The organism is Paraburkholderia sp. J67, from assembly GCF_905220265.1.
Lineage (GTDB): Bacteria > Pseudomonadota > Gammaproteobacteria > Burkholderiales > Burkholderiaceae > Paraburkholderia.
In genome coordinates this window covers 346,030-403,700 of the sequence record NZ_CAJMZK010000005.1, presented here as the reverse complement: position 1 = coordinate 403,700, position 57,671 = coordinate 346,030, and the positions used below count along the sequence as shown (strand labels likewise).

At 61.4% G+C, this 57,671-nt stretch carries 47 protein-coding genes and 1 pseudogene (2 of these 48 only partly in view); 25 read left to right on the top strand and 23 right to left on the bottom strand.

What is annotated here, in order from left to right:
• The 5 genes from U5782_RS13365 to U5782_RS13345 all read left to right on the top strand — a co-directional run.
• Positions 1-544 carry the 3' portion of a sugar phosphate isomerase/epimerase gene (locus tag U5782_RS13365; RefSeq protein WP_322044284.1) on the top strand. It extends 512 nt beyond the left edge of the window, so only the last 544 of its 1,056 coding nucleotides appear in the window; the start codon falls outside the window, past its left edge; it ends in the stop codon at positions 542-544.
• 25 nt (positions 545-569) lie between these two features.
• Complete coding sequence (locus tag U5782_RS13360) at positions 570-1,715, top strand: Gfo/Idh/MocA family oxidoreductase (protein ID WP_322044283.1); 1,146 nt, start codon at positions 570-572, stop codon at positions 1,713-1,715.
• Positions 1,716-1,843: 128 nt separating this feature from the next.
• Entirely contained in the window at positions 1,844-3,586 is a 1,743-nt protein-coding gene (locus U5782_RS13355) for a GMC family oxidoreductase (protein WP_322044282.1), read from the top strand.
• A 228-nt stretch (positions 3,587-3,814) separates the two neighbouring features.
• Positions 3,815-4,627, top strand: a complete 813-nt coding sequence (locus tag U5782_RS13350; RefSeq protein ID WP_322044334.1) for a class I SAM-dependent methyltransferase — start codon at positions 3,815-3,817, stop codon at positions 4,625-4,627.
• A gap of 147 nt (positions 4,628-4,774) precedes the next feature.
• A complete protein-coding gene (locus tag U5782_RS13345; RefSeq protein ID WP_322044281.1) occupies positions 4,775-5,401 on the top strand; it encodes a LysE family translocator in 627 nt (208 codons plus the stop codon).
• Positions 5,402-5,525: 124 nt separating this feature from the next.
• Here the strand turns inward: U5782_RS13345 and U5782_RS13340 are convergent, their stop codons facing one another.
• The 3 genes from U5782_RS13340 to U5782_RS13330 form a co-directional block, all read right to left on the bottom strand.
• A complete protein-coding gene (locus U5782_RS13340; RefSeq protein ID WP_322044280.1) occupies positions 5,526-6,983 on the bottom strand; it encodes a carbohydrate porin in 1,458 nt (485 codons plus the stop codon).
• Positions 6,984-7,090: 107 nt separating this feature from the next.
• A complete protein-coding gene (locus tag U5782_RS13335; protein ID WP_322044279.1) occupies positions 7,091-8,413 on the bottom strand; it encodes an MFS transporter in 1,323 nt (440 codons plus the stop codon).
• Positions 8,414-8,415: 2 nt separating this feature from the next.
• Positions 8,416-9,696 (bottom strand): hypothetical protein, encoded by a 1,281-nt coding sequence (locus U5782_RS13330; RefSeq protein ID WP_322044278.1) that lies wholly within the window; start codon positions 9,694-9,696, stop codon positions 8,416-8,418.
• Positions 9,697-9,964: 268 nt separating this feature from the next.
• Between U5782_RS13330 and U5782_RS13325 the strand changes: the two genes are divergently transcribed.
• The 3 genes from U5782_RS13325 (at position 9,965) to U5782_RS13315 (ending at position 12,573) form a co-directional block, all read left to right on the top strand.
• On the top strand, positions 9,965-11,179 hold the full coding sequence (locus tag U5782_RS13325; protein WP_322044277.1) for a TetR family transcriptional regulator: 1,215 nt from the start codon (positions 9,965-9,967) through the stop codon (positions 11,177-11,179).
• A gap of 226 nt (positions 11,180-11,405) precedes the next feature.
• A complete protein-coding gene (locus U5782_RS13320) occupies positions 11,406-11,696 on the top strand; it encodes a hypothetical protein (RefSeq protein ID WP_322044276.1) in 291 nt (96 codons plus the stop codon).
• 130 nt (positions 11,697-11,826) lie between these two features.
• Positions 11,827-12,573 (top strand): GntR family transcriptional regulator, encoded by a 747-nt coding sequence (locus U5782_RS13315; protein WP_322044275.1) that lies wholly within the window; start codon positions 11,827-11,829, stop codon positions 12,571-12,573.
• On the opposite strand, the gene U5782_RS13310 is transcribed toward U5782_RS13315, so the two are convergent.
• Together U5782_RS13310 and U5782_RS13305 are read right to left on the bottom strand one after the other, a co-directional pair.
• Positions 12,574-13,392 carry a glucose 1-dehydrogenase gene (locus tag U5782_RS13310; protein ID WP_322044274.1) on the bottom strand — a complete coding sequence of 273 codons (819 nt, stop codon included), beginning with the start codon at positions 13,390-13,392 and terminating at the stop codon, positions 12,574-12,576.
• A 33-nt stretch (positions 13,393-13,425) separates the two neighbouring features.
• Positions 13,426-14,256, bottom strand: a complete 831-nt coding sequence (locus U5782_RS13305; protein WP_322044273.1) for an isocitrate lyase/PEP mutase family protein — start codon at positions 14,254-14,256, stop codon at positions 13,426-13,428.
• Between the two features lie 173 nt (positions 14,257-14,429).
• On the opposite strand from U5782_RS13305, the gene U5782_RS13300 reads away from it, so the two are divergent.
• From U5782_RS13300 to U5782_RS13280, 5 genes and pseudogenes are all read left to right on the top strand, one after another.
• Positions 14,430-15,776, top strand: coding sequence for an MFS transporter (locus U5782_RS13300; protein WP_322044272.1), 1,347 nt, complete (start codon positions 14,430-14,432; stop codon positions 15,774-15,776).
• Positions 15,777-15,995: 219 nt separating this feature from the next.
• Entirely contained in the window at positions 15,996-17,198 is a 1,203-nt protein-coding gene (locus U5782_RS13295) for a porin (protein ID WP_322044271.1), read from the top strand.
• 210 nt (positions 17,199-17,408) lie between these two features.
• Positions 17,409-17,609: pseudogene (locus U5782_RS41630) on the top strand (hypothetical protein); the annotation flags it as partial.
• 41 nt (positions 17,610-17,650) lie between these two features.
• Positions 17,651-17,860, top strand: coding sequence for a DNA helicase UvrA (locus U5782_RS13285; RefSeq protein WP_415914314.1), 210 nt, complete (start codon positions 17,651-17,653; stop codon positions 17,858-17,860).
• A gap of 74 nt (positions 17,861-17,934) precedes the next feature.
• Positions 17,935-18,282, top strand: a complete 348-nt coding sequence (locus U5782_RS13280) for a hypothetical protein (protein ID WP_322044333.1) — start codon at positions 17,935-17,937, stop codon at positions 18,280-18,282.
• Between the two features lie 187 nt (positions 18,283-18,469).
• Here U5782_RS13280 and U5782_RS13275 read toward each other — a convergent pair whose 3' ends face one another.
• The gene (locus U5782_RS13275; protein ID WP_322044269.1) at positions 18,470-19,504 is read right to left on the bottom strand and encodes an AraC family transcriptional regulator; all 1,035 of its coding nucleotides are present in this window, start codon (positions 19,502-19,504) and stop codon (positions 18,470-18,472) included.
• A gap of 291 nt (positions 19,505-19,795) precedes the next feature.
• Between U5782_RS13275 and U5782_RS13270 the strand changes: the two genes are divergently transcribed.
• From U5782_RS13270 to U5782_RS13245, 6 genes are all read left to right on the top strand, one after another.
• Entirely contained in the window at positions 19,796-20,581 is a 786-nt protein-coding gene (locus U5782_RS13270) for an enoyl-CoA hydratase/isomerase family protein (protein ID WP_322044268.1), read from the top strand.
• Positions 20,582-20,617: 36 nt separating this feature from the next.
• Positions 20,618-21,859 (top strand): thiolase family protein, encoded by a 1,242-nt coding sequence (locus U5782_RS13265; protein WP_322044267.1) that lies wholly within the window; start codon positions 20,618-20,620, stop codon positions 21,857-21,859.
• A gap of 10 nt (positions 21,860-21,869) precedes the next feature.
• Positions 21,870-23,027 (top strand): acyl-CoA dehydrogenase family protein, encoded by a 1,158-nt coding sequence (locus tag U5782_RS13260; RefSeq protein WP_322044266.1) that lies wholly within the window; start codon positions 21,870-21,872, stop codon positions 23,025-23,027.
• A gap of 36 nt (positions 23,028-23,063) precedes the next feature.
• A complete protein-coding gene (locus tag U5782_RS13255; RefSeq protein WP_322044265.1) occupies positions 23,064-23,840 on the top strand; it encodes an SDR family NAD(P)-dependent oxidoreductase in 777 nt (258 codons plus the stop codon).
• 79 nt (positions 23,841-23,919) lie between these two features.
• Positions 23,920-25,506, top strand: coding sequence for a class I adenylate-forming enzyme family protein (locus U5782_RS13250; protein WP_322044332.1), 1,587 nt, complete (start codon positions 23,920-23,922; stop codon positions 25,504-25,506).
• Between the two features lie 339 nt (positions 25,507-25,845).
• Positions 25,846-26,970, top strand: a complete 1,125-nt coding sequence (locus tag U5782_RS13245) for a porin (protein ID WP_322044264.1) — start codon at positions 25,846-25,848, stop codon at positions 26,968-26,970.
• A gap of 129 nt (positions 26,971-27,099) precedes the next feature.
• On the opposite strand, the gene U5782_RS13240 is transcribed toward U5782_RS13245, so the two are convergent.
• The 4 genes from U5782_RS13240 to U5782_RS13225 form a co-directional block, all read right to left on the bottom strand.
• On the bottom strand, positions 27,100-28,290 hold the full coding sequence (locus U5782_RS13240) for an MFS transporter (RefSeq protein WP_322044263.1): 1,191 nt from the start codon (positions 28,288-28,290) through the stop codon (positions 27,100-27,102).
• The gene (locus tag U5782_RS13235) at positions 28,287-28,820 is read right to left on the bottom strand and encodes a MarR family winged helix-turn-helix transcriptional regulator (RefSeq protein ID WP_322044262.1); all 534 of its coding nucleotides are present in this window, start codon (positions 28,818-28,820) and stop codon (positions 28,287-28,289) included. Before U5782_RS13235 ends, U5782_RS13240 begins: the two co-directional genes overlap by 4 nt.
• Before the next feature lie 473 nt (positions 28,821-29,293).
• On the bottom strand, positions 29,294-31,024 hold the full coding sequence (locus U5782_RS13230; protein ID WP_322044261.1) for a methyl-accepting chemotaxis protein: 1,731 nt from the start codon (positions 31,022-31,024) through the stop codon (positions 29,294-29,296).
• Between the two features lie 196 nt (positions 31,025-31,220).
• Positions 31,221-32,525: an adenylosuccinate synthase gene (locus U5782_RS13225; RefSeq protein ID WP_322044260.1), complete on the bottom strand. Its 1,305-nt coding sequence runs from the start codon at positions 32,523-32,525 to the stop codon at positions 31,221-31,223.
• Positions 32,526-32,669: 144 nt separating this feature from the next.
• Here U5782_RS13225 and gcvA point away from each other — a divergent pair, with 144 nt between their 5' ends.
• Positions 32,670-33,572, top strand: coding sequence for a transcriptional regulator GcvA (gene gcvA, locus U5782_RS13220; protein ID WP_322044259.1), 903 nt, complete (start codon positions 32,670-32,672; stop codon positions 33,570-33,572).
• A 22-nt stretch (positions 33,573-33,594) separates the two neighbouring features.
• Here gcvA and U5782_RS13215 read toward each other — a convergent pair whose 3' ends face one another.
• Positions 33,595-34,284, bottom strand: a complete 690-nt coding sequence (locus U5782_RS13215; protein WP_322044258.1) for a TetR/AcrR family transcriptional regulator — start codon at positions 34,282-34,284, stop codon at positions 33,595-33,597.
• Between the two features lie 208 nt (positions 34,285-34,492).
• On the opposite strand from U5782_RS13215, the gene U5782_RS13210 reads away from it, so the two are divergent.
• From U5782_RS13210 to U5782_RS13195, 4 genes are all read left to right on the top strand, one after another.
• Complete coding sequence (locus U5782_RS13210) at positions 34,493-35,842, top strand: MFS transporter (RefSeq protein WP_322044257.1); 1,350 nt, start codon at positions 34,493-34,495, stop codon at positions 35,840-35,842.
• A 148-nt stretch (positions 35,843-35,990) separates the two neighbouring features.
• On the top strand, positions 35,991-37,523 hold the full coding sequence (locus tag U5782_RS13205) for a carboxylesterase/lipase family protein (protein WP_322044256.1): 1,533 nt from the start codon (positions 35,991-35,993) through the stop codon (positions 37,521-37,523).
• A 110-nt stretch (positions 37,524-37,633) separates the two neighbouring features.
• Positions 37,634-38,719: a porin gene (locus tag U5782_RS13200; protein WP_322044255.1), complete on the top strand. Its 1,086-nt coding sequence runs from the start codon at positions 37,634-37,636 to the stop codon at positions 38,717-38,719.
• 273 nt (positions 38,720-38,992) lie between these two features.
• Positions 38,993-39,190, top strand: coding sequence for a hypothetical protein (locus U5782_RS13195; protein ID WP_322044254.1), 198 nt, complete (start codon positions 38,993-38,995; stop codon positions 39,188-39,190).
• A gap of 565 nt (positions 39,191-39,755) precedes the next feature.
• Here the strand turns inward: U5782_RS13195 and U5782_RS13190 are convergent.
• From U5782_RS13190 to speB, 12 genes are all read right to left on the bottom strand, one after another.
• Positions 39,756-41,423: a Na/Pi cotransporter family protein gene (locus U5782_RS13190; RefSeq protein ID WP_322044253.1), complete on the bottom strand. Its 1,668-nt coding sequence runs from the start codon at positions 41,421-41,423 to the stop codon at positions 39,756-39,758.
• A 127-nt stretch (positions 41,424-41,550) separates the two neighbouring features.
• Complete coding sequence (locus tag U5782_RS13185) at positions 41,551-42,561, bottom strand: inorganic phosphate transporter (protein ID WP_322044252.1); 1,011 nt, start codon at positions 42,559-42,561, stop codon at positions 41,551-41,553.
• A gap of 12 nt (positions 42,562-42,573) precedes the next feature.
• Positions 42,574-43,200 carry a DUF47 domain-containing protein gene (locus U5782_RS13180; protein WP_322044331.1) on the bottom strand — a complete coding sequence of 209 codons (627 nt, stop codon included), beginning with the start codon at positions 43,198-43,200 and terminating at the stop codon, positions 42,574-42,576.
• Between the two features lie 250 nt (positions 43,201-43,450).
• Positions 43,451-45,949, bottom strand: a complete 2,499-nt coding sequence (locus tag U5782_RS13175; RefSeq protein ID WP_322044251.1) for an EAL domain-containing protein — start codon at positions 45,947-45,949, stop codon at positions 43,451-43,453.
• Positions 45,950-46,253: 304 nt separating this feature from the next.
• Positions 46,254-48,656 (bottom strand): TonB-dependent siderophore receptor, encoded by a 2,403-nt coding sequence (locus U5782_RS13170; RefSeq protein WP_322044250.1) that lies wholly within the window; start codon positions 48,654-48,656, stop codon positions 46,254-46,256.
• 108 nt (positions 48,657-48,764) lie between these two features.
• Complete coding sequence (locus U5782_RS13165) at positions 48,765-49,880, bottom strand: FecR family protein (RefSeq protein ID WP_322044249.1); 1,116 nt, start codon at positions 49,878-49,880, stop codon at positions 48,765-48,767.
• 79 nt (positions 49,881-49,959) lie between these two features.
• Positions 49,960-50,481, bottom strand: coding sequence for a sigma-70 family RNA polymerase sigma factor (locus U5782_RS13160; RefSeq protein WP_322044248.1), 522 nt, complete (start codon positions 50,479-50,481; stop codon positions 49,960-49,962).
• A gap of 231 nt (positions 50,482-50,712) precedes the next feature.
• A complete protein-coding gene (locus U5782_RS13155) occupies positions 50,713-51,849 on the bottom strand; it encodes a branched-chain amino acid ABC transporter substrate-binding protein (RefSeq protein ID WP_322044247.1) in 1,137 nt (378 codons plus the stop codon).
• A 160-nt stretch (positions 51,850-52,009) separates the two neighbouring features.
• Positions 52,010-52,963, bottom strand: coding sequence for an ornithine cyclodeaminase (locus U5782_RS13150; RefSeq protein WP_322044246.1), 954 nt, complete (start codon positions 52,961-52,963; stop codon positions 52,010-52,012).
• Between the two features lie 2 nt (positions 52,964-52,965).
• A complete protein-coding gene (locus U5782_RS13145; RefSeq protein WP_322044245.1) occupies positions 52,966-54,033 on the bottom strand; it encodes a proline racemase family protein in 1,068 nt (355 codons plus the stop codon).
• Between the two features lie 457 nt (positions 54,034-54,490).
• Positions 54,491-55,576, bottom strand: coding sequence for a polyamine ABC transporter substrate-binding protein (locus tag U5782_RS13140; RefSeq protein ID WP_322044330.1), 1,086 nt, complete (start codon positions 55,574-55,576; stop codon positions 54,491-54,493).
• A gap of 65 nt (positions 55,577-55,641) precedes the next feature.
• Positions 55,642-56,619: an agmatinase gene (gene speB, locus U5782_RS13135; protein ID WP_322044244.1), complete on the bottom strand. Its 978-nt coding sequence runs from the start codon at positions 56,617-56,619 to the stop codon at positions 55,642-55,644.
• Positions 56,620-56,753: 134 nt separating this feature from the next.
• On the opposite strand from speB, the gene U5782_RS13130 reads away from it, so the two are divergent.
• Positions 56,754-57,671, top strand: the 5' portion of a protein-coding gene (locus U5782_RS13130) for a LysR substrate-binding domain-containing protein (RefSeq protein ID WP_322044243.1). Its footprint extends 15 nt past the window's final position; 918 of the gene's 933 nt are visible here — the first part of the coding sequence; it begins with the start codon at positions 56,754-56,756; its stop codon lies beyond the right edge, outside the window.

Here is a 57,671-nt window from a genome sequence, read left to right as displayed (position 1 = left end):
GATTCTCGACGTCTTCGACGAAGCGGGTGTTGACGTATGTTTCGAGATTCACCCCGGCGAAGACCTGCACGATGGCGCGAGCTTCGAGCGCTTTCTCGATGCGCTCGGCGGCCACGCGCGCGCCAACATGCTTTACGACCCGAGCCATCTGCTTCTCCAGCAGATGGATTACCTCGCGTTCCTCGACCTTTATCACGAGCGAATCAAGGCCGTGCATATCAAGGATGCCGAATTCCGTCCCAATGGACGCAGCGGCGTCTATGGCGGCTATGGATCCTGGCTCGAGCGCGCGGGACGTTTTCGCTCGCTCGGCGATGGCCAGATCGATTTTCGCGCGATTTTCTCGAAGCTCGCGCAATACGACTTCGATGGTTGGGCGGTGCTCGAATGGGAATGTGCGCTCAAGGACGCCACGGTGGGCGCACGCGAAGGCGCGCGATTCATCGCGGATCACATCATTGAAGTCACGGCGCGCGCGTTCGACGACTTCGCGGCGTCGAACGTGGATGAAGCCGCCAACCGTCGATTGCTCGGGCTTGCTTGAGCTTACCTCTTCAGGATTACGAGTCATGAAGGACATTATTCGCATTGGCATGGTGGGCGGCGGCGAAGGCGCGTTCATCGGCGCGGTGCATCGCATGGCGGCGCGGCTCGATGGCCAGTATCGCCTCGTGGCGGGAGCGTTTTCCTCCGATGCGCAGCGCTCGCGTGCCTCGGGCATGGCGTTGGGCATCGAGCCGACGCGAGCCTATGCCGACTGGCGAGCGATGCTCGACGGCGAAGCACAGCGCGCCGATGGTATCGAAGCCGTCGTCATCGTCACGCCCAATCATCTGCATGCGCGTGTCGCGCGCGATTGCCTGGCGGCGGGGCTGCATGTGCTCTGCGACAAACCGCTGGCGAACACGCTCGATGAGGCCCATGAACTCCTGCAAGTTGCACGCGCTTCGCAACGCTTGTTCGGCGTGACGTACACGTATAGCGGCTACCCGCTCGTGCGCCACGCGCGTGCTCTCGTGGCGGCAGGTGAAATCGGCGAGATCCGTTCGGTGCAGGTGCGCTATGCGCAGGACTGGCTGAGCACGCCTGTCGAGATGGCTGGCAACAAGCAGGCCGCCTGGCGCAGCGACCCGGCGCTGGCCGGCGAGGGTGGCGCGATTGCCGACATCGGCACGCACGCGTATCACCTCGCGCGCTATGTGAGCGGGCTTGATGCGCAAGCGCTACTTGCCGATCTGACAAGTGCCGTGACGGGCCGCCGCGTGGACGACAACGCCCATGTGCTGCTGCGCTACGCCAATGGTGCGCGCGGCATGTTGTGGGCGAGCCAGACCGCGCCGGGCAACGCGAACAATCTGGAACTGGCCATTTATGGCTCGCGCGGTGGTTTGAACTGGCGGCAGGAAGCCCCTGACGAATTGTGGTTTGCGCCGCTTGGCGAGAGCGCGCGCGTGATACGGCGCGGTGATGCAAGTCTGTGTGCGGCAGCCACTACGGCAACTCGTGTGCCGATGGGACATCCCGAAGGCTACCTGGAGGCATTTGCCAATCTCTACGCCGATTTCGCCGCTGCAATCCACGCTCATCGCGCTGGCGAAAGCCATACGCACGCGAACAGGTTTCCCACTATCGAGGATGGACTCGACGGCATGCGCTTCATTCGAGCGGCACTGACGTCGTCGCGTGAAGGTGGCGTCTGGCTGCCGCTGCGCTGAATTTTTCCAGAGGCTTTCACCGACATGTTCCGATATTTCCCGACCCGCTACGGCGGGAACCTCGCCGTCGATCTCGCGCTCGAGATGGGCGGCGGCAATTCTTTGAAAAATGATTGGCGAGAATGACGATGAGCAATGATGGTGATGTATTCGACTATGTGATCGTGGGCGCGGGTTCGTCGGGAAGTGTGCTGGCCGATCGCCTCACGCGCGATGGGAAAAGCCGCGTGTTATTGCTCGAAGCGGGCGGCGACAACGAATCCGAACTCGTACGCATGCCGCGCGCGTTCATGAAAATGTGGGGTAATCCGCAATACTTCTGGCAGTTTCCCGTCAAGGCGCAGAAAGATCGTCCGGCCAATGAGACGTGGGTTTATGGACGTGGGCTCGGCGGATCGAGTTCGACCAACGGCACCTGGTATCTGCGCGGCATGCCCGCGGACTACGACGCATGGCACGCAATGGGTCTGCACGAATGGTCGTGGCGTGAAGTCGAGCGATGCTTCAACGATATGGAAAACTACCGGTATCGCCATGCGCACGCTTCGCGGGGGCGTAGCGGCCCATTGCAGGTGACGGAGTTGCCGTTTCGCTCTCCCGTTATTCGCGCGGCGCGCGAGGCGGGCAGACAGATGGGACTGCCTGTGCTCGACGATATCAACACGCCTGGCACTCAGGGTATCGGTTATACGCAGGCAACGGTCGATCGGCGCGGACGTCGCGCGTCGGCCTATCGCGCGTTTCTCAAACCGGCGATGCGTCGCGCGAATCTCACGGTCATAACGGGGGCGCTCGCGCAGCGTATCGAATTCGACGGCACGCGCGCGATAGGGGTGCGATTTCGCGTGGACGGCGCAAACCGTTTCGCGCGTGCACGAAACGAAGTGATTCTCTGCGCGGGCGTGCTTCAGAGTCCGAAACTGTTGCAGCTATCCGGTGTCGGTCCCGCTGATGTGCTGGAGAAGGCCGGCGTCGAACTCGTCAAGAATCTGCCTGCGGTGGGCCGCCATCTCGCCGATCACGCGATGTTTTCGATCTCGTTTCGCATGCGCAACGATCCGGGATTCAACCGCGAATTCCACGGCTGGCGCTTGATGCGACATGTGCTTCAGTACTACACGACGCGCCGCGGGCTGATGGCGTATACGTCTCCGGAACTGACGGCGCTGGTTTCAATGCGGTCTCCGTCGCATTGGCCGGATGTGCAGTTCGGCGTGGGGCCGTTCTCGATGCGCTCGAGCGAGGAAATCAAGGCCGATCCGGGGCGCGGGGCGCTCGAAGATCAACCGGGTCTCACCCTCAACGGTTATTACCTGCGACCCAAAAGTCGCGGCAGCGTGGCGATCCAGTCGGCGGATGTCGCGCAACCGGTGCTGGTGGACGCCAACTGGTGGGGGGACCCCGAGGACCGCAAACTGCTCGTGGATATGCTGCGTCTCATGCGCGAATTTGCGGCCCAGCCCGCGCTCGCACCGTACATCGTGCATGAGGTCGTGCCGGGCGCGCAACATCAGAGCGACGAGGCCATTTTCGAAGCGCTGAAGTGGCTGGTCAGCCCAGGCGTTCACGCGACAGGGACGTGCCGTATGGGCTCGCCGGAGGACTCGGTCCTGGACTCACGCCTGCGTGTGCACGGGTTGGAAGGTTTGCGCGTGGTCGATTGTTCGTCGATGCCGACGTTGCCGTCGGGCAATACGAATGGCCCGGCGATGATGCTGGGTTATCGGGCTGCCGAGTTGATTCTTGAAGACCGGGAGAGCGGTTGCGCACGCCGTGATTCGGCGAAGGCAGTCTCTTTTGGGCGCAGCGAAGATGGGCTGCGTTCGGAACCCTTGGGCCTTGCCAATCGAAGCCCTACTTCAGGAGTTTGAACGAGAGAGTCCATCGATCGTTCGCACGATTTACGATTCAGGGCAGCGCGCCTCGACTCCGGGCCACACGGCTGGGGCCGGGGAGTTCAGGCGCGTTGCAATCGTTGAAGCGATAGATGCCAGCGTCGTTGGATGGCCGGACCCGTAGCGCGTCGGGCCGCACGCTCAGGGCATACACTTCAAGCTCTACCACCGGCTGAGCGTTCATCATCCATGCGGGGGGGCACCATGTCTGAGCGCGATAAGGTATTTGCAGGCTCGATCCCGAAGTTCTACGATACGCTGATGGTCCCGCTGATCTTCGCGGACTATGCCGCTGACCTGGCGGAGCTTGTCGCGGCCTCGTCGCCCGCGTCGGTGCTTGAAACGGCGGCCGGTAGCGGTGTCGTCACGCGGGCGCTTGCACCAAAACTCCCTGTTGGCGCGCGCTACGTCGTCACCGACCTCAATCAGCCCATGCTCGACCATGCCGCCGCGAGGCAAGTGCCCGATAGCCGTATCGAATGGCGGCGAGTGGACGCGCTCGACCTGCCGTTCGACGACGCATCGTTCGACGTCGTTTGCTGCCAGTTCGGTGCGATGTTTTTCCCGGACAGGGTCCTCGGCTATACCGAGGCGCGTCGCGTGCTGAGACCAGCAGGGCGCTTTATCTTCAATGTCTGGGACCGTATCGAAGAGAATGCCTTTGCCGACGACGTCACCATCGCTGTCGCCGCCGTGTTTCCGCACGATCCTCCGGGATTTCTCGCCCGCACGCCGCACGGCTACCACGATACGGCCTTGATCCGGGAGGAGTTGCGGCGCGCGGGGTTCGCTGACATCGAGATCGAGACACGGGAGAAAGTGAGTCGCGCGGCCTCGGCGCGCGACGCTGCGGCTGCCTACTGCCTGGGGACGCCGTTGCGTAACGAAATCGAGGCGCGTGACGCCAACCTGCTTCAGCTCGCTATGGATCGCGCGACTCAGGCGATTGCCAGGCGCCACGGTGAAGGCCCGGTGACCGGCAAAATCCAGGCGCATGTGATCGTGGCGACTCGATAGACAAAGCAAGTTTTGTGTTTGGCGGATCTCACGAAGCCTGCGGTACTATCGACATCGAAGATGCCAACGCGCGACGTGAGCGAACGACTACGCCGCCGCGTACTTCGAAACTCCTGAAAACCCGTTCACGATCGGACTGTCAAGGCCATGAGCTTTCACACCTATATGTTGTTCGTTGGTGCCAGTCTTCTTTTGTGCCTCGTCCCGGGGCCCGATATGCTGTTTCTGCTCGGGCGAACGATCGCCCAGGGACGTACCGCCGGCCTATGCGCCGCGTTCGGAATCAATCTGGGTGCTTATGTGCACTTGCTTGCTGCCGTGACGGGGCTTTCCGCCTTGATCCTTGCGTCCGCAACAGCATTCACAGCCGTGAAGTGGATGGGTGCCGCCTATCTTCTTTACCTGGGTGTTGGAGCACTTCGCTCCAAAGGGAACGTCGCATTCGCAGCGGGCGACGTTCGCCCGAGCGCATTACAGCGCATCTTTTGGCAAGGCTTTCTCAACGATGTTCTGAACCCCAAAGTGGCGCTGTTCTACGTCGCGTTGCTGCCTCAGTTCATGAGCGCACAAGATCCAGCTCCTGTGACGCATCTGATTGCGTTGGGTGTTGTGGGCAATATGGTTGGTATCGCAACGAGCATCACCTATGTGTTTCTTGCAGCACGGCTGACAGATTCGCTTCGCCGCAATCCCACGCTCTCTGCCTTGTTGACCAAGGCGATGGGCGCCTTGTTTGTTGGATTGGGCTTGAAGTTGGCCACTGAGAAAGTCTGAGGGGACGGCGTCGAAGCGCGTCGAACCGTCTGAGTGCATCCTTGAACGGACATTGAGTGTGCTCGCCACTCAATGTCCGTATCCGGATCGTCTGGAGCCATCCAACCTGGCCACGCAACAGGATTCAGAAGAAAACGTTCAGATTCGCCAGCACGTTCAGAGCGGAGCCGGTGTTGGTTTGATACGCGATCGTGGTCGGATGATTGACATAGCTGACACCAACGCCTGCGTAGACCCCACGCGCTAGGCGCGCACTGTATGACAACGTCACCGCCTTGCTATCGCGATGCACCATGTCGCCTTTGCCCGCATATTCCTCGATGGCGTAGCTGCTCCACACGGTGTCGGTCAACACAAGCGAGACGAGATCGTAGGGTCGGTTGCCGATCAGCCCTTTGCCATAGAGGCGTGCTTCGTAATACTGACTAACCGCATTTTCCGCTGGCGGGGCGTACATCACCGAAGCACCGAGATAGACGCCCCGTCCCGGCGAGCTGCCGGGATGCGTCTGCCAGATCTGGCGATCGGCGAGCAGGTAGTACCAGCTGTTGTGATCCACGTGCGTACCTGGATGCGCGTAGCTCGTGGTTGTGCTGGTGTTGAAGGCGCCACCTGCGCGGATCCACGTGTACGGCACGCCTTCTGCCGGCGTCTGCCGATAGCCCGCCTCGCCGAGGTACAGCACGCCAGAATTGGGCGTGGTCCAGTCGAGGCTCGCACCGTTGTAACGAATCTCCGTTTGCAGACCGGCCGGATTCACTGCGCGTTGCACGCCGCCCTTCAGGTAGAGCGTATTCGTCGGATGCCAGGTGATATCGATGCCCGGCGTCGGTGTCTCGTTGTTCGACATGCCGCCTTGCAGCGGAATGCTGCCGGACGGTCCGAACACGCTTGAAGCAAGGCTGCCGCCCACGCTGTAGTTCACGAACTCCCATGAATTCGTCACGTAGCCGAGCTTCAGCTCCATCTGCCGGTTGAACATCGTCTGGTAGTAGGTCGCCTCGGAGATGCCGAGTTTGTTCGGCCCCATCGGCTGCCACGACACCCAGTTCCACATTCCCGCGACGTACAGTTGTCCGTCCGGGATGCCGAAGCGGGACAGGTCGTACGTCACGCCCATATACATGGTGTTGTACCAGGTGAAGCGCTGCCCGTTGTATTGCTGCGTTCCTGCATTGCCGCGCGACACGCCGGACAGGACGTTCTGCGCGGCGTTGATGAGGTCCATGCCGAAGAATCCGATCCCGAGATCGGCAAGTTTCTTTCGTAGGCCGAAAGTTTGAGGATCGATCGTGTCCGCCGGTCCCGGCAGGCCGATGTTGAATCCCTTCGGCTGAAGGCTGGCGTAAAGCGCTGCATCGTCGATCTGGACGGGCACCGGTGGCGGCGTCGTCGCGCGGCTTGCCGCGTCGACGACCGGGTCGTTCGATGCGCTGACCAGATCGGCCGCCGCCGCGGGCAGCGCGACAATAGTCAGGCCGAGTCCAACGGTGGATGCAATGATGGCGGCGCGCGCTCGCGGCTTTTGACGGTACGCGCGTACCGCGCCGCTGCGTGTTTTCAATTGAATCGTTGACTTCATGACACAACTCGAATGAAGAAACCCGAATGAAGAAACCCGATTCCGGGCAAAGCCTGGCCCTGCCCGGAATCAAAGGGCTTCCTGAGGTGATGGGGGAGTGGCCGGCGTCAGTGACGCTCGGCGGTTTCGATATCGTCGATCAGCGTGCGCGATCCACGGAACATCAGCACCGCGCCGATCAGATAGCTCAATACGGCGACGAGCATCGCGGCGCGCAGCGCGTTGGCACCCAGCGTCGGCGCGAACAGGTCGCTGAGCCAGCCGGTCAGCGACGGGCCGACGCCCATGCCGATAAGGTTGGTCAGCAGCAGAAACAACGCGGAGCCGGTGGCGCGCAACCTGGGTCCCGAAAGCGACTGTACGAGCGCGTAGGCGGGCGGCGTGGCGAGACCGCCGGCGAACGTCATCGGCACCACGAGCAGTAGCGCCGCAGTCAGGTTCGACTCGAACAGAAAGGCAATCGTGAACGGCAGTGCGAGCGCGTACGACACTGCTGGCAGCCACAGGCTCCAGCGCGCATCGCGTCGCGACAGGGTGTCGGCCAGCACGCCGCCTACCAGCATCGCCGCGACCGTCGACACGCCCATCGTCAGACCGTAGCCGGAACCGACCTGCGCAGCCGTGATGTGGTAGTGGCGCATCAGGAACGCGGGCGTCCAGCTCAGCATCGCGAACGAGCCGATTGCGCAGGTCGCTATGCCGAAGCTCAACAGGCAGAAGGCGCGCCGCTTCATCAGCGTTCTGGAAGCGCAAACGAGGCTGTCGTGCCGCGCGTTGGGTGCCGACATGGCGGGCTCGCGCACCGTGAAGCGCAAGAGGAGCGCGAGCAACGGCCCCGGAATGGCACCCGCGTAGAACGCCGCGCGCCAGCCCCAGTGATCGACGATCCAGCCGCCAATCGAACTCGCGGCCATGAAGCCCAGCCCCCCGACGACCACGACCGCCGAGAGCGCCGTGCCGCGCCAGCGCCGCTCGAACGTCTCGGAAATCAGCGCGTGCATGGTCGGATTGCCGCCTGCCTCGCCGACGCCAACGCCCAGCCGTGCGAGCAGCAGCATCGGAAAACTGGTCGCTGCGCCGCATAGCGCAGTCATGCCAGACCAGACGAGCAGCGCGACCGACAATACGCCGACGCGGCGCCCCGCATCCGAGAAGCGGGCAATCGGCACGGCAAGCAGTGAGTACACGAGCGCGAACGCAATGCCCGAGAGCAGTCCGACTTCCCCGTCGCTCAGATGCAGCTCGGCTTTGATGGCTTGCGTGACGATCGCGACGAGAAAGCGGTCGTAGTAGCACATCAATGAAATCAGCGAGACCAGTGCCAGGATATAGAGCGACTTTGTGCGGCCGGGGCGCACACTGTGGGACTTCTCGTCGATATATCCAGTGCGGTCGTGCCTCGCGCGCGCACTAGCAGCGGGGAACGCCATGATCAGACCTCCGCCGCGACGCGGTTCGCAGTGATGTCGCTCGTTTCAATCCGCGCGCGTGCGAAGCGCTCGTGAAAATCGACCAGTTCGAATTCGACATCGTCGAGCGCCGCGAAAGCGTCGGCGGTCATCTCCGGGTGCTCGCTTGCATACCACTGCGCGTATTGCGGCAGCTCCGACGAATACGCCTTGAAATACGTCGAATAAGCACGCAGGCGCAGACGCGGTCGTTCGGCGTCGAGGTCGAACTCCATCAGGCGCAGCCAGCCGTCGCCGATCCCGTCGATCACATAGGTTTGCGGCGACGTGCCTGTCAGCGATTGCTTGCGGCTTTGATAGTTGCTGAGGAACTGATAGACCTGATGACCGTGCCGGTTGTGATCGACACGATGACGGCAACCGTGGAAGTGGCCGTTGAGCACGGCGAGAATCTGGTCGTGGCGCGAAATGAAGCGGTCCCAGAGCGCTTGCGGCGCATGGCGCTGCGGATCGAGGCGCGACAGGTCGAAGCAGTCGAGCGACTCGCGCTCGCCTTCGCCGTTCAGGAACTCGTGGATCGATACGATCGTCGGCACACCAGGAAAGGCGGCAAGCACCGACTCTGCCCACGCGATAACGTCGCCGTCCGGCGACATCTCGAGCCCGAGATGAAGGAAGCGATGCGTCGCGCCGGTGAAGATCTGCGCGCTGTTCGCCCCTTCGCGGAACGACGACACGTACCACGGCTTGTTGCGGAAGAACGGTGTATTCGCACCGAAGTTCGCGGTCCAGTTCGCAAGCTGGCCGCAATGCAGGCCGCCGATACCGTAGACCTTGCTGTCGGCGAAACGCGCGTCGGCGCTGGGCGGAAAGTTTGCGTCCGTCCACAGATGGTCGTGATCGTGATTGCCCGGCACGACCGAGAACGGCAAATGGCCATCGAGAATCTCGTAGGCGGCTTTCACGGCTGGAATCTCCACTTCCACGACCGCTTGGGGCGACGCGGGAATCAGATTCTCGATCACCGGATTGGGAACGGCGCGGTCGCCGCGCGAGGCATGCTCGGCGTCGATATCCCAGCTCACCGGGTGTTGCCACATATCGCCAAGACCAGTTGCGAACGCGATCTCACCGCCGTGCTTGACGGCATGACGCGCGACGTACTGCATCATGTCCCAGAGGATTTCCCGGGCATTGAACGGGAAACCCGCTTCCCGTTGATGGCGGTGACTCGAATAGTTCTGCGTATCGGCAATGACGGCGACGCTAAAACGTGTGGTCGAAGGAAGAACGGGGTGCTTCATCAGAAACTCCAGGTGTCGTGGGCAGGTGCGCATTAGACGAATGTCCAATGATCTTTAGAACGGGTGTACAGTACCAATCAAGCCATGACGGTTTCATGAAGCGGCGATTTCAATCTGATGAAGCAGCGCTTTATAGTTAGAATTTGTGAGATATAGCTCCACGAGTCGAGGCGAACATAGTCGACCCACGCGTGACATACAGAGCGACTAGAATCGAACAACTGTCCAATATGCTTTCAAACACCGAACGGATGTACAGGGAGACCCGATGACGGAGGCTCAGCTCGCCCACAAGGACCAGGCGGACCGACTGACTGGCGCCGCGCTCGCGCTCGCGTGCGAACGCGGTCTGGATGCGCTCAGCGCGCGCACGCTCGCCGCTTACACCGGCGGCAGCCCGTCCGCGATCAACTATCATTTCGGCGGCCGCGAGCAACTGCTGTCGCAGGTCTACCGCCAGGCCATGATTCGCGCGGATGTCGAACGAAAGAGAGCACTGGCTGCATGCCTCGAGGCCTTGCCCAGTTGGGCCGATCTGCCCCACGCATTTGCGGCTTTGCTACAGGCGCGTCTTTCCCGCGAGCGGGGACTTGCGACGCTGCTGCAGGAGCTGGAGCAAGAGGTGACGACGGAGCGCGAACCGTCATTGCACGCGTATGCGCTCGAAGAGATCGAGCGGGAGTGGGCTTACTGGCGAGATTTCACGCAGCGCTTCGGGGCGGCGGAGGACGCGGCCGATGCGTGGGCGGAGCTCGCGCTCGGCTTGCTGGGACTGTTGATGTGCGAGTCGGACGCCAGTGTGCGCTCCGCCTGGATCACGGGGCCGGCCGAACGCCTGCACCGGCGTATCGCCCGACAACCGGTGGAGCCCGCCGTGTTGCGTGACACACCCGCCGCGGCGGTCGAACGCGAAGCCCCTGCGAACGAAACCGCGCGCGCCATCCTTGACGCGGCACTCACGACCATCGCGCGCAAGGGCGCGCAACATGTGGTTCAACGGGAAATTGCCGCGATGGCAGGGGTCTCGCTCGCGTCGGTTACTTATTTCTTTCGCACCAAGCAGGATCTGATCAACGCGACTTTTGCCGAACTGTGCCGCCGGCTGCGCGGGCGTGTCGAAGCGTTCGAGCAGCTATCGCCGGAGCAGTCCACGCCGCTCGCATTGACGTTCGGCGAAAAGGAAAACCTTGCTGGACTGGCATCGCTCAATGCGTTGCTGCGAGCGGCGGCGCGCGACCCCTCTCTCGCAGCGATCGCGCGCGAGATCCGTCAGCTGCGCGGCATCGGCTCATTCGTCATGCTGTCCAAGCGCGGGCTGTCGACCGACTGGCTCGACGCGTATGTGTGGGCGATGCTGTTGTCGGGCCGCTATCGCAAGGTGCTGCTTCTCGACGAAGCGCATCAGGTCGAGGCGCTTGCTCACACGGCGAATCGCACGCTGACGATTGTGTTCGGCGCAGATGCAGTGCCAGGGGGGAGATAGGCTGGCCGTCGATGCGGTGACTTGAACGGCGGTTTCAGTTCGAGCGCAATGACCAGGGAATCAAGCTGGAATCTTCGATTCTATTCGCTTCACCCTGTACGGCAACCCTTCCGTTGTTTCGAACCCAAATACTTTTTTTGTGGCGCGCAGGTATGCTCGGGATGTGCAACGATAGTCGTGCAGTTCGCACGGTCTGCATACTCCAGGCAACCCAACGGGAGGGCATATGAGAGAAAACGCCGAGACACTTTTCGTCGCCTCTGAAGACATTGGAACAGCGTTGAACTTGCTGGAGAGCATTGAGGTTGAGGTCGGATTCGATAGAGATGACCCGGAGAGCATTGACCAGGCGATTCTCGCCGTCGAGGAGGCGATCAATACTCGCCTGATCGGTCATCGCGGAGATGCGCGTGTTGAATCGGCGATTCTTCGCGTCAAGTTTGACTTCCGCTGCGCGATCCTTGATCAGGCCTCGTCTGATGATGAGGGCGTCAGCAGCGTCTGCACGCTGCATTGATCACTTCGAGCCCTTATCGCGCGATCGCACGGTGCGATCGCGCCCGTTCCTCGTCATAGGCCGGATGACGTCCCGTTAGCGGATCGGTGCTACCATCTAACATGGTAGAAACAGTAAACCTTTCCGCAACATGATTCGAAAAATTGCGATTGAGCGCCCGCGGTCTCTGTCTGGTGTTGTCACCGAGCGGTTGCGTGACGCGATCATGACCGGTGAACTCGCCCTGGGCGAGGCCTTATCCGAGGACACCCTCGCGACGGAACTCGGCGTGAGCCGAACGCCGATCCGCGAAGCGCTCAGCACGCTGCAATACCAGGGGCTGGTCACCATCGTTCCGCAAACCGGCACGTTTGTGTTTACGGCGACGGCCACCGATGTCGGCGAACTCTGCGAGTTCCGCGCAACACTCGAAGTCAAGGCGGCGCGCCTGGCGATGGCGCGGCACCAGGAGGCTGCGCTCGCTAGCCTGAATGCCGCCGTGGCGGAGATGGCACAGGCCCAGAAGAAAAAGGACAGCCGCGCCTACGCCCGCGCCGACACGCAGTTTCATGCGGCCTTTCTGGATCACTGCGACAACCCGTATCTGAAGTCTGCCTACCTGCTGGCGTCCGGACGCGTGAGCGCATTGCGCACGCATCTTGCCGGGCACGTCGAGGGCGAACCGCAGCGATCGTTCGACGATCATCACGAGATCATCGCGCTGTGGAAGAAGGGCGATATCGACCGTATCGAGAGCGTGCTCGTTCAGCACATCATGCGCACGCAGGCCAATTATCTGCGTGCCGTGGAGAGCGGTCAGATTCCCGCGGGCGCACCCGACGGCAGCGGGGCGCCGGCGCTCAGGAAGCGCCGGCCCCGTCAGGCAACGCCGGCCTGATCAGCTCATCGTGAGGCCGCCCTCGATGTTGAGAGACTGGCCCGTCATGTAGTCCGAGTCTTTCGAGGCGAGGAAGGCGGCAAGGCCCGCGACGTCGTCCGCCGTTTGCGGGCGTCCGAGCGGCACGGCGCTCACGCGTTGCTTCCACGCCTGCCCCGATTCCCAGTTTTCGATGGCGGTCCATTGCTGATCGATCAGCTTCCACATATCGGTCTCGACGAGGCCTGGGCAGATTGCGTTGACCGTGATATCGGGTGCGAAGGTGTAGGCCGCCGACTGCGTAATGCTGATGACAGCCGCCTTGCTCGCACGGTAATGCGGAATGACCGGCGCCATCGGTCCTGCACCGTAACGGCCCGCGATTGACGACAGCGTCACGATCTTGCCCTTCGGCCGACCGTCGGCGATCGGCGTTTGCTTCTGCATCTGGCGCGCAGCGGCCTGGGTCGTCAGGAACACGCCCTTGGTGTTGACTGCGAAGACCTTGTCCCAGTCCTCTTCGCCAATCTCCAGGTAGGGCTTGACCTGAATGACGCCCGCATTGGCGATCATCATGTCGATGCGTCCGTAAGCCTCGACGACCGACGCGACCATCTTTTCACAGTCCGCCTGGCGGGTGACGTCCACGGTGATCGCGATGGCTTCGACATCGCGCTGGCGCAGTTCCTCGCAGACGGCCTGCGCAGCGTCGCCGTTGATATCCGCGATCGCGAGTTTCGCGCCTTCCTGCGCGAGGCGCAGGGCCATTGCGCGGCCGATGCCCTGACCGGCTCCGGTCACCGCAACGACGAGTCCCGCCAGCGTTTGATGCTTGCTCATGGTTGTCTCTCCAATCAATTCGTAGTAGCTGCGTTAGACGTAGTCGGATTTGCCGAGCAACGTTTCGTAGTCCGAAAGCGTCATGCGGGCTTGCGGTGCATCGGCGGTGGTGCCGTGCGCCTTGATGTGGTCGACGAAGCTCGTCATCATTTGCGCGTAGGCGAGCGTGGCCGACACGGGAAACGCGAGCAGCTTTACGCCAAGCGCCTCGAATTCCTTCGCCGTCAGCGGCGGGGCCTTGCCGTCGACATAGTTGAACATCAGCGGCGCGTCTATGGTCTCGACCGCTTCCCTGATTTCTTCCGCCGATTGCAGCATTTCGAGCAGCACGATATCGGCGCCGGCTGCGGCGTACGCGCGTCCGCGCGCGAGCGCATCGGCAAAGCCATTGGGGATGCGCGCATCCGATCGGCCGATGATCAGCAGGTCGGGATTGCGGCGCGCTGCGCATGCCGCGCGAATCTTGTCGGCGTGCTCCTCGGGCGAGATCAGTGCGAGGCCGGCCATCGCGCCGCAGCGCTTGGGCGTGACCTGGTCTTCCAGATGGATCGCGCTGACGCCAGCCGCCTCGTAGGCGCGAACCGTACGCTGCACATTGTTCGCGTTGCCGTAACCGGTGTCGGCATCGGCGATCACCGGGATCGTCACGGCATCGGCGAAGGCGCGGCCGCGCTCGACCATCTCCGTCATGGTGAGCAGACCGATGTCGGGTGCGCCGATCAGGGCCGCCGACAAGCCATTGCCGGTCATATAGACCGCGTCGAACCCTGCACGCTCGATGATGCGCGCGCCCAATGCATCGTGGCAGCCCGGGGCCACGATCAGCCCGGGTTGCTTCAGCCGTGTGGCCAGATTGTTTGTCACTATCGTCTCCTTTCGAATGCCTTCGTTTAGCTGACAAGCCTATGCGGGAAAACCGCCATAACTGGGATACTAGTTTCTAGAATACCATAGCGCAACGATTTTCAATTCTGTGTCCGAAGTGGACGCAACATAGGCACTGAAGCGTGCCATCCGTAGCGCGGAGAGGAGGAGAGATGTCAGCAAACAGGTCGGCGGTGGAGCTAAGGCCGGGCAGGGCGGCGGTGGGAACGGCCGCAGATGGCGCAATGGAGCGCACGGTGATTCGCAAGCTGCACACCCGGATCGTGTGGTATTGCTTTCTACTGTTCATCGTCAACTATCTCGACCGGGTGAATGTCGGGTTTGCTGCGCTGGAGATGAACAGCGAGATTGGGCTGGATCCGAAGGCGTATGGCCTGGGTGCGGGCATTTTCTTCATCGGCTACATCCTGTTCGAAGTGCCGAGCAACCTCATCATGGACCGCGTGGGGCCACGCGTGTGGATCGCGCGGATCATGGTGAGCTGGGGTCTGGTCTGTTGCGCGATGGCGGCGTTGCAAGGGCCGCACAGCTTCTATCTGCTGCGCTTCCTGCTGGGGCTGGCTGAAGCGGGTTTCGCGCCCGGCGTCCTGCTCTACATCACCTACTGGTTCCCGAAAAAGGAGCGCGGCAAGGCCGTTGCGGGCTTCATGCTGGCGACGGTTTTGTCTTCGGTATTCGGCGCGCCGCTTTCGGGCTACATCATCGGCGCGGCGCATGGCTGGTTCGGCTATTCGGGCTGGCGCTGGATGTTTCTGATCGAGGGTGTACCGGCGGTGCTGCTCGGTATCGTCACGTTCTTCTATCTGGTCGACCGGCCACAGTCGCCGCGCGCGAGCCGCTGGCTCAGCCACGACGAACGCGACTGGCTGGTCGCGAAACTCGACGCGGAGCACGAAGAAACTGGCCGTCACGGCGCACAGTCCTTCCTCGCGGCACTGAAGGATCTGCGCGTGTGGGTGCTGACGCTGATCTATATGTTCAACGGTGTCGCAATCTATGGCGTCGTGCTGTGGCTTCCGCAGATCGTGCGCAGTGTCGGCGGACTCACGACGTTGCAGACAGGCGTGGTTTCGGCGGTGCCGTTCGTTTTTGGCGCCATCGGGCTGGTGCTCGTTGCGCGCAGTTCCGACCGCACAGGCGAGCGCAGGATGCACACCGCGTTCGCGGGGCTGCTCGGCGGCGTCTTTCTGGCCGCAAGCGCGGTGGCGCCCACGCCGCTGCTCGGGCTGCTTGCGCTCTGCGTTTGCGCGATGGGATTGTGGGCCACGCTCGGCGTTTTCTGGACCCTGCCGTCGCAGTTCCTGACCGGCGCCGCAGCCGCTGGCGGGCTGGCTTTCATCAACGGCGTGGCGCAGATCGGCGGCTTTACCGGGCCGTATCTGGTTGGCTGGGTGAGGGAAGCGACCGGTGGGTTCACCTATCCGCTTCTCACGCTCTCGATCGGACCGATTATCGCGTGCGCATTGTGCCTGTCGCTGAAGGTGAAGCGCGACGTTTGATCAGCATGGGCGCGCTTGACTGAGACGCGCGCCGTCGTTCGCTATTCGTCCCTCTGAAGCGCCCGGGATTCGTCGGCGAATCCCGGGCTCCCGGTTCACGCTCCGTGTTTTGCCCGCGCTATCCAGGCGAGGGCAGGAGCACTGTCGCGCCTTGTTTCTGGCGCGGCTCGGCCTGCCCGCGCGGGCAGTGCGCCATTATCAAAGTCCTATCCCGAGACCATGCAAAAGAAAACACAATTCACCCTGACCGCCCTGACGGGTGCGGTCTGCTTCGCTGCATCGGCGGTTGCGCACGCGCAATCGTCGGTGACGCTTTACGGCATTGTCGATGCGTCGGTGGTTTATACAAACAATCAGAAAGGAAGCAGCAACGTCCAGGTGCAGAGCGGCAAGGTGAACGGCAGCCGCTGGGGGCTCAAAGGGGTTGAGGATCTCGGCGGCGGCACGCGTGCCGTGTTCACGCTGGAAAACGGCTTCCGCGTGAACGACGGTGGCCTTGGCCAGGCCGGCCGCTTGTTCGGTCGGCAAGCCTTTGCAGGACTCGCGCAGGACGGTATTGGCACGCTGACATTTGGTCGGCAGTACGAACCGCTGACGGATCTGGTGTCGGCTTTTGCTGGCTCCGGCATCTGGTCTCCGGCCACGCATATCGGCGACACCGACAATCTGAATCAGACCTTTCGCATCAACAATGCCGTGAAGTTTCGCAGCGATCCCATCGCGGGCGTGACGCTCGAGGGAATGTACGCGTTCAGCAATCAGGCGTCCGGCGACGCGGGCCAGGGTTTCGGCAATAACCGCGCGTGGGGCGTGGCGACCTCATACACGCACGGGGCGTTCTCGGCGGGCGTGGGCTATCTGCTGCTCAACAACCCCGACGCTTCGACCAACACGGCGGGCGCGGTGGGCGGCGCATCGACGGCAAACGGCGATGACTACAGCGGCCAGTTTTTCTACGGTATAGATGGCGGTGTGCAGCGTCAGTCCATCATCGCTGGCGGCGCAGGCTATGCATTTGGCGCAACGACGATCGGCTTCGCGTACAGCCACGTGCTGCTCGATTATCGTGACGGCGCGAGCCGTACATTCAGCAACTACGATCTGAATGTGCGCTACGCGGTGACGCCCGCGCTGCTCTTGATCGGCGACTACACCTTCACCGACGGTCGCGCGAACAGTCTGCCTCAAACCGGGGGCGCGTCGCTCAAGCCGCGCTGGCATCAGTTCACGCTGGCGGCGGACTACAACCTTTCCAAGCGCACCGATGTTTATCTCTCGGGCGTGTACCAGATGGCGAGAGGTGACGCGTCGACCTCGACGGGAACCGGCTATGCGCAGATCGCTTCCATCGCGAATATCGGCACGGCGGCTTCGGGCCGGCAGCAGTTGGCGATCATGGCGGGGATTCGTCAGCGGTTCTGATATCGATCCGCGGCGCTGCGGGGCCGGGCGTTCATCACCAGCACGGCGTGAGCCATCGTGCGAAGTATCGTGCGCTACTATGTCGAGATGTGCCGGATGAATCGCGGCATGTTCTCCGCGCGCCTGAAACACGTTGCTTCGCGCGATCCAGATGCGAACCCGATGCGTTGGTTGGACCGGCACAACCAACGCGTAAAGCGAGGGAAGCCAGTGCCCAAGCAAGCTTCGAACGACTCATCCCAAAGTGCAGCCAGTGGTTTCGTGGAAGTGCGTGGTGCGCGCGAACATAATCTCAAGGACGTGGATGTCGCCATCCCGCGCAATGCACTGGTGGTGTTCTCCGGGGTCTCGGGTTCCGGCAAATCCTCGCTTGCGTTCGGCACCATCTATGCGGAGGCGCAGCGGCGCTATATCAGTTGCAGCGTCTCGTCGATGCAGGCAATACGGTGGTCATGATCGAGCACGACATGCGGGCGGTGGCGCAGGCCGATTGGGTGATCGACGTAGGACCCGGCGCGGGCGAGGAGGGGGGCCGCGTGGTGGCCACCGGTACGCCACGTCAGGTGGCACAGGTATCGGCGAGCCGAACAGCGCCCTATCTCGCGCAGGAACTTGCGCGCGGCGAATCGGACGCAATGGATTCGAAACGCGAAGCAGGGTAATCCTGGACGGCGGCCAGGATTCGGGCACGACGAATGCGCCTTGATACATGCAGATTGACCGCATCAAGGAGGGCATGATGGGACTTCAATCGACGAGATGGTTCCCGCTGGATGGCTGTACACCGGTTCGGGAGGGATGGTATGAGGTTCGGCTGGCGAATGGTGAAACGGCATTCGCAAAGTATGCCGTTAATGGATGGTCCGAAACGCCGCCTGTCGTTTTCACCCACTGGCGTGGACTGGCTTCGGATCCGGCCAGGTCGCCGGATGTCGAAACATTCGATGCAGCCGCGACGGCCGCGGTAGGGGTCCGCGCCGCGTGGAATGCGTTTTTCCCAGGACTCGGCGACGGACATCCGGTTCATCCGGTCGCGCACAAGCCGCCTTTGAGCGAATCTATGCAAAAACGTATCAGGCGGTAGGCGGCTCCTGCGAACCTATGAGGTTTAGTTTGGATAACGTAGCAAATAAACTTGCCTGAAGTGAGGCGATAAGGCAGAACTGGGCGCTCACAGTTTTTCGATTTACCCCATAGCGTCCAGTCCCGCACAGAAGCAAGTCAGCGATGACGGCATCGACCGATCATTGTGACTGCGACGAAACCTCCTGCTACGGTCGATCGTCGCGGAATTGCGTGGGTGACTTCCCGGTCCATCGCTTGAATGCGCGCGCGAAATTGCTGGTGCTGGTAAATCCGAGCAGGAACGCAATTTCAGTGACGGAGCCTGTTCCCTGCTGGATGTAATTGCACGCCAGTTCGCGGCGCGTGTCATCCATGAGTTGCAGGAAATGCGTGCCACGCTGCGCGAGGCGCACCTGCAACGTGGCTGGGCTCATGCAGAGCGCTTCGGCCACCTTTTCCCTGTTGCAGTCGCCGGAGGGCAGCAATTCGATGATCTTCTGCGTGACGCCGGTGACCACGTCGCTCTTGTCCAGTCTTGCAAGATATTGATTCGCGATATTGTCGTTGACTTGCGCCAATTCCGGGCAGGCTCCGCCGAGCGGCTGCATCAACTCATGTTTGTCGAAGGTCAGCGTCGTGGCCTGATTCGAAAAACTGATCGGTGCTCGCATCAAGGCGCGATACGGCTCGTCGCCCTCGCGCGGCATCGGACGATGGAATTCCACCGACAGCGGGTTGAACCCCGGTTTGTACAACATGCGCATCGTTTGCACCAGAAAGCCGACGAATGCGTCTTCCGTTTCACCACAGACCTCGATCCTGAAATCGGTGGCGCGCACGGCGATGGTGTTGCCTTCTTCAATGACACGAAGGGTTGCCGCCTGCGACACCAGCCGGAAGTGTCGCTCCAGCCGGCGACAGAAGTCGAATAGCGTACTGCTGGCGGCGAGCGCGTAGCCGAGCGCATGCAAATGAGAGATATGAATGTACCGGGCGACCGACAGGCCGAAATACGGATTGTTGGTCGCCTCCACGCAGGCACGGTATAGCCTGGACAAGGTGGCGGCAGGCAGCCGGACCATCGGGCCGTTCACCGTATGGGGTTGCACGCCGACGGAGCGAAAGATGCGCTCGCTGTCCATTCCGCTGGCTTGCAGGGTCTTGGCGATTGCCGTGCAGTAGCCCGCTATGGTCGTCGCTTCCTGCCTTTCGACGATGAAGGGTTGGCGGTCGGATTTCAAGGCGCAGCGATATTGGCAGACAGTATTGCGATCGATTTTACACCGCAGCTGAGCGCTTCAAGGCGCGCTTGCGGTCACTGCCTTTCGTCCGTTTCGGGACGACAACTCACCCGCCACAGTCGCTTCTCACAGGCGCGCTCCCCGAATGATCGCGGCGGATCGCTCTGCGGAATCTACTTTTCGTTCCAAAGAGCCGCGCGCTCATGGCCTCCTGCCTAAGATGACCTCCTGCTGCGGACAGGTCTGTACCTCTACGCCACGACAACAATTCCTGCATAACCCGGAGACGTTATGACCGAAGAAACCTTGCTGTTCGAACCCATGGGTGCGGTTGCGCGTTTGACGCTGAATCGCCCCACGGCGATGAACGCGATGAATATGACGCTGCTGGCCGACCTGGACCGCCGCCTGGCGCAGATCGCCGCCGACGATGACCTTCGCGTCCTGGTCCTGACCGGCGCTGGCCCTGCATTCTGCGCCGGCGCGGACCTGAAGGAGGTGCTCGCCAGCCAGAAGGCGGAGGCCGGCGAAGCCGATTTCCTCGACCTTGCCGATGCAACGCTTGCGCGCCTGCGCAACTTCCCCAAACCGGTGATCGCCGCACTCAATGGCCTGACCCTGGCCGGTGGCCTGGAAATGGCCATGTGCGCCGACATCGTCATCGCTGCCGAGAGTGCAGCCATCGGCGACGCCCATGCCAACTTTGGCGTCTATCCGGGCGCTGGCGGCGCAGCGGTTTTGCCGCGCCTCATTCCTCAGAACGTTGCCATGTATCTGCTCTTCACCGGCAAGACGCTTTCGGCGGCTGAGATGAAGGCTTACGGCTTCGTCACTGAAGTGCATCCCGATGGCGACCTGGCCGATGCCGCGATGAAACTGGCCGGCCAGATTGCCGGAAAGAGCCCTGTCGTGCTGCGGCGCATGAAGCAAGTCGCGCGCTTATCCGCCGACAAGAGCCGCGACGACGCCTTGCTGCACGAGCAAGTCATGTTGCGTCGCCATCTGCGCAGCTTTGATTTGCAGGAGGGCTTGCAGGCATTCGCCGAAAAGCGCGCACCGCAATTCCAGGGCCGCTAAGCGGACCCACGATCTCATCCCTCTTTCGGGAATTACATGAACGATATCTATGTTGCCGGTGTCGGCATGACGCCGTTCGGGCGCTTGCTTGAGCGCAGCGTATACGACATGGTCGGCGAGGCCGTCACGCTCGCGTTGAAAGACGCTGGCGCAGAGGCTGCCGACATCGGCGCGGCATTCTATGCGACGCTGACCAACGGACAGTTCCAGGGGCAGACCGCGATTCCTGGGCCCATCGCCATGCGCCGCGTCGGCATCGAAGGCATTCCGGTGTTCACTGTCGAAAACGCCTGTGCCGCCGGCTCTTCGGCGTTCAACCTGGCTGTGCAGGCGCTGCGGGCCGGAACCTGCGACGTAGCGCTAGCCGTGGGCGCGGAAAAGATGAACATCGCCGACAAGGCCAGGATGTTTGCCGCGTTCGATGGCGGCTGGGACGTCTCCACTGTCGAGGAAAACAAGAAAACGTTGCTCGCATTGGGCGAAGGCGTGGAGCCCCCGCCGGGCACGATGTCCGATCGCCCCTATAGCGTCTTCATGGACGTCTATGCCGCCATCTGCCGCAATCATATGAAGCGATACGGCACCACGCAGCACCAGATCGCCGTGGTCGCGGCGAAGAACCACCAGCACTCGGTGCATAACCCGCTGGCGCAATTCCAGCAGCCCATGACGATCGAGCAGGTGCTGGCTTCGGCGCCGATTACGTACCCGCTGACGACGGCCATGTGCTCGCCGATTAGCGACGGTGCGGCCGCCGCCGTGCTGTGCACCGCTGAAGGACTGAAGCGCCTGCATGGCGATTCTGGCCGCGCAGTGCGCGTGCTGGCCAGCGTCATTCAGACCGGTACGACGCGTGGTCTCGACGAGCCGCAAAAAATCATCGCCCATCTGGCTGCGAAAAAAGCCTACGAACAAGCCGGCGTCGCGCCTGAGGACGTAGATGTGGCCGAAGTGCACGATGCCTCGGCGATCGGCGAGATACTCAACGCCGAGTCGTTAATGCTGGTGCCCTTCGGCGAAGGCGGCCCCGCGGCCGCGCGCGGCGACTTCACGGTCGGCGGACGCATCCCGATCAACCCGTCCGGCGGCCTCGAATCGAAAGGCCATCCGATCGGCGCGACCGGCCTCGGCCAGATTCACGAACTGGTGACGCAGTTGCGCGGCGAAGCCGGGCAGCGTCAGGTTCGAGACGCGCGCATCGCCATCCAGGAAAACGGCGGCGGCCTGTACGGCATAGAAGAAGCCGTGGTCGGCGTGAACATCCTGGCGAAACAATAAGGATACCAAAATGGGACATGTATTCCGCACAGAAGAGCAGCAGGCTGCCGTCGATGGACTAAAGCGCTTTCTCGCCGCCGAGATCGACCCGATCTTCAGCAAGCAATACCGCGACAAGTTCGTGCCGCGCGACAAGATGGCCGACATCATGCGACGGCTGACGGAGTTCGGGCTGGTATCGGGCGTCGCGAGCGAAGCCAACGGTGGCATGGGCCTGGACTGGCTGACTTCGCTGATGCTGTTCGAGGAAGTGGCCACCACCTCGGCCGACCTGTCGGTGCCGGTGCTGATCAACTCGTTTGGCGTCGTGCTGCTCGAGAAGGTTGCGCCCCCGCATTTGCGTGAACGCTATCTGCCCGGCCTGTTGAGCGGAGACAGCTTCGTCTCGATGGGCATTTCCGAACCCGACGTCGGCTCCAACGTGCTGGAGATCAGAACGCGTGCGCGTCGCGATGGCGATCATTTCATCATCAACGGCGAAAAGACCTGGATCAGCAATGGCGAGTACTCGGACTTCCTGATCTGCACCTGCCGAACCAGCGATGACCCGCGCAAGGGGCTGACCCATTTTCTGCTCGATCGCAAGGAGCATCCGTACGAAGTACGCGGCATCCATAAGATCGGCTTCAACAGCCAGTCCACCGCCCAAATCTTCCTGACCGATGTGCGCGTGCCGGCCTCCAACATGATCGGCAACGAGGGCGAGGGACTGCGCAATACGCTCTCGCTGTTCGAAAGATCGCGGGTATTCGTCGCCGCTCAGGGACTGGGCATCGCCCGCCGCGCGCTCGAAGAAGCGGTTCGTTATGCGAAGGATCGTCGCCAGCACGGCAAGGTTATTGCGGGGCACCAGTTGATCGCGGCGATGCTGGCCGAAATGGCGACCCATGTGGACGCAGCGCGCCTTCTGACCTACCGCGCAGCGTCGATGATCGAAGCCGGCGTGCCAGCCGAAATGGAAGCGGCAATGGCCAAGTACTTCGCCTGCGAAGCCGCCGTGAAGATCGCCCGCCAGGCCGTGCAGATCCACGGGGGTAACGGCGTCACAACCGAATTCCTCGTCGAGAAGCTTGCGCGCGAGGCGATCGTCGCGCCGATTCCGGAGGGCACGACCCAGATTCAGCAACTCATCATCGGCCGCGCCTTGACAGGCGTGCCAGCGTTTTAAGGCGCTGAGGCGCATTGAATATCCCAAGGACACATCATGCGTATTGAAGGAAAAGTCATTGTCATTACCGGCGGCGCTTCGGGCCTCGGCCTCGCCACGGCGCGCTATCTGGCGCAGGAAAAAGGCGCGCGTGTCGCCATCTTCGATCTGAATGCCGAGGCCGGCGCCAAGGCGGTCGAGGACGTCGGCGCAGAAAACGCGATGTTCGTACAAACCGACGTCGCCAGCGAGGAATCGGTGCAGAACGCGCTGGCCGCGGTGACTGCCCGCTTCGGCACGGTTCACGTCTGCATCAATTGCGCGGCGCTGCCCACGCCGTGCAAGGTGTTGGGCAAGGACGGCAAGGCCACGCCGCTGGCGAAGTTCGCGCAAGTGACGACGGTCAACGTCAACGGCGTGTTCAACGTCATGTCGAAGTGCGCTGAGCAGATGGTGACGAACGAAGCCGAGGCCGGCGAGGAGCGCGGCGTGATCATCAACATCTCATCGGGTGCCGCCTACGAGGCGCAGATCGGTCAAGTCGCCTATGCCGCCTCCAAGGCGGCGCTGCTCGGCATGAACATGCCGGCGGCGCGGGAACTCGGTGACGTCGGCATCCGTGTCAACGCCATTGCGCCCGGCTTGTTCCTGACGCCGATGGTGCAGACGCTCGATGACAAAATCGTCGCTGCGTTGAAGACGCAGATCGAAGCCCCGAGACGCCTCGGCGACATGCGCGAGTTCGCGCACTGCTGTGCCTTCATCATCGAAAACGCCTACCTCAACGCGCACACGATCCGCCTGGACGCAGCGTCACGCCTGCGCGCGCGCTAAACGGCTGTACCGGCGACAGGGCTGCCCTTCCTCTCAAGAAGAGGGAGGGCAAAAGAACAAAGGAGACACATCCGTGAAGATGAACTTTTGCCGCATCATGCGCCTGATGACGCTGCGCTTTCGCGACCGGCAAGCGATCGTCAATGTGGAGCGCGGCCGCGTCTACAGCTACCACGAATACCATCTGTTGACCAACCGCATCGCCGATATGCTGCGCAACGCGCTCGGGGTCGGCAAAGGCGACAAGTTCCTGCTCATCCTGGACAACGACAACCTGAGCCTGATGTTGCTGCCGACGGTCCTCAAGCAGGAAGGCACGGTGGTCATGACCAACCTGCGCGACGCGCCGGAAGAGCACGCGCGTCAGATCGCACTCGTCAAGCCGAAGGTCGTATTCATCGAAACGCGCCTGCTAGACGGCTACTACGCCATGTTGCGCGAGGCCGGTTGCGAGATCGTCGTCATGGACGAACCGACGCCGGAACAGGCCTCGCGCCCCGGCGTGCGTGCGTTCTGGAGCCTGGTCGATACGGCCTCCGAACTCGACGCCAACGTCGAACTGGACGACGACGAGCACCTCTTCATGTTGCGCTTTACCGGCGGCACGACGGGCCAGGGCAAATGCGCGATGTACTCGATCGATAATCTGATGGCTTGCCGCGACGGCGGCTTCAGCAACCCGGATTTCGGCTTCAACGACCGCACACGCATGTTGCATGTGGCGCCCCTCTCGCATGGCACGATGGTCGTCTTTCTACCGACGTTTTATGCTGGCGGCACCAACCTCACGCTCAATCAACTCGATCTCGAGCAATGGCGGCAAACGGTCGAACAGCAGCGTGTTACCCACTCGTTCCTGGTGCCGACTGTGCTGTACCGTCTGCTCGAATTGCAGCACGCCAGCCCGCGCGATCTTTCTTCGCTGAACACCCTGATCTACGGTGCGGCGCCGATGAGTCCCACCAGACTCGAAGACCTGATCCAGTGCTTCGGTCCCATCTTCGCGCAAGTCTACGCCGCCACTGAAGTCCCGATGTTCGTGTCGACGCTCGACAAGCCCGAGCACGATGTCACAAAGAAGACTGATAGCCGTGTCGAACATCTTTCCTCGGCCGGCCGGCCGACGCCGGGCGTCGAAATCTTCGTGACCGATGAGCAGGGCAACCCGCTGCCAACCGGCCAACCAGGTGAAATCCATATTCGCAGCCGGGCCGTCATCCAGGGCTATTACAACAATCCGGAAACGACGGCCGCCGAATTTGCCGACGGGGCGTGGAAGTCGGGCGACCTCGGCTACATCGACGCGGACGGCTACCTGTACATCGTCGACCGTTTGAAAGACATGATCATCAGCGGCGGCTTCAACGTCTATGCGATCGAAGTCGAAGCGGCGCTGGCCTCGCATCCGGCCGTGATGATGTCCGCCGTGGTCGGCGTTCCCCATCCGGAGTGGGGCGAGGCTGTGCATGCGGAAGTGTTGCTGCGTCCCGGCGCCTCGGTCGACATCGCCGAACTCATCGCGCACGCCAAGGAAAAGCTTGGCAGCTACAAGGCGCCGAAGTCGCTGGTGTTCGTCGAGCAATTGCCGACCTCGGTGGTTGGCAAAGTACTGCGGCGCGCGGTCAAGGAAAAGTACTGGCAAAACATGCAGCGCAAGGTCAGCTAGACGTTCCAGACGCGGCACGCAGGCACACCTTGAAGGATGAAACATGAATTTGCCGCTACTGCATGGTGTTGCCGTCGCCGCATGGTTGGTTGTTCTAGCGGCGCAAGCCGCTATCGCGATTGGCGCCATCGTCTTGACTATCGGGTACTTCCATTTGCACGGACGGTAGACGAGAAGCCTTGTTCTGCGTAGTCGATTTTTATTTGCATAGCATTCCGAAATAAAAAAATGCAACTAGAGGACCTGTGACGCTCGTGGTTGGCGTTGGGGCGAAGCATCCAGTGTGATCAGTATGTACGGCAGTTGCAAGACTGCCTTAAATAATAAATCGGAGACGAGATGAAATTGAAATGGATAGCCGCGGCCGCGTTAGCGGCAGCAGGTAGTGCGGCACACGCACAATCGTCAGTGACGCTGTACGGGGTCATCGATGCCGGGATGTTGTATCAAAGCACGTCGGCGGCGACGTTGAGCCCGACAGCGGCCAATCTCGGCAAGGTCTTTCGCTACAAGGATGGCGGCATCTACGCGAGCTACTGGGGACTCAAGGGATCGGAGGACATCGGCGGTGGGTATCACGTCAATTTCAGACTACAAGGCGAGTTCGATAGCGGCACCGGCAAGTTCAACCTGGGCGATACGCCTGGAGTGGCGGCCCTATTCAACCAGATCGCGACCGTAGGCGTATCGGGGCCGTTCGGCACCGTGAACCTTGGCCGCCAGATCGTGCCGATTACCTATGCGATGGCCGAGACCGACGTGAGGGGGGCGCAGTATTTCGGCAGCATTCTGACTGCGTGGCTCGGCATGAACCAGGCGGCGGGCTGGCAGGGCATCAGCACCAACGGGCCAATCGGCGCGTTGTACGACAGCAATGCGATTGTCTACGAATCGCCGAAGTTCGCCGGTCTGTCTGCGGCACTCGAGTATGCACCCGGCGGTGTACCGGGCAGCTTCCAGGGCAATACGCGGGAGTCCGCCGTACTGAAATACTCGAACTATGGCCTTCGTTTTGCGGTTGGCTACTACATTGGCCACGATACGAATCCCGGCCCGACGACCGTGCCCACCGGACTTGCCAATAATCGCCTTTTCTACGTGGGGGCACGCTATGCGTACCACGCATTCTCGGTTTCCGCATCGTATTCGAATGGTAGAAATCCGGCGCAGTCCGACCAGGTCAATCTCGATCTGTACTCGGCCGGGCTCGGCTACCAGTTCTCGCCCGCCTTCAAGGTCAACGGTGGCGTGTACTACCTGAAGGACCGCAACAACTCAGCCAGCAAGTCGACCGCAGTGGCAGTCGGCGCGGAGTACAGCCTGTCGAAAGCTACGCTCCTCTACAGCCAGGTGGGACACGTGAACAACCGTGGAACGATGACCCAGCCACTTACCTACGGCCAGCCCGTGGCACCGGGCATGGCCACGACAGCTGTCATGCTGGGTATTCGTCACGCCTTCTAGGCCTCGGTTTCCATTTTCCAGGAACCAGATCTTCAGAAGCTAATGTGGCGCCAGCCCGCTTTCGACGGACTGGCGCCATGTCAAAACAGACGCGATACGGCTGGTACGTCGGGATGGATCCGTATCCGCTCAGCTCACCAAAGACGTGCGGTTGCCTTGACGTCTGCCCTCACAGATGCCGATTGTGAAGACGGCAAGCATGCCGCTAGAGAGCGCCAGCGGCCATAGCAGAACGCCGTTGCCGAGCATCTTCATCGCAGAGCCGGCAAAGATTGGGCCCAGGATCGAACTGGCCGTGAACGCCAGCGACACCAGCCGCATATTGCGGATGAGGGCGGTCTTTTCACTGCGCGCGGCGGTGTACATGCCAAGTGTGATGAATGCACTATTCATGCCGCCGACCAGAAAACCGCTCGCAAGAAACAGCGGCGTCATGGGCATGGCGAGAGAAAAGCCGATGAGCCCAAGCGTGCTTGTCAGCGCGCATACGACGACGGTTACGCTCAAACCCGCGCGGTCAGCCATCCATCCAACTGGAAGTTGAAGCGCCATCCCGCCCAACCCGAGGCAAGACAGGAGCAAGTTCGTCTGCGTGTCGCTCATCCCCCGTGCGCCGGCATAGAGTGGAAAGAGGCCATAGAGCGCGCCGTCGCTTATGCCGCCAACGGACACGACCACCATGCCCACGATGACCACGGCGCTAATCGGCCCGATTTGGGCGCCTGTGTGGAGGGCCGCATCGTTTGATGTCCGTCTCGAGAGGGGCTTCGATGCCACCAGGCAGAGTGGGATAACCGCAGTGCATGTGAAGGCCAGACCAACGGCAATCGTCGTTGCTCCGTCCGCGCCGATCCACGCTGCGAGTCCAGGTGCGATGAACCCCGCCGAGGCAATCAACGTCTCATGCACGCCGACCACGCGCCCGCTTAGATGTTCCGGGACCAGACCATAAAGCCAGGACTCGTTGGCGATCCACCGCAGCCCAATTCCGAAGCCGATCAGGACGCCCGGTACGATCCAGATTGGCCAGGAGAGCCGGACGATGGAAACGAAAGCCACGATGCTGGCCGCTAGCCCGAGCAGGACCGTTCGCCTCGCGCCGACGCGTGCGACCAGCCCCGGCGCGATGAACAAACCCGCGAGCATGCCGCTCCATTGCGAAGCGGCGAAGAGACCGGCGCGCTGCGCGTCGAGCCCCTGACCGGTGAGCCAGATTGGCAGCACGATGAAGCCGATGCCGAACTGCCCGATCTGCGCGAGCGTCGATACGGTGGTGAGCGCGGCAATAGCCGGCCAGCGCACCGTGGACGCCGGTTTCACTGCGCGCTCCGGGTTGGCATGGGAAGCCCGCTATCGCGGCATTCGATCGGGCAACCCGCCTTGAGGCAAGGCGCGTCATCGCAGAAGCGACAGAGTTGCATCGCGTGAGCAGGATCGCGCGTCTCATGCCAGAGCATCTTGATCAGCAAGTCTTCGAGCGTCTTGCGCTCGTTGCCGTCCAGATGAGTCACGATGCGCGTCAGCATGGCGTCGCGTGCGTGCTGGAGTCGCTTGACTTCCCGCTTTCCGGTGCTCGTCAGCGCGAGCGCAACAGAGCGCTTGTCGGCGCCGGCCCGCTTTTCCACGAGTCCCGCTTCAACCAGCCCGGCGACGGCGCGCACAGCCGCGGGATGCGATAGTGCGACGGCTTCGCGCAGTAGTTCGATAGACGGCTCCGGATACTGGCCGATCGCGTTCAACATGGCCCGGGTCGTTGCGCCGGCGAGTGCCGGATGGATATCCAGCGCGTCCATCTCGTCCGTGACCAGCACAGCCAGCGCGCCGAGCAGATTTTCTGTGCGTTGTGTCATGAGGCACCAATATATGCAGTCTGCACATATGCAGTGTGCACATATTGGACGCGAAAGGCAAGGATAGAAAACGTCGGTATTGGCGCGTACGTGGAAGGCGTCCGAATGACGCGTTGGCTTACATGGCGCTTGCGAGCGTTGATGTCAAGTGAGTCGTGCCCCCCGGCGATCCATAGTGCGAATTTGTAATCAAGGTGTTGGCTGTAGCGATTTAGCAAGGTTGAAGCAATTCTTACTATCCATTAACGTCCTTGCACGCCGTCAATCATGAACGGCGATACGCTGGAACCTGAGAGACCACACCTGAAAGACAGCAATGGCAGGGCTAATTCGCTACGCCGCTCAAGCGGGGAGCGGATTAGCCTGCACAGCCACCATGCGGGGAAGTGGTGGTCGATGCGTGGAAAAATCGCAATGCATGCCTGAATAGCGGGCGCCTGCACATTGGGTGCAGGCGCTACGCGCTGAAGACGTTAAAAGGTTTGCCAGTCGGGCTCGGACGATGCAGCAGACGCCGGCCTGTGTGTCGCCGTTGAAGGGCGTGTTCTGGATGTCTTACGGTCTGCGACGTGAGCCTGCTGTGCGCGAACCCCAGCACGGTCGTTCGAACCGGTCGTGGCCAGTTGCGTCGCGCGCGATGATTCACCTGTCTTGAAGATCGATACCGAGGCGCGTAGCGTCTGGGCTTGATCGGCCATTGCCTGCGCAGCCGCTGACGCCTGTTCGACAAGCGCGGCATTCTGTTGCGTGACTTCGTCCATCTGGGTCACAGCCACATTGACTTGCTCGATGCCGGTTGTCTGTTCGACGGATGCCGACGCAATCTCTCCCATGATGTCCGTTACACGCTGAACGGAGCGCACGACCTCGCTCATGGTTTGCCCCGCATCCTGTACGAGCGTCGAACCGGTTCGCACATGCAGGACAGACGTCCCGATGAGATCCTTGATCTCCTTCGCCGCGCTGGCGCTACGCTGGGCCAGCGTGCGGACTTCTCCGGCCACGACCGCGAAGCCGCGTCCCTGTTCGCCCGCCCGCGCGGCTTCGACTGCCGCGTTGAGCGCGAGAATATTGGTCTGAAACGCGATGCCTTCGATCACCGCGATGATTTCGGCCACCTTCGACGAACTGGCCGAAATATCCTGCATGGTGCTGATCACGCGATGCACGACGTCACCACCGGCGGCGGCGGTCTGCGATGCGGTATTGGCCAGTGTGCTGCCCTGGCGTGCGTTGTCGGTGTTGGCCTTGACCGTCGCGGTGAGTTCTTCCATGCTGGCGGCGGTCTGTTCAAGCGATGCGGCCTGTTCTTCGGTGCGTTGCGAGAGATCGAGATTGCCCTGCGCAATCTCTCCCGCCGCCGATGAAATCGATTCCGCCGATGATTTGATATCCTGAACGATGCTGGTCAATTGCGAGCGCATTGCACCAAGCGCGGCCATCAGACTGAAGTTGTCGCCGTCCGCCAATGCGATCGGAACGAGCAGATTGCCCGCCGCGATTTCTTTGGCAATCCGCTGTGCGTCGCTGGGCTCGCCGCCCAACTGGCGCAACACGCTACGCGTGAGGACTATCGCAGTCGCGATCGCCACCATGATGGCCAACGCGACCAGCGTGCCAACCAGGATGCGGACATTGCGGTAGCTTGCGACGGCTTCCTTCTGGGCAAGCGCGTTTTCCTCATCCTCCTGGTTGGCAAGTTCGACAGCTTTCGCTAGCCACGCACGCTGCGGAGGACGCGCCTCGTTCATGATCGTCTGCGTGGCCGTGGCGATATCGTTTGCGACGGCCTGCTCGATGGCCTTGTTCATGGGCGGAACGGCCAGGGCTTCCCCTTTGTCGACTTCTGCGATCAGCCTGCGCTCGCTTTCGCTCGTGCTGGGTTCCTGAGCGAACATTTCGCGCAACTGTTTCGCGGCATCGGCGTAGATCTGATCCTGTTTGCGGATGCGGTCGACTTCGCCTAGCAGCGCCTGTCGATCCTGAAGAAACGCCAGGTTGCGCACGGCAATGGCGCGGTCCTGAATCGAGGATTTCAGCAGATTGGCGAGGCGCGATTCGGTATTGTTGACGCGTGCGATGTCGTCCAGTCTGCTGTTTAGTTCGAATAGCCCATAGAACCCCAGTCCGGCTACTGCGATAAGCAGGAAAGTGAGCAGGGAAAATCCCGCGACCAGACGGGTCGATAGTTTTGTATTGCGCATAGGCCTCTCAGAATATAGTTCGAATGGATGTAGACGACTTCTTGGCCACGTCTGTGGTTACGGCAACATTCGCTATTTCTGAAGGATGGGTGAAAGCGTGTGAAGCCCGATGCGCTGCGCCACCAGACGATTCGCTTGATCGGGCCGTGATCCAGTGCCTGTAACGCCCCTGACTCAATCGCCGCCGGGGCGGCACTCAGACTGCCATGCTGTCGGTTTGCGCAAATGGAGACCGCAAGACGATGGCATCGTCCCGTTCAGGACCCGTGGTCACCGTGGATACCGCAACGCCGACTTCCTGCTGAATCGCTTCGATCAGCGCCGTGGCCTGGCGGGGCAGCGCATCATAAGAGCGGATACCCCGCGTCGGGGCTTCCCAACCGTCAAAGCGCTTGAGAACCGGCTGCAGGCGCTGCTGTTCGGCGTTGGTTGACGGCATGTAGTCGATGCGTTGCCCATCGAGTTCGTAGCCCACACATAAATAGACCGAATCGAAGCCATCCAGGACGTCGAGCTTGGTCAGCGCCAGGCGGTCGATGCCGGCGACCTTGCAACTCTGGCGCAGTTGCACCGTATCCAGCCAGCCGCAGCGACGCGGGCGACCCGTGTTGACGCCATATTCGGCACCGCGTTGCCGAAGCAGATCCCCGAGTGTGCCGCCCACTTCCGACGTAAACGGGCCTTCACCCACACGCGTTGCATAGACCTTGCTGACGCCCAGTACCTGCCCGATGCGCGACGGCGCGATGCCGGTGCCGCTGGCCGCGCCGGCGGCGATGGTGGTCGACGACGTCACGTACGGATAGCTGCCCCAGTCCACGTCGAGCATCACGGCTTGCGAGCCTTCGAATACCGTGCGCTCGCCCGACGCATGCGCGCGGTCGAGTCGTTCCCACACGCGCCCCACGAACGGCAGGATTCTCGGCGCCAGGGCGAGCAGGTCGTTCAACATCTTGTCGAGCGGAAAAGGCTCCAGACCGAGGCCGCGGAACCACGCGTTATGGTGCGCGAGCAGTCCATCGAGTTTTTGCGCAAGCAGTTCCGGTTCCACAAGGTCGCAGACCCGCAAGCCTCGGCGCCCAACCTTGTCTTCATAGGCCGGACCGATGCCGCGCAGCGTGGTGCCGATCGGTTGTGCGCGCAGGCGTTCCTGCGCCGCGTCGATTGCGCGATGGACGGGGAGAACCAGCGTGGCCGTCTCGGCAATCTGCAACACATCCGGCGTGACGCGAATGCCCAGCGCTGCCATGCGGTCGATCTCCGCCAGCAGCGCCTCGGGATCGAGGGCGATGCCGTTGCCGATCAGACCGGGCTTGCCGCGCACGATTCCGCTGGGAAGCAGCGCCAGCTTGTAGGTCTGACCGTTCACCACCAGCGTGTGGCCGGCGTTGTGGCCGCCGTTGTAGCGGACCACGATGTCCGCTTGCTCGGCGAGCCAGTCCACGATCCGGCCCTTTCCTTCATCGCCCCATTGCGCGCCAACGACAACGACATTCGACATACGGTAGTTCTCCTGGTGACTTAATCAAACAGATCCGCAACGCGATCTGCTTCCAAGCGGCTCAATATAGAGGCCCGACGCTGGCACGAAAATCGATATAAACTCATCAAACCTGTCAGGAAAACTCACATAGAGATTGGCCGCATGCCTCGCCGTCTACCACCGTTGAACGCGCTACGCGTATTTGAAGCCGCCGCGAGGCTCGAAAGCTTTTCGGCCGCGGCCGACGAGCTTTGCGTCACGCACGGTGCCGTTAGCCGTCAGGTGGGGCAACTGGAAGCCTGGCTCGGGCACGACCTGTTCGAGCGCCGCGGCCGAAGAGTCGTCCTGAACGCGCGCGGGCGCAGTTACTTGTCGGAGATATCGGCGGCGCTCGACCGCATCGCGCTGGCCACCGACGAACAGCTCCGGGTCACGCAGCAGCAGATCATCAGGGTCAATGCGCCAACGACGTTCGCATTGCGATGGCTATTGCCGCAGCTTTCCAACTTCCAGCTGAGCCATCCCGCGGTGGAAGTCCGGCTAACGACTTCGGACGAACCGATCGAACGGCTGCGCGATGAATTCGACGTGGCGATTCGCGGCAGCGAACAGAAGTCGGCCGGCTACGTGGTCAATGAATTTCTGGCGGAAGTCCGGCTGCCGGTGTGCTCACCCAAGGTGCTCGAATCGCATCCGATTCGCCAGATTTCAGACCTGGCACATCACACGCTGCTGCACACGGCGACCTATCCCGGCCTCTGGGCCGAATGGCTTGCGGCTTGCGGCAACCCTCGGCTGGCCGAGAGCAATTCGCTGCAACTCGACCACTTTTATCTGACCTTGCAGGCCGCCATTGATGGCCTGGGGATCGCGATGGGCCCAACCGCATTGGTGGCGCTCGACGTCAAGGAGGGACGTCTCGTGTTTCCGTTCGACGGGCCGGCGCTGCCGGCCTGGCGCTACTGTAGCTACGTTCAGAATGCACGCCTGGGTGATCCCGCCATCACGACCTTTCTGACGTGGTTGCGCGAACTGGGACATCGTTTCTCGCGCAACGTTTGGTGAATAGCGCTGGCCTGCATGCGCTTCACGGCTTCGTGACGAAGCGCATGATCATTTCGATCACAAATTCGCGTCTTGCCGCGATGGCCGCGGGCGATTCCATGTCGTTCTCGAAAAGCAGGGAAAACGTGTGACGGTTCGAGACAGGGTAGAAACAGAGTGCCGCGATCGACATGCGCAGATCGACAGGATTGATCCCTGAGCGAAATACACCGGTTTTTACGCCGTCGTCGTAGATGCCGCGCACGCGGTCTTTCACCGATAGATTCATCCGGCGGATAAAGTCGCTCTGCGCGAACATCTCACCATTGCGTGCGTTTTCATTCATGATCAGACGCACGAACATCGCATTGCGCTGGTGGTAGTCGAAGCTAAAACCCACGAGTGTGCGCAGTGCCTGGTCCGGTTGCAGATCGTCGAGCTGCAATTCCTCTTCGCTGCGCGCCTGCGACTGAAAAGCGCGTTCCAGGACAGCCAGATAGAGCGCTTCCTTGCTGTCGAAGTGGTAGTAAATCATCCGCTTGCTCGCGCGCGTGAGCCTGGCGATTTCATCCACGCGCGCGCCGCCCAGTCCTTTCTCCGCAAATTCAACCGTCGCCACTTCGAGGATGTCCGCGAGCGATTGCGCCGCGTCGTAGGGGCGGGTCTCCGGTTTGGCCGGCCTGCTGTGCTGAACCTCGGGTGCTTGAGGCGATGTCTTGGTGCGTGGCTTCATCAGTTCTGGAAAAGGAATCGAAGAGGGCGATTGACCTCATTGTACAAAAGCCCAACACGGCAAATGTGCAGGTCCATGTGTTGGTCCAGCCGGTTAATGACGGGGACAGAATAAGTTCTTCAGATTGAGCGTAAACCCTCGGTAGAAAGTAAACGTACTAGATAGTACATTTCATCCGAACCGAACCAGAACACCAGGGAGACAGCACGTGGATCACCATCAGGATGGACGCCGGAAAGCGGGAACCGGCGCGCGCACACCGGGAATCGCCGCCTTTTCGAGCTGGCTTGGCAGCGCGCTCGAATACTATGACTTCTTTATCTACGGCACGGCAGCCGCGCTGGTTTTCGGCAAGCTCTTCTTTCCGGTCGCGGACCCGAAGGTCTCCACCATCGCGGCCTTCGCGACCTTCGGCGTGGGCTATATCGCGCGGCCCGTGGGGGCCTTCTTCATGGGCCATATCGGCGACCGCTTCGGGCGCAAGCAGATCCTCATGCTCACGCTGCTGATGATGGGCGCGTCCACGTTTCTGATCGGCGTGCTGCCGACCTATGGCCAGGCGGGTATCGCCGCGCCGATCCTGCTCGTGTTCCTGCGGCTGTTGCAGGGTCTTTCGGCGTCGGGCGAACAGGCGGGCGCGGCTTCGCTCACGCTCGAACATGCGCCCGCCAACCGCCGCGGCTTTGTGAGCAGCTTCGCGCTCAGCGGGGCGTCGATGGGCTTCGTGCTGGCCACGCTCGCGTTCTTGCCGGTCGCGGCGCTGCCCGACGAGCAACTCTACGCATGGGGCTGGCGCATTCCGTTTCTGCTGAGCGTCGCGGTGATCGGCGTGGGCCTGTGGGTGCGGCGCGGCTTGCCGGAAACGCCGGTATTTGCCGAGGAAACGAGTCACGGCGGCACACCTGGCGCGCCGGTCGCCGAGCTCTTCAGGACGCAGGCCCCCGACGTATTTCGTCTCGTGCTGGCCGCGCTCTATTCGGTGACGGCGAGCATCTTCAGCATCTTCGTGCTCTCCTATGCGGTCAACACCATGCACGTGCCGCGCACCCGTATGCTCACGTTGCTCGTAGCGATCAATGTCGTGAGCCTTGCGGTCGTGCCCGTGTGGGGCTGGGTGTCCGACCGCATTGGACGGCGGCCCGTGTTTATCACGGGCGCGGTGGGTGGCGCGATCTTCATCTGGCCAACCTTGTGGGCGATTTCGCGCGCCGACGTGACGCTCATCTGCGTGTTCGGCTTCATCGTGCTCAGCGTGTTCTACAGCGCATCGAATGCCGTGTGGCCCGCATTCTCGGGCGAAATGTTCGCGACGCGCGTGCGGCTTTCTGGCGTGGCCATCGGCTCGCAGATCGGCATTACGCTTGGCGGCGCAGCGCCTGCGCTCAGCGCCGCGTTGCTCAAGGACGGCCCCGACGGCTGGATGCCCGTCGCGACATTGGTGAGCGTTGCCGGTCTGATCGCGGCCGCCGCCGCGTTTAGCGCGCGCGAAACCTTCAATGTTCCGCTCGATCAACTCGGGCAAAACCGCCGCACGCAGGTGCATTCCGCTCCGGTCTGATCGGCGCGACGCGTCCCGAAAGCCGCTTGAACAGAGGCACCCAGTCCAGTCGCCATACAAGGTATGCGCTCCCGCAGTCGGGCTTGCGCAGGCCGCTGATCGCCTTTTGAATCTGTTTAAACGAGGATATTGCCAATTGACTCTCACAATGCCTGATTCCCGTAGTGCGCCTTCGTCCGCTGCGTATTCCGTGACCGTCGATGGCGGTACGGTCGCCGGTATCGTCGACACGGATCGCGCGCTGATCGAATATCGCGCCATTCCCTTCGCCGCGCCGCCGGTCGGCGAGTTGCGCTGGCGGCCGCCGCAGCCCGTCGTGCCGTGGCACGGCACGCGCGTGTGCGATCGTTTTGCGCCGATGTGCGCGCAACCCGCGCGACCCGAACGCTCGATCTTCCTCGAATACGCGGGCGAGCAGGCGACGAGCGAGGATTGCCTTTATCTCAACGTGTTTGCGCCGCTCGACCGGCCTGCCGGAAAACTGCCCGTAATGGTCTGGATTCATGGCGGTGCGTTTCAGGTCGGTTCGAGCACGAATGCCACGTTCGTGCGTGGCGACCTTACCCGGCAAGACGTGATTCTCGTCACGATCAACTATCGCGTGAATGCTTTCGGCTTTCTCTCGCATCCGGAATTGACTGCCGAATCGGAGCATGAAGCCTCGGGCAATTACGGCTTGATGGATCAGATCGCGGCGCTTGCGTGGGTGCGCAGGAATATCGGGGCGTTCGGCGGCGATGCCGAATCGGTCACGGTGTTTGGCCAGTCGGCGGGCGGCGCGAGCATTGCGAATCTCATGGCGTCGCCGCTGGCGAAAGGATTGTTCGATCGGGCGATCGTCCAGAGCGTCGCGTTCATGCCGATGATGCCGCTTGCGCAAGCCGAGCAGCAAGGCATCGGCTTCATGAAACGTGCGGGCGCAACGAGTATTGCGGAATTGCGCAGCCGCCCGGCCAGTCAGATCGTCGGTTTGTCGAAGGCGACGCAGCCGTTGATCTGGCCGTCGGTCGACGGTTATGTCATGCAGGAATCCGCCGAAGCGGTCTTTGCCGCACAACGCCAGATGCGCGTGCCGATGTTGACCGGCTGGACGCGCGACGAAGGCACCGTGTTTCCCGCCTTCGAGGAAGCCGGCGCATTGCGCGAGGCCTTGCGGACACGCTTCGGTTCGCGCGTGGCGCAAGCCCTGACTCACTATCCCGCTGCAGACGATACGCAGGCGCGCCATTCCGCGCGGCGCATCAACGGCGATGCGCTGGCGGGCGCGGGCGTCTGGCAGGCCGCGTGCGCTCACGCTCAGGGCGGCAATTCCGTCTGGCTGTATCACTTCGAACACGAGCAGCCGTTCTTCGCAGGGCAGGCCTACGCCGAAAGCGATCCCGCCGCGGCGCTCGGGGTGTTTCACAGCGCCGACTATCCCTACGTATTCGGCACGCTGAAAGAACTTACGCGAGCGTGGAGCACGGCGGATTTCGCCGTCGGTGATCTGATGCAGCGCTACTGGGTCAGTTTCGCGCGCAATGGCGATCCGAATGTCGCGGGTCTGCCTGCGTGGTCGCGCTTTGACGCGAACGCAGACGCCACCATGCGTCTGCGTGAAACGCCGTGTATGGACACGATTCCGCGACTCGAGGCGCTACGGTTCCTCGTCGGTGAAAACATGATCGGCAACTTCCTTTAAGTGCAGGAACGGCTGGTGGCGTAACCTACGCCTCCAGCCGAAATTCGAAAAATCGCAAACCGATAAATAAGGATTGCGAAGAAAAATACAGAAAATACGGAGATCGGATCGTGAACGGAAAGCAATTCTTCAAACTGGCAACAGCAGGCGTGCTCGCATCGGCGGCCTGTCACGCGGCATACGCGCAGTCGTCGGTCCAGTTGTTCGGCATTATCGATTCTGGATTGACCTATGTCTCCAATGTCGGCGGTCATGCAAAAATCGCGGCGACCGATGGTATTCAGCGCAATAACTTCTGGGGCATTCAGGGCGCGGAGGATCTGGGAGGCGGCACCCAGGCGATTTTCCGGCTGGAGAACTACTTCGCGTTGAATACCGGAGCGATCGCGGGCAGCGCGTTTTTTACCGACACCTACGTGGGCCTGCGCGACCGGCGTCTCGGCCAATTGAGCTTTGGCCGGCAATACGATTTCGGCTCCAATCTCGTGCGCTATATCGCGTGTCTTGAATGTGGCGTGTATAGCGTGCAGAACGCGGACCTCGATCGCGCCGCAGGCGACCACCTGAGCAACACGATCCAGTACAAGAGCCCCAACTTCGCAGGCCTTACGTTCGGGGCGATGTATGGATTCGGCCAGAACGCGACGGGATCGAGCAATCTCGGTCGCGCCTACAGCCTGCTCGTGCAGTACGAAAACGGTCCCTTCAGCGGCGCGCTCATGACGACCAATATCAACGGCTCGCCGGTCTCGACCTCGACGATTGGCGCAGCGGAATTTCTGGGCGTCGACACCACGAAGACGTCCACGATCTATGCCGATCAACGGCGGATTTTCGGTGCGGGTGCGTCGTACCGATTCGGCGCCATCACAGCGATGGCGATGTACACCAACACGCACTTCACGCTGCAATCGCAGCATGCGACGGATCAGGTCGTGCGGGCGGGCGTGACGTGGCTCGCGCGGCCCGACGTGCTGTTCTCGGCGATGGAAACGGTCGACTGCCTCGACGGCGATCGCTGGTACTCCTCGTATGCCAGCGCGACGTATCTGCTTTCGAAGCGCACGCGCGTGTATGTCGATGCCGCGTACCAGCGCGCGAGCGGGGCGGGGGCGGTCGCCTCGATCTATCAGATCGGACGCTCGTCGACCAACACGCAGGAACTCGTTCGCGTTGGCCTCGTCCAGACGTTCTAACGGCGGCGAAATCCCAGATGGTGGGGAAATTCCTGGGTTAAACGGAATTTTGGCGTCGATTCAACAAAGTTAGAATGTTGGCTCTAGATCAGCCCGTTCCCGCCGCCCGGGACGGTGCGGTCTGGTGGGCGGTGGCCGCAGTGGCAGCGGCCAGTTCACGTCAGTGCGAACCCGAGAGATTGTCCATGAGTCGGTGTCACGTTTGCGCTGTGCCGTGACCGCGAAGCCAGTCCTCCGTTCTTTCTACTTCCACCCCGTCGGAAAGGAGCCAACATGCTGAGTCCCCACGAGCTGGCCACGCTGATGCTGCTCAAGAATGCGTCCGAGCGGATCGGGGTGGATCGTGCCGAGCTTATCGCGCTTCGCGCGCTTGAACTTGTCGAGGATGAGCTTCCTGAATCGGATTTTGCGTATCTCCGTGTGACGCCGCGCGGCGACGCATTGTTGCGTGCGATCGCACGGGTGTGCTGACCGGCGGATCGAGCGGTTCACCTGTCATCACGACGGGCTAAAGTTTCTCCGGCGTGCAGCTCGCGCAGACGCAGGGGGAGCGCTGCCAGGGACACAAATTGCTGCAATATGCGATGGTCAACGAAGACCATTGGCAAGATACCCGTGCTTGAGCGGGGCAAAATTCATGTGGGGCAACGGCGTCCCGAAGTGCATGTGTGTGGCTTGTTCCATACCTGCGCTTCGGGACGCTTTTTTTATCCGCCGATGCGACGGGTAATCCGGTGGACGAGACAGGTGGGAGACCATTCTATGAGCTGGAAGCAACGGGTTGGCGCGATATGGGGTGAGGTGTCGGCGTCATTGCGCGACGCTGTCGCCGACAGTGTTGTGAAGCGCGACGATGAGCCCGAAGAAAACCGGCGGCGCGAATCGGCGGACTGGCGTCCTGCTGCGCTGCGTGATCGGCGCGTGCGCAGGCGCGCGGGTTTTCGTAGTGGCGCGAGGCCCGTCATGCGGCAGTTGGCGGTTGCCCCGTGTGTGAAGCCATCGGGCGCCTGAGCGCCTGAGTGCTTCGCGCCCCGGGTCAGTCCTTCGTGTGCAGACTGTCCAGCGACCGTTTGCGAAGCCGCGTCTCATGAAGCGCCCCCGCAGCGTCCAGCACAGGATAGGCGGTCGCGCAGAAGAGGGAATTCAGTCGCTTCATGTTGCTGATCAGATCCAGATGCAAGGCGCTGGTTTCCACGCTGCGCAGTGATTGTCCCGCGAGCCGGTCCAGATGCTTGTGGGAATACACGCGCTCCAGATCGCGAAAACGCTCCTTTTCGGCCAGCAACTGTTCTGCGCAGCGCAGGTCATTGTTGAGAAATACGGACAGCCCGAGTCGCAGATTGCTCACCAGTCGCGCGTGCAGATCGTCAAGCTCCCCCAGTCCCTGCTCGGAGAAGGCAAGCCGTTGCGAGATCTTCTTCTCTTCGATATCGCTCACAATGCGCTCGATGATGTCGCCCGCGTGCTCGAGATTGATGGTCAGGGAAATGATGTCGGTCCAGCGACGGCTATCGGCCTCGTCGAGCTGCTCACGCGAAATCAGCGTGAGATAGCTTTTGACCTCGGCGTACAACTGGTCGACATCGTCGTCCATGCGCATCGTTTCGCGCGCAACGGCCAGATCATTGCGTCTGAGCAGCTCGGAGACGTTTTCCAGCATCACGCTAACGATGTCTCCGATCCGCAGTACCTCGCGCGACGCGTTCGCGAGAGCGAGGCCCGGCGTGACCAGCCCGGCGGGATCGAGATGCAGTGGGCGCAATTCGCCGGATGCCGGCGGGCGGTCAGGCAACCATCGCTGGCTGATGGCGGCGACCCGGTCGACCATCGTGAGGCAAGCGCAGCATCGCACCGTGTTGTAGATGAGATGGAAGCCCACGACCGCTTCGCGCGGATTCGCGATGATGACCGGCAGCGCGCGTGCAAGCACCGATGCGAAGGGCAGGATGATCAGCGCGCCCAGCAGCTTGAAGGCGAAGCTTCCCACGGAGAGACGCCGGGCCGCCGCGTTTTGAGGCAAGGCGCTGATCAGCGCGAGCAGGCCGCTTCCGAGATTCGCGCCGACGACGAGGCATAGCGCGACCTTCAGCGAAATCACGCCGGAAGAGGCGAGCGTCGCGGTCAGAAGAACGGCGGCGAGGCTCGAATACGAGATCATCGCAAACGCCGCCCCGACCAGCGCATCGAGCACGGTGTCGCCGGTCAGGGCACTGAACATTACCCTGACACCCGCGCCCTGCATCATGGGTTGTGCGGCTTCCACAATCAGGTGAAGAGCCAGCAGGATCAGGCCGAGCCCGATGAGCGCGCGTCCTGTCTGACCGGCGCGCGTTTGCTTGCGCGTGAGAAAGAGCGGTACGCCAACGAGAATCAGCAGCGGCGACAGCCATGAGAGATCGAGTGTCAGCACGCGGGCCATCAGCGCCGTACCCACATCGGCGCCCAGCATGATGGTCAGACCGCTTGCGAGCGACACCATGCCTTGCGCGACAAACGATGTGATGATGACCGCAGTCGCGTTACTGCTCTGTACAAGGCTGGTGACGCCCAACCCGGCGAGGAAGGCCTTGAGCCGGCTGCCTGTGCTGCGGCCCAGTATCGCGCGAAGATCGGCACCGAACACGCGCAGGATGCCGGTTCGAACGATGTGCGTGCCCCAGACCAGAAGCGACACGCCAGAAAGCAGGTTCAGAAGGATCAACACGATAGGCGACAGTTACAGCTTGCTTTTCAGCCCGGTTGATGAGCGCCTTGCGACTGGCGCCTGGATGTCACCATAGTGCCACACAGCCTGACGTTATTCGACTGGATAAAAACCCGCGGCGATCACGTTAGAACAGTCGGGTACTGACCCACCATCCCATAGCGGCCAGCGCAGCGGAAGCCGGGATGGTGAGCACCCAGGCCCAGACGATATTGCCCGCGACACCCCACCGTACGGCGGACAGCTTGTGCGTTGCCCCGACGCCTACGATCGCCCCGGTGATGGTGTGCGTGGTCGACACAGGAATGCCAAAGCCCGATGCGAGAAATAACGTTAGCGCGCCGCCGAGCTCGGCGCAAAAGCCACCAACGGGCCTGAGCTTCGTGATCTTCTGACCCATCGTCCGCACGATGCGCCAACCGCCGAAAAGCGTGCCCAGACCCATCGACGTGTAACACCCGGCGGCCACCCAGAGCGGTGGCGCGTCGGCGTTGTGCGATGCATAGCCCGCCGCGATCAGTAGCATCCAGATAATGCCAATGGTCTTCTGGGAATCGTTACCGCCGTGCCCGAGGCTGTAAAGCCCGGCCGAAATCAACTGGAGCCGCCGGAATTGCCGGTCCACCTTGCTTTGCGGCACGCGGAAATAGAGCCAGGCGATGCCCAGCATGAAGCCCGAACCCAGTACGAAGCCCAATACCGGTGAAATGACGATGAAGGCGACCGTCTTCATGATGCCGTCGATGTTCAACGCACCCCAGCCGGATTTGGCGAGCGCCGCGCCGACCAGCCCGCCGATCAGCGCGTGAGAGGAACTCGAGGGAATGCCGTAGTACCAGGTGATGAAGTTCCAGCCAATGGCGCCCACCAGTGCGCCGAACACCACGTAATAATCGACCATTGCGGGATCGATCGTGTCTTTACCGATCGTGGCGGCAACGCCGAGGTGAAAGACGAAATACGCAACGACATTGAAAAACGCTGCGAATGCCACCGCCTGATGAGGCTTCAGGACCCCGGTGGACACCACGGTCGCGATTGAATTCGCGGCATCGTGGAACCCATTCATGAAATCAAACACGAGGGCGATGACGACGAGCAGGACCACCGTCCCAATGGCGATGTGAATCGGATGCATGTGCGGACTCGCTCAGGCGTTTTCGAGCACAATGCCTTCGATGATCGTGGCGGCGACCTCGCACTTGTCGGTGATGGTCTCGAGCAGTTCATAGACGCTCTTCAGTTTGATCAGCGTCTTGACATCCTCTTCTTCGCGGAACAATCGGGAGATGGCGATGCGCAGCAACCTGTCGACCTCCGATTCAAGCTCGTCGATTGCCTTGCAGCGTTGCAGGATCTGATCGGCCTGTTTCATGTCGGAAAGCATGCTGACGGCCTGCTGGACCTGGATGGCGGTTCTCGTGCTCAGACGTGCGAACTCGATCGCGTCATCGGGTAGGGTTCGCACGTCATACAGGGTGATGGTGTTCGCCACATCTTCAATGACGTCGATAATGTCGTCCAGCGCGTTGATCAGTTGCTGGATTTCATCGCGATCGAGCGGCGTGATGAATGTCTTGTGCAACAGGTCGTTGCAGTCGCTGGTGAGCTTGTCGGCGGATTTTTCGATGACCTTGATATTGCGCCGGTGACGCTCCGCGTCCTCGATGTTCTCGATCAGCTTTTCGAGCGCGTGGCTGCCATCCACGACATAGCGCGCGTGAGCATTGAAGATCTCGAAGAAATTGCCGTCTCTGGGCATGAACCGGCCGAACATAGGGTATCCCTCTGATTCGACGGTGCGCCGCTCGCCCCGTCGCAAAAGTGTCACATTTTACAGCGATTCGGGTTCGGTCCTGCTGCGTCAATATTCAGGAGTTGCTTTTGCGGGGGGCGGTATTGCGCGACGTCTGGAGGTGGAGGGTCCCGAAGCGGTCGTTTAGCTCACGCAAACAAAGCGCATGCTTTGCGGCGCGGCGCGATATCCAGAAGTCATCGCATGTCTGCGAATACCGCTAACTCGCTCACTACGAGTTCAGATACCGTTCGAGCGCAATGACGGGCGCCGGCCTCGCAAAGAAAAAGCCTTGTAGTTCGTGACAGCGTTCGTCGAGCAAAGCTTGTCGTTGATCTCCCGTTTCAACGCCTTCGGCGGTGATCGGCAAATCGAGGCTTCGGCATAGTTCGGTGATCGCATGGATAATGGCCGCCGATTTCGGATTATTACCCAGTCCATTGACAAAACCGCGATCGATCTTCACCCGTGTAAAGGGAACGCTCTGTAGCAGACCCAATGACGAGTAGCCTTTGCCGAAATCGTCCATCGCGACCCCCACGCCCATGGCACGAATTTCGTTCAGGATACGCGACGACGTGCCGGACGATTCCAGCAAGACCGTTTCGGTGATTTCCACTTCCAGACGGTGTGCCGGAAGCGCCGCGTTCGTGAGCGCTCTCGCCAGGATGTGCGTAAAGTCCGCGTGCATCAGTTGAGCCGGCGAAACGTTGACGCTCAGGCGAATATTCGTTGGCCAAAGCGCCGCGTCCCGGCACGCTTTTTCCAGCACCCACGCACCGAGTTCCGGCATCAGGCCGCGCTCTTCCGCAATCGGGATGAATTCCGCGGGGGAGATGGCGCCGCGCTTCGGGTGATGCCAACGCAGTAGCGCTTCGCACGCGGTGGTGATTCCGCTATGGGCTTCGACTATCGGCTGATAATGCAATTCCAGCTGATTCGCGCGCAGGGCGCGTCGCAGATCGTCTTCGAGTTCGTTGCGCAGTCGAATCGGGTTGTTCATGCCGCTCTCGTACAGACGAAAGCAGTTGCGGCCATCGCGCTTGGCCGTGTACAGCGCAAGGTCGGCCCGCTGGAGCACCGTCCCCGCATCGATTCCCGCCCGGGCATGAATCACGATGCCGACGCTTGCGCCGACGCTGATTTCATTGCTCGCGATTTCGAACGGCGCAGAGAGGGTTTCGATGCATCGCTGCGCGAGTTCCGCCGCGTCATTCACGCTTCGAAACGGCACCTGCAAAATGGCGAACTCATCGCCGCTCAAGCGCGCCAACTGGTCGCTCGCGCGCACGATGCCTGCGAGCCGTCGCGCCACGGCCTTCAGCAGTTCATCGCCGACATGATGACCAAGCGTGTCATTGACAGACTTGAATCGATCCAGATCGAGAAAGAGCAGGGCGAACGGGCGCTCGGCGGAGGCGTTTTCGGCCAGCTCGGCCAAGCGTTCCTGAAAGCGCAGACGATTGGGCAGGTCGGTCAGGTGATCGTGATGGGCGAGATGCGTGATACGTTTTTCCGCGATGCGCCGTTCGGTCACGTCTTCGATCGTGGATACCCAGCCGCCATGCGGCAGCAGGCGCGTCACGACCGAGATGCTGCGGCCCAGACGGGAGACTTCCATCGTCGCCTGGTGCTGATTCGCTGCAAAACGGTGAACTAGCTGCGTGCGCACCTTTCTGACCCACGCCGCCGTTTGATCTCGCGGCATGCCGGCGCGCTCGCCGATGCGCCGTAGCATCGTGCTCAGGCTCATCCCTTCGAACAAGGCATGGTCAGGGAGTGACAGGATGTGCGAGAACTGGTTATTGGACAGCACGAGGCGTCCACGGCGATTGAACAGACACAATCCGTGCGACATGTTGTCCAGCGCGAGATCCAGATTGCGCGTGGTCTCTTCGAGCGCGAGCGAGATCTCGCGCTGCTCGCTACAGTCGCGAGTAATTTTTGCGAAGCCGAACAGGACGCCCGCGTCGTCGAATATCGGTTGAATGACCACGTGGGCCCAGAACCGGCGTCCATCCTTGCGAACGCGCCAGCCTTCAGCCTCGAATTTTCCGCTTTGACGAGCCGTTTCGAGTCCGCATTGCGGTAAGCCGCGATCGCGATCCTCGGGTTCGTAAAAGCAGGAGAAATGCTTGCCGACGATCTCGGCCGCCTCATAGCCTTTCGCCCGTTGCGCGCCGGCGTTCCAGCTGGAGACGACGCCATTCACGTCGAGCATGTAGATCGCGTAGTCGCTGACGCCTTCCACCAGCAACCTGAAACTCCGCTCATGGTCGCGCACCGGCTTGTCCAGCGAACGCTCTTCGGTGCGATCACGCATTAGCTTGACGAACCCGAGCAGTTCGCCTTTGCCGCCGTAGACCGGTTCGATGAAGACATGGGCCCGGAATGGCGTGCCGTCCTTGCGCATGCGCCAGCCTTCGGCCTCGAATTTGCCTGTCGTGATCGCGAGCTTCAGGTGTTGCGCAGGGACTTCGGCTTTGCGTTCCTCAGCGGAGTAGAAACATGAGAAATGCTGATCGAGGATTTCATCCGCCGAGAATCCGTTGGCTTGCGAAGCATCGGCGTTCCAGGTTCTGATCAACCCATCTGCATCGAGCAGATAAATGGAATAGCCAACATGCTGGACATGCATTCGGTCAACCAGATGGTTCGACGATACCGTTTGAGAGGTATGCCGGGAGAGGCTGGATCCGGAATCTGATAGCCCGATTTGCTCAGTTTTCATTTTTCTCGAGTATCTGATCAGTTTCGCGAGATGCCCGCCAAGAATATATGCGGCATAGCGGGGCGTGCGCAATGGCTAATGAGCGCTTGTTTGCACGCAAACGTTTCACTTCGACGATTCGGGTCCGCGATCGGGACCGGCCAGCCCCGCCTTCGCGGACATAGGCGGTGCAGAAGCTAACAATTCCTTTACAGGCTCTGGCAAAGGAGGCATCCCGCACCTGCGGGGCGCGGGATGCCTCATGCTCGTGCAACGCTGGAACTTCAACTTTCGATCATCGTTGCAATGGTCGCCACTTGGTTCGTCAATACCGCCACGCCAGATTGACGCTGCCATTGAGCGGTGCGCCGTAAGTGCTGTAGTTGTATTCCGTCGACGCCCAATACTTCTTGTTGAGCGCGTTGTTCAAGGTTCCCGTGATGGTGACGTGCTTGTTCACATCGTAGCGGGCCATGAAATCGAGTTCGGTATAGCTGCCCTGGGTTGCCGTGCCCACACCGTCTTCCACGTAACTCGTCGCGCTCTGCCAGCGCACGCTGCTGCCCACCGTCAGCTTGTGCTCGAAGAACGGCAGGCGATACGTGGTGGACAGATGCGCGGACTTACGCGGCACGAAGAGTTGCGTCGGCTGGCCATTGTCGTCGGTCACGCGCAGAATCGTTGCCCCGGCGCTGACGTTCCAGTCATCCGTGAGCCGCCCCGAGATATCGGCTTCGATGCCTTCCGAAGTCGCGTCGCCACCCGAGTAATAATAATTCCCCGTGCTCGCATTGAAACCCGCCTCCGTGGCGATATTGGACTGGCGAACGCGATAGACAGTCAGTGCCGTGTTCAGGCGGTTGCCGAAGAACGCGCCTTTGATGCCGGCTTCTTCGCTATGCCCGCGCGCCGGTCCCAGCAACTGGTTGCTGACGTTGAGCTGGTATTGCGGATTAAAGATTTTGGTGTAGCTGGCGTAAGCCGTGATCTGCCTGGTCAGGTCATAGGTCAAACCGACATAAGGCGCCGATCCAGACGATTGCTGGTTATATCCCGTACCGTCGGAGCTGCCGCTGCTCGCCGCCTGGGTGTAATTGACGCCCAGAAGCAAATGGGCGCGATCCGTCAGGCTCCATCGCGACGAAGCATAAAGCGAGCGCCGTACATCCAGGTAATTGACGTGAGAAGTGGCGGCTCCGAATGACGGCTCCGGATAACTGCCGGCCAGCAGTTCGGCGTAGCTGACGGGCGCGCCGTCGGTATCGCCTTCCGATGACGGGTTGGTAAATTCGGAGCGCGAAAAATTGGCGCCAAAAACAAGATCGTGCGTGCGGCCAAATAGGTCGATCTTCCCCGTCACGCTCGAATCGAGCACGAGTTGCCGATTCGATGATTCGTAAGCCGAAGTGTACGAATCGATCCCGGATCCATCCGAATTCAACGATCCATAGGGATAGAAGAATTTGGCGTTGTTGTAGATGTCGTTATAGTTGACCGAGGTTTTCCAGACCCAACGATCGCCCAGTTGCTGCTTCAATTCGACGAAGGCCCGCTGCGCCTGGGTGTTGAAGAACGCCCATTTCGGCGCCATGCTGGAGCCGACGTTATAGCTGAGCGGGTTGCCATTGGCGTCGAGCAAGGGCAAACCGCCCCAGCTTGCGCCGTCAAGCTTGTTCGACTCGTAACTGAAACCGGCCGTCGCCAGCGTGCTGGAAGTCAGGTTGGCTTCGACCACGCCGTAAATGATGTCCTTGCGGGGCTTCAGACGATCGGTATAGGAATTGCCGTCCTGGTGCACAGCGACGAGGCGCCCGGCCACCGTGCCCGCCTTGTTCAAAGGCCCGGAGATATCGACGTCAAACCGCTTCGTATCCCACGAACCGTATGACACATCGCCCGAAGCCTGAAACTGGTAAGTCGGGCGTTTGCGAATGAAATTCACGGTGGCCGAAGGATTGCCGGTTTCCGCGTTCAGGCCGTCCGCGCCACGCAGCACTTCAACCCGATCGTATAGCGCCATGTCGATGTCGCCGTATTGCGAGGTGTATTCCAGCGGAATGCCTACTCCGTCGAATTGCAGGTTCGTGATGTGGAAGCCCCGCGACATGAAATCCGTCGCATAGGAATCGTACGGTTCGACCGTCACACCCGTCACGTGGCGCAGTGCATCGTTGATGCTGTTGAGCTGAAAGTCGTCCATCTCCTGACGCGTCAGCACGGAGACGGACTGCGGCGTTTCCTTGGGCGACAACGCGATTTTGCTGCCTGCCGTCGTGGAGCGGATTGTGTAGGAGTGCGTTTTTTCTGTGGGCCGTTGCTCGTCGTCGTCGCTACCCGTCACGCTGACCGCCGGCAGGGTCGTTTCGGTCTGCGCGACGGGCGCGACCTTGGCGGGCACGACCGTTATCGTGCCGGCCTCGAAATGGGCGGAAAGACCGCTACCTTCGAGTATCCGGTCGAGCGCCTGCGCTGCCGTCATACGTCCATTGACCGCAGGCGCGACCTTGTTGGCGACGAGAGACGGCTTGACCAGCAGTTGCACGTTCGCTTCGCGTGCGAACTCGTTGAGCGCGCCACCAAGCGGTTGAGCATGGATCGAGAAGTTTATGGATGAACCGGGAACAGCGGCCGAGGTTGCCTGAGCATGAGCGCTGGGGGTTTCGAACGCCATGACGGCGAGGATCACAGCGGCCGTCAGCGTGGCGACCGGAAGGCGAGGATGCAACATCAACAACATCTCCAACAAGTAACGAAATAAGAACCATTACTGAAGAAGACGCAGCACCTTCGAAAACCCTGACATCGTCCATGCAAAATTATTTGTGCAACGCTCGGGCTACGCGGATCGCACGATTTCCCAATGATCGCCGCGCGCGCGCAAGCGCACGGGCAGCACACGCGGCAAGGCGTGTGCGAAGCGGTTTAACTCGTGCACATCGAAACTGCCGGTGATCCGCATCGCCGCCACCGCCGGATCGTCGACGGCAATATTCGTCGCGCCGTAGCGCGCAAACTCTTCCAATGCACGCTGCAGCGTCGTGTTCTCGAAGCTCACACGGCCTTTGCGCCATACCGCCACTTCAGCGGGAGAAATCGCGTCGATTGCGCCGAGCAGACCGTCTGCATCGGTGGCCACGGTCTGTCCCGCACCAAGTTCGACGCTGCGTTGCGTGCCGCTTCCTGTTGCCCCTGCCGCCTCAGTGGCGACGCGCACGCGTCCTTCCTCCACGGCGACGCGCACGCTGCCGTGTTCGAGCCCGGTCTGCGTGCATCGCACCGAGAAGCGCGTGCCGACGACCGTGACCGTCACGGCCTGCGCCAGCACATGGAACGGGCAGTGCGGGTCGGACTGGACGGTGAACATCGCCTGCCCCTGAAGCAGACGGATTTCGCGGCGATGCCGGTAGAGGTTCGCTTCGACGTGCGTGTCGGTATCGAGATCCATCTTGCTGCCGTCGGGCAGCGACACGGTTTGCAACTCGCCGCGGCGCGTCTGGTATTGGGCGCTAAAGGTCGGGCTGTTTTGCCAATACTCCCAACCGATCACGCCCGCGCCTGCGGCTGCGAATGCCGTCCCTGCCACTGCAAAGCGTGGCAGGAACGCACGTCGGCCCGGCGACGCCAGCACGGCGGCGCGCGCGCGATCGCCGCCAGCGCGGCGTTTGTCGCTTGCGATTTCCCTTTGCTCGCCCGCACGTTCGGCACGCCAGCGCGCAACGTCCTGCTGCGGTAACCGGTCGAGCCTCTGCCATGTCTCATCGAGCTGCGCGTAGGCAAGACGATGCGACGGATGGCGGGCAAGCCAGTCCTGAAAAGCCGCCTCGTCCTGCGCGGCCACACCGTTTTGACGGCGCACGAGCCAGGTCGCGGCCTGCGTCTCGACATCGGCGTCGATCGCCGGCGCAGCGGCCGCTGTCGTGGGGGAGTCGGTATCGAGTGGGTATCGTTCCATCGTCATATCGTCAGCGCGTATATCCATGAAGACGCGCGACGAAGCCAAAACCTGACATCGAAGAACCTTGCATCGTTTTCTATTCGGGGACGCCGGTCGATTCATCCGCAGCGCTATCGAACGCCATCAGCCGTTGCTTGCAGGCGAGCACGCCGCGAATGATGTGCTTTTCGACCATGTTGCGGGAAATGCCCATCCGCTCGGCGACTTCGTGATGACTCAGGCCGTCGAATTTGTGAAGCACGAACGCCTCGCGACAGCGCGGCGGCAGCGCGTCGATCGCGGCAACCAGTGCACGCGTGCGCTGCGACGACTCCCACGCATGTTCGGGCTGACTCGACACGTGTGCGACGGCTTCATCGATATGCTCCAGATCGTCGACGACCGATTGAGCGCGGACTGTAGCACGCCGATGCCTGTCAATGACGAGATTGCGCGCAGTGCGATAGAGCAAGCCGCGCGGGTCGCTGATGATCGTCCCCGAGTCGCGCAGCGTTAGCACGCGTACGTAGCTTTCGTGGGCAATATCCGACGCCGTGTCGCCGTCTTTCACAAGTCTGGCGAGGAAGCGCAACAGTTCGCGGTAATAGCGTTCAACCACTGGAGGTGTTGTCTGGGCGGCCGGTCGGTCGGTTTTCGGCCGGGTGCGGCAGGCTGGTCAGCGGTAGATTGTAAATGATAATGATTATCGTTTATATGAGGATGGCGTGGCAAGGAATTTATGCGTAGTGCGTTTGGGATTCATCCCGGGTCTATGAACGGCGGCGAGCGCGCCCATTTCCGACGAAGGATTCGCGGACCTGTGCACAAAAGGTCCGCGAATGCGCCTTGCTCACCTTGCGCCAATCGTCGTTACGGGGACCCATTTGCCGTTTTTGACCTGATACAGCGTTGAGGTGGGATTGGTCAGATCACCCATCGCGTTGAATGAAATGTGGCCCGTGATCCCATCGTATTGGGTTGAGCGAAGCGCCGACATAAAGACCGCCGGTTTTGTCGAGTCAGCTCTTTTCATCGCGTCGATGGCTATCCATGCGCAGTCGTACGAAAACGGTGAAAAGGTGAGGAGGTCCATGCCAAAGCGCTTCTTGTACTTCTGGCTGAACGCCCGGCCCGCCGGCAGAGAGTCAATCGGGCGTCCGTACTCCCACGCCATCGACCCATCCGCAGCATTGCCAGCCGACTGGACAAAGACGGTATCGGCGATGCCTCCGCTACCGACGAACTGGGTGTGCATTCCAAGCTGTTTCATGCGCTTTGCGATCAGACCGGCCTGGGCGTTGCTCCCGGAGAAAAAGAGGAGATCTGCATTCGCCCCCTTTATGTTCGTCAATAATGCGTTGAACTCAACCGATTTGTCGTTTGTATATTCCGATGTGACGATCGACCCGCCGGCGGCCTGGACGGCTTTCTTGAATTCTTCGACGGCTCCCTGACCAAAGGCGGTGCGATCATCCATGGTCGCAATGCGCTTTGCCTTCGTCACGGTCACCGCATAATTGCCAGCATTGCCCGAGTTTTGAACGTCAGTCGCGATGATCCGGAAAACATTGGTCAATCCAAGGCGCGTGATCTGAGGATTGGTCGCGGCAGGATCGAGTAGCGGAATGCCGGCTTTCGCAAAGATCGGGGCGGCCGGCAGGGCCACGCCAGAGTTGTAGTAGCCGATGGTTGCCACCACCCCGTCGTCCACCAGCTTTTGCGCCACCTGAACGCCAATTCTCGGATCGCCCTGGTCATCAACGGAATCGAGTTCGAACTTGACCTCCTGGCCACCAATGCGGAGATGCTGCGCATTCGCCTCTTCGATCGCGAGGCGTGCGCCGTTCTCCATGTCCTTGCCGTTCGCCGCGCCTATGCCGGTGAGCGGAGCAGAGATGCCAATCTTGACAACCTGCTGCGAGAGAGCCTCGCCTGTTATCCCTGAAAGGATAGTGGTGACGAGGAGGGATAAAAGGACTTTTCGCATGGTAGGCACCAGTTCAATAAATGTTCGGCTTGCCGAAGTTTCAGACTTACAGAGCGATTCACCTCATCGCGATCAAAAAATTTGTCTACGTACTGCTAAATATGTGTTTATTTCTAGCCGATATATCCCTCTTCTCACATGTTCCTGTTTCAATCGGCACCTATGGCAAACGGTGGTGTTCGCCCCTTGACTTCAGTTGCTCCACAACATACTGGCTGATGATCAGATCCAGATGCGCACCGCCTGCATTCTTGTAAACCGTCCGGTCTGTGGCCGAACGGTGGAACGCCGGCATGCTGCACAGATCGAACAGATCGCCCTCGATATCGGCTTCTGCGATCACGCCCGCTTCCATCGGGACCCGGATGTCGCCAGACAGGGCTGCATTCTGGCGGTCGTCCACGAAGATTCGGGCACCCCGGAACACATCGCAGTCGGCCTCCTGCATGTCGTGCCGATATCCTCCCACCAGATCCACATGCGTCCCGGGACGAATACACTCGCCCCGGATCACGGGCGTCGAAGCGCTGGTGGCGGCCGTAATGATGTCGGCGCGCGCGAGCGCGGCATCGAGTTCTTCGACAATCCGTACGTGGATGTTTCTCGCTTCGAGCGCCGAGCGTGCGGATTCCAGCCGCGAGGGAGAACGATTCCACAACAACACTTCGCGGATGGATGGCCGGATGTGCAGGTAAGCGTCCGTCAAGGACCGTGCAATCGGCCCCGCGCCCAGAACCAGCAGCACCTCGCTGTGCTCGCAGCTCAGCCGACGTGCCGCCAGGGCGGAATCGGCCGCGGTCTTCCATCGCGTGATTTCGGGACCGTCGAGCACCGCGACCAGCCCCTTGGTGCGCTCGTCCAGGACCAGAAACGCGGCCTGTTCCGAGGGTAGCGGGGGATCGGCCATGCCGTTGGCCGGATGGATCGAGGCGATTTTCGCTCCCGCACCCTTGCCCGGCAGGATCACACCCCGACTGAACAGGCCAAAGTTCGAATTGCCGATGAAGTAACCGTCGCCGATGGGCCGCGACCCGCAATGTCCGCGATGCAGGGCGTCGAGAACGCCGTCCCATTCCAGCACGGACTGGATCTGCTGCGCTGAAACGATCTGCATGCTTACCGCTCCTGCTGTTTCGGCCAGATGTCCCCAAGGGTGTAGCCCTCGGGAAACGGATCGTCGTGATCCAGCACGATGGTCTGGATGCCATGGATCCAGCTGGTGCCAGCCAGCGTGGGCACCACGGCCGCGTGTTCGCCGATCCGGGTCGTTTCCTCCAGGCGGCCGGTGAAGACTGTGCCGAGAATGCCCTGGTGCCGGAAGTCTTGGTGCAGAGGCAGTTCCCCCTTGGCGTGCAGCACGGCCATCTTGGCGCAGGTGCCGGTGCCGCACGGGCAACGGTCGATCGCGCCGGTCCAGGTGGCCGGATCGTCCCACGATAGCGGTCCGGTGGGCATGGTGACGACATTCTTCCAGTCGGCGCGCGGATCGTCGCTGGGGCCGGAGAGCTGGGAAATCGTGATGCCAACGCCCGGATAGTCGGGATGCGCGACCGGCAACTGCTCGATGGCCGCCTGGCGGATCATGGCCGAGACCCGCGCGATCTCCTTGCCGTGCTCGGGCTTGAGTTCCAGCCCCGGAAACTGGCGCACGTCGGCGATGGCGTAGAACATGCCGCCCCAGCCGACATCCACGCGTACCTTGCCGAGATGCGGCACGTCGATCACGGCGTCGAGATGTGCGGCGAATGCCGGGACGTTCCTGAACTTCACGCTCTCGACCTTGCCGTTCTTGCACTGGGCGGTGATGCGGATCAAGCCGGCTGGTGCTTCCAGCGTCAATTCGGTTACCGGCTCCTGCATCGGAAGCATGCCCATTTCCAGCAGCACGGTGGCCACGGAAATCGTATTGCCGCCCGACATCATGGGGTACTCGACCTGCTCCAGAATGATGTAGCCCGCGTCGGCCTCCGGGTGGCAGGGCGGCACGATGATGTTGCAACAGTGGGCCGGATAGCCGCGCGGCTCGCGCAGCAACAGCTTGCGCAGCCCGTCGTCGTTGGCCTCCAGCCATTTCATCTTGGCGTGGACGGTGTCGCCCGGGATATGCGGGATGCCGCCGGTGACGACGCGCATGGGGATACCCGAATGAGTCTCCACGGCATGGATGCTTCTCTTGAAACCCATCTGCTGAATTCCTCTTACGTTTTGCCGCTTCCATGCGGCATGAAGAGAAATTTATGCCGATTTCGCCGCAAACATAAACGACGTTTTTTCCGGCATTCCTTCAACTTTTTGTTGAAGCTTGCTAGGTGAGTTGCTGCTTGAGCCACAGGCAGAATCGCTTGCACGCGTTGACGTCCGCCTTGTTCTTGCGCACGGACAGGTAGTGGCCGCGATTCCTCATGATGCGAGGTCATGCGCGCCGCCGACCAGCGCGTCGCCGAAACTCCACACGGCGAGCGAGAAGAATAATCCTGCCTTCACTCATTGTGTCTCCAACTCTTCTTGTTCGTCTGACCGCGGCGCTAGCCGCGGCCGGATCCGGATAGGGATCGCCATCGTTTCGCGGTCGCGCTGAATGCACAGTATTCAGGACACCGATTAATCATGCTTGTTCAGACTTCAGCGTGGCGCCCAGGCGCTATCCGCCTGACTTCAACTGCGTCCACAACCGGCTTTCAAGCCGCTTGATCGCGGGTTGCAGTGGCTTGAGCAGAAACAGCGTCTTCAATACCGACTCAGGCGGATAGACGGTCGGGTCGTTCAGGATCTCGGGGCGTACGAATTTGCGCGCAGCGGTGTCGGCATTGGGATAAAACACCTCGTTGGTGATGGCTGCATGCACTTCGGGCTGTTCGATATAGTTGATCCACTGGAGCGCGGCTTGCGGGTGCGGCGCGTCTTTCGGGATCGCCATCATGTCGAACCACACTGGCGCGCCACCGGCCGGAATGAGGTATTGGATCTCGTAGCTCTTGTGGGCGTCGCGCGCGCGATGACTCGCCATCGACACATCACCCGACCAGCTGAGCGCAAAGCAGATGTCGTCGCCGGCAAGATCGTTGATGTAGGTTGTCGCGTTGAATTGCGTGATATAGGGGCGAATCTTTTTGAGCGCCTCGTACGCGGCCTGGTAGTCGGCTGGATTCTCGCTGTTCGGGTCGCGGCCGAGGTAGTGCAGCGTGACCGCGAACACATCGGCCGGCGCGTCGAGCACGGACACCCCGCAGCTTTTCAGCTTGCCCAGATATTCGGGCTTGAAGAGGATGTCCCAGCTGTCGAGCGGCGCGTCGTTGCCGAGAATCTGCTTCACGCGCGTCACGTTGTAGCCGAGTCCCGTGGTGCCCCATGCCCACGGTACGGCGTATTGATTGCCGGGGTCCGCGTCGGCGACCAGCTTTAGCAGATTGCGGTCCAGATTGACGAGGTTTGGCAGTTTCGATTTGTCGAGTTTCTGATAGATGCCCGCTTCGATCTGTCTGGCGAGAAAGTTCGACGTCGGCACCACGACGTCGTAGCCGGTCGATCCCGTCAGCAGTTTCGCCTGCAGGGTTTCGTCGCCGTCGTAGACGTCATAGCGTACGTGAATGCCGGACGCCTTTTCGAAATTCGGCACGGTGTCTTTCGCTATGTAGTCTGCCCAGTTATACAGATTGAGCTGCTTGTCTTCGGCATGTGCGCTCGTGCCGAACGTAGCGAACGCACCCGCCAATAGTGCTGCCAGCATTGGCTTCGTGATGGTGTGGGACATGATGGTCACCAGGAAAGGTTTCGATAAGGCCTGCGGTGGTCTTACATGCGCTGATGGCGTTGCAGCTTCTGATTGCGCATCAGACACAACATGTCGACGGCAAGATGGGCGGCGGCGAGCGCGGTCACGTCGCTGTGGTCGTAGGGCGGCGACACTTCCACCACGTCCGCGCCTGCCAGATTGACGGGGCCCAACGCACGAACGATCTCCAGCGCCTGCGCCGAACTGAGGCCACCCGCTACCGGTGTGCCTGTGCCAGGCGCGCAGGATGGATCGAGGCAGTCGATGTCGAAAGTCAGGTAGGCCGGCGCGTCGCCCACGATGGCCAGCACTTCGTCGATGGCCGCCTGCGTGCCGTTGCGATGCACCCACGGCGCATCCAGAACGCGCACGCCCATGAAGTCCTCGTTCCATGTGCGAATACCGATTTGCACCGAACGTGCGGGGTCGATGAGCCCCTCGCGGATCGCCTTGTAGAACATCGTGCCGTGATTCAGCGAATCGGGGTTGTCGTCCGGCCAGGTGTCGCTATGGGCGTCGAAGTGGATCAGGCTCAGCGGTTTTCCGTATTTTTCCGCGTGCGCAACGAGGAGTGGGTAGGTCACGTAGTGGTCGCCGCCGAAGGTCAGCATGCGCGCGCCGGTGGCGAGAATGCCGCGCGCGTGAGCGATGATCGCGTCGCGAATAGTGAGCGGATTGTGGGCATCGAACCAGCAGTCGCCGTAGTCGACGACGTTCAGGTGATCGAACGGGTCGATACCCCACGGAAACGCCCCCAGCTCGGCTAGCAGCACCGACGCGGCCCGCATGCCTGCCGGGCCGAAACGGGTGCCGGGGCGGAAGGTCGTGGCGAGGTCGAGCGGAATGCCGGACACGGCGACGTCGACGCCGGTGAGGTCGCGCGTATAAGGGCGGCGCATGAACGACAGCACGCCGGCGTAAGTCGGGGGCGAGGGCTGCCCGTCGATGCCCGCCGCGGCGGTTGGCGTGAGGTGAGAAGAGGCAAGACTCAAGGTCATACGAATCGATCCGGTCGGTTTTAACGGGCGCCGTCACACAAATAATCTTCATGTCTGCCTGAGCGGCAGAGTGCGTGCGGGTGACGACAGGCAGTATCATTACGGGTAAGAATTCCGGCGAAAAGCGAAAAATCTTGCTGGAAGTATCGATATTTCTAATATCTCCCGGCTCCGAATCGATGCGCAGACTTCCCCCTTTGACGGCCTTGCTCGCCTTTGATGCCGCTGCACGGCTTGGCAGCTTCACGCGCGCGGCGCAAGAGCTCGCACTCACGCAATCGGCAATCAGCCATCAGATCCAGCAACTCGAGGAATGGACCGGGCAGCCGCTATTCCGGCGCATCGGGCGCGGCGTGGCGTTGACCGCCGCCGGCGTGCTGTATGCGCAGACCGTGACCGAGGCGCTGGCCACGCTCGCCGACGGCCGCGAGCGTATCGAGCCGTATGGCAATCCGGATTCGGTCATCGTTGTGTGCGCATCGGAATTCGCATCGGGCTGGCTCATGCCGCGCATGCGGGCGTTTTCGAAGGCGTTGCCGAATATCGAGGTCTGGCTCGTGACCGGTGAAAGCGTCAATGAGATTGATCGCATCGATGTCGATCTGGTTGTTTCAACGAGGGAGATCCGTACGGCCGAAGTCGTGTGCGAGCCATTGCTTGACGAGGAGGCGGTCGCCATCTGCGGGCCGATGACCGCACGCCGCTTACGCTCGGTGCCGTTCCCGGAGGTGTTGACGCAGGCGCCGTTGCTGATTCACGAAGCGCGCCCGGACTGGGCGCCCTGGTTGCCTGAATTGAGGCGCGGCGGCTTGCGCATACGTCGGGCCATGACGGTCAGCGATCCACGCTTCCTCGTGACGGCTGCCGAGCAGGAAGTGGGGATTGCCATGGTGTCGCGCCTGACTGCCGGTGATGCATTGACTAGCGGGCGCGTCAAAGTCCTGCCTCAGGTGCCGGGATTTGCTCTCGCGCCGCTTTGGCTGATGCGCTCGGCGCAGCCGGCGCGCTCACCCGCGGTGGACGCGGTTTATGAGTGGATGATCAGGCTTTGC

Coding starts and splice junctions, on each gene's coding strand:
- U5782_RS13170 (WP_322044250.1), bottom strand. CDS start 48,656: ATGTTGCATCCTCGCCTTCCGGTCGCCACGCTGACGGCCGCTGTGATC.
- U5782_RS13230 (WP_322044261.1), bottom strand. CDS start 31,024: ATGCGCAATACAAAACTATCGACCCGTCTGGTCGCGGGATTTTCCCTG.
- U5782_RS13270 (WP_322044268.1), top strand. CDS start 19,796: ATGACCGAAGAAACCTTGCTGTTCGAACCCATGGGTGCGGTTGCGCGT.
- U5782_RS13140 (WP_322044330.1), bottom strand. CDS start 55,576: ATGCTGGCAGCACTATTGGCGGGTGCGTTCGCTACGTTCGGCACGAGC.
- U5782_RS13145 (WP_322044245.1), bottom strand. CDS start 54,033: ATGGGTTTCAAGAGAAGCATCCATGCCGTGGAGACTCATTCGGGTATC.
- U5782_RS13300 (WP_322044272.1), top strand. CDS start 14,430: ATGTCAGCAAACAGGTCGGCGGTGGAGCTAAGGCCGGGCAGGGCGGCG.
- U5782_RS13350 (WP_322044334.1), top strand. CDS start 3,815: ATGTCTGAGCGCGATAAGGTATTTGCAGGCTCGATCCCGAAGTTCTAC.
- U5782_RS13295 (WP_322044271.1), top strand. CDS start 15,996: ATGCAAAAGAAAACACAATTCACCCTGACCGCCCTGACGGGTGCGGTC.
- U5782_RS13335 (WP_322044279.1), bottom strand. CDS start 8,413: ATGGCGTTCCCCGCTGCTAGTGCGCGCGCGAGGCACGACCGCACTGGA.
- U5782_RS13260 (WP_322044266.1), top strand. CDS start 21,870: ATGGGACATGTATTCCGCACAGAAGAGCAGCAGGCTGCCGTCGATGGA.
- U5782_RS13245 (WP_322044264.1), top strand. CDS start 25,846: ATGAAATTGAAATGGATAGCCGCGGCCGCGTTAGCGGCAGCAGGTAGT.
- U5782_RS13205 (WP_322044256.1), top strand. CDS start 35,991: ATGCCTGATTCCCGTAGTGCGCCTTCGTCCGCTGCGTATTCCGTGACC.
- U5782_RS13175 (WP_322044251.1), bottom strand. CDS start 45,949: ATGAAAACTGAGCAAATCGGGCTATCAGATTCCGGATCCAGCCTCTCC.
- U5782_RS13150 (WP_322044246.1), bottom strand. CDS start 52,963: ATGCAGATCGTTTCAGCGCAGCAGATCCAGTCCGTGCTGGAATGGGAC.
- U5782_RS13155 (WP_322044247.1), bottom strand. CDS start 51,849: ATGCGAAAAGTCCTTTTATCCCTCCTCGTCACCACTATCCTTTCAGGG.
- U5782_RS13360 (WP_322044283.1), top strand. CDS start 570: ATGAAGGACATTATTCGCATTGGCATGGTGGGCGGCGGCGAAGGCGCG.
- U5782_RS13285 (WP_415914314.1), top strand. CDS start 17,651: ATGATCGAGCACGACATGCGGGCGGTGGCGCAGGCCGATTGGGTGATC.
- U5782_RS13320 (WP_322044276.1), top strand. CDS start 11,406: ATGAGAGAAAACGCCGAGACACTTTTCGTCGCCTCTGAAGACATTGGA.
- U5782_RS13280 (WP_322044333.1), top strand. CDS start 17,935: ATGATGGGACTTCAATCGACGAGATGGTTCCCGCTGGATGGCTGTACA.
- U5782_RS13310 (WP_322044274.1), bottom strand. CDS start 13,392: ATGAGCAAGCATCAAACGCTGGCGGGACTCGTCGTTGCGGTGACCGGA.
- U5782_RS13325 (WP_322044277.1), top strand. CDS start 9,965: ATGACGGAGGCTCAGCTCGCCCACAAGGACCAGGCGGACCGACTGACT.
- U5782_RS13215 (WP_322044258.1), bottom strand. CDS start 34,284: ATGAAGCCACGCACCAAGACATCGCCTCAAGCACCCGAGGTTCAGCAC.
- gcvA (WP_322044259.1), top strand. CDS start 32,670: ATGCCTCGCCGTCTACCACCGTTGAACGCGCTACGCGTATTTGAAGCC.
- U5782_RS13225 (WP_322044260.1), bottom strand. CDS start 32,525: ATGTCGAATGTCGTTGTCGTTGGCGCGCAATGGGGCGATGAAGGAAAG.
- U5782_RS13185 (WP_322044252.1), bottom strand. CDS start 42,561: ATGCATCCGATTCACATCGCCATTGGGACGGTGGTCCTGCTCGTCGTC.
- U5782_RS13180 (WP_322044331.1), bottom strand. CDS start 43,200: ATGTTCGGCCGGTTCATGCCCAGAGACGGCAATTTCTTCGAGATCTTC.
- U5782_RS13265 (WP_322044267.1), top strand. CDS start 20,618: ATGAACGATATCTATGTTGCCGGTGTCGGCATGACGCCGTTCGGGCGC.
- U5782_RS13355 (WP_322044282.1), top strand. CDS start 1,844: ATGAGCAATGATGGTGATGTATTCGACTATGTGATCGTGGGCGCGGGT.
- U5782_RS13195 (WP_322044254.1), top strand. CDS start 38,993: ATGCTGAGTCCCCACGAGCTGGCCACGCTGATGCTGCTCAAGAATGCG.
- U5782_RS13255 (WP_322044265.1), top strand. CDS start 23,064: ATGCGTATTGAAGGAAAAGTCATTGTCATTACCGGCGGCGCTTCGGGC.
- U5782_RS13345 (WP_322044281.1), top strand. CDS start 4,775: ATGAGCTTTCACACCTATATGTTGTTCGTTGGTGCCAGTCTTCTTTTG.
- U5782_RS13250 (WP_322044332.1), top strand. CDS start 23,920: ATGAACTTTTGCCGCATCATGCGCCTGATGACGCTGCGCTTTCGCGAC.
- U5782_RS13340 (WP_322044280.1), bottom strand. CDS start 6,983: ATGAAGTCAACGATTCAATTGAAAACACGCAGCGGCGCGGTACGCGCG.
- U5782_RS13165 (WP_322044249.1), bottom strand. CDS start 49,880: ATGGAACGATACCCACTCGATACCGACTCCCCCACGACAGCGGCCGCT.
- U5782_RS13235 (WP_322044262.1), bottom strand. CDS start 28,820: ATGACACAACGCACAGAAAATCTGCTCGGCGCGCTGGCTGTGCTGGTC.
- speB (WP_322044244.1), bottom strand. CDS start 56,619: ATGACCTTGAGTCTTGCCTCTTCTCACCTCACGCCAACCGCCGCGGCG.
- U5782_RS13315 (WP_322044275.1), top strand. CDS start 11,827: ATGATTCGAAAAATTGCGATTGAGCGCCCGCGGTCTCTGTCTGGTGTT.
- U5782_RS13330 (WP_322044278.1), bottom strand. CDS start 9,696: ATGAAGCACCCCGTTCTTCCTTCGACCACACGTTTTAGCGTCGCCGTC.